This window comes from Rhodococcus sp. IEGM 1379 (genome assembly GCF_030056815.1).
Classification (GTDB): domain Bacteria; phylum Actinomycetota; class Actinomycetes; order Mycobacteriales; family Mycobacteriaceae; genus Rhodococcus_F.
Genome location: NZ_JASHKR010000019.1, coordinates 57,672 through 104,218, shown reverse-complemented (window position 1 = coordinate 104,218; position 46,547 = coordinate 57,672). Strand labels below are relative to the sequence as shown.

The 46,547-nt window shown below is 61.4% G+C and carries 43 protein-coding genes, 1 tRNA gene and 1 other RNA gene (1 of these 45 only partly in view); 16 read left to right on the top strand and 29 right to left on the bottom strand.

Features of this window, described 5'->3' with window-relative positions:
- The first annotated feature begins 184 nt into the window (after window positions 1–184).
- Both QM600_RS13770 and QM600_RS13765 read left to right on the top strand, forming a co-directional pair.
- Window positions 185–2,332, top strand: coding sequence for an acyl-CoA dehydrogenase family protein (locus QM600_RS13770; RefSeq protein WP_283262008.1), 2,148 nt, complete (start codon window positions 185–187; stop codon window positions 2,330–2,332).
- Window positions 2,325–3,248: a 3-oxoacyl-ACP reductase gene (locus tag QM600_RS13765; protein ID WP_283262007.1), complete on the top strand. Its 924-nt coding sequence runs from the start codon at window positions 2,325–2,327 to the stop codon at window positions 3,246–3,248. Before QM600_RS13770 ends, QM600_RS13765 begins: the two co-directional genes overlap by 8 nt.
- 58 nt (window positions 3,249–3,306) lie before the next feature.
- On the opposite strand, the gene QM600_RS13760 is transcribed toward QM600_RS13765, so the two are convergent.
- The 13 genes from QM600_RS13760 to QM600_RS13700 are packed head-to-tail and all read right to left on the bottom strand — an operon-like array spanning window position 3,307 to window position 17,482.
- Window positions 3,307–4,971 (bottom strand): AMP-binding protein, encoded by a 1,665-nt coding sequence (locus QM600_RS13760; protein ID WP_283262006.1) that lies wholly within the window; start codon window positions 4,969–4,971, stop codon window positions 3,307–3,309.
- 10 nt (window positions 4,972–4,981) lie between these two features.
- Window positions 4,982–5,905 (bottom strand): SDR family NAD(P)-dependent oxidoreductase, encoded by a 924-nt coding sequence (locus tag QM600_RS13755; RefSeq protein WP_283262005.1) that lies wholly within the window; start codon window positions 5,903–5,905, stop codon window positions 4,982–4,984.
- A 56-nt stretch (window positions 5,906–5,961) separates the two neighbouring features.
- Window positions 5,962–7,035 (bottom strand): MDR family NADP-dependent oxidoreductase, encoded by a 1,074-nt coding sequence (locus QM600_RS13750; protein ID WP_283262004.1) that lies wholly within the window; start codon window positions 7,033–7,035, stop codon window positions 5,962–5,964.
- A complete protein-coding gene (locus QM600_RS13745; protein ID WP_283262003.1) occupies window positions 7,032–8,153 on the bottom strand; it encodes an acyl-CoA dehydrogenase family protein in 1,122 nt (373 codons plus the stop codon). Before QM600_RS13745 ends, QM600_RS13750 begins: the two co-directional genes overlap by 4 nt.
- 1 nt (window position 8,154) lies before the next feature.
- On the bottom strand, window positions 8,155–9,381 hold the full coding sequence (locus QM600_RS13740) for an acyl-CoA dehydrogenase family protein (RefSeq protein WP_283262002.1): 1,227 nt from the start codon (window positions 9,379–9,381) through the stop codon (window positions 8,155–8,157).
- 24 nt (window positions 9,382–9,405) lie between these two features.
- On the bottom strand, window positions 9,406–11,616 hold the full coding sequence (locus tag QM600_RS13735) for an acyl-CoA dehydrogenase family protein (RefSeq protein ID WP_283262001.1): 2,211 nt from the start codon (window positions 11,614–11,616) through the stop codon (window positions 9,406–9,408).
- Between the two features lie 34 nt (window positions 11,617–11,650).
- Window positions 11,651–12,781 (bottom strand): steroid 3-ketoacyl-CoA thiolase, encoded by a 1,131-nt coding sequence (locus tag QM600_RS13730; protein WP_283262000.1) that lies wholly within the window; start codon window positions 12,779–12,781, stop codon window positions 11,651–11,653.
- Window positions 12,778–13,632, bottom strand: a complete 855-nt coding sequence (locus QM600_RS13725) for an SDR family NAD(P)-dependent oxidoreductase (protein ID WP_283261999.1) — start codon at window positions 13,630–13,632, stop codon at window positions 12,778–12,780. The genes QM600_RS13730 and QM600_RS13725 overlap by 4 nt, the downstream gene beginning before the upstream one ends.
- Before the next feature lies 1 nt (window position 13,633).
- A complete protein-coding gene (locus tag QM600_RS13720; RefSeq protein WP_283261998.1) occupies window positions 13,634–14,842 on the bottom strand; it encodes a DegT/DnrJ/EryC1/StrS family aminotransferase in 1,209 nt (402 codons plus the stop codon).
- 51 nt (window positions 14,843–14,893) lie between these two features.
- Window positions 14,894–16,075, bottom strand: a complete 1,182-nt coding sequence (locus QM600_RS13715; protein WP_283261997.1) for a lipid-transfer protein — start codon at window positions 16,073–16,075, stop codon at window positions 14,894–14,896.
- On the bottom strand, window positions 16,072–16,482 hold the full coding sequence (locus QM600_RS13710; protein WP_243622582.1) for a hotdog family protein: 411 nt from the start codon (window positions 16,480–16,482) through the stop codon (window positions 16,072–16,074). The genes QM600_RS13715 and QM600_RS13710 overlap by 4 nt, the downstream gene beginning before the upstream one ends.
- Complete coding sequence (locus QM600_RS13705; RefSeq protein ID WP_283261996.1) at window positions 16,479–16,931, bottom strand: Zn-ribbon domain-containing OB-fold protein; 453 nt, start codon at window positions 16,929–16,931, stop codon at window positions 16,479–16,481. Before QM600_RS13705 ends, QM600_RS13710 begins: the two co-directional genes overlap by 4 nt.
- Entirely contained in the window at window positions 16,928–17,482 is a 555-nt protein-coding gene (locus QM600_RS13700) for an FAS1-like dehydratase domain-containing protein (protein WP_283261995.1), read from the bottom strand. Before QM600_RS13700 ends, QM600_RS13705 begins: the two co-directional genes overlap by 4 nt.
- A gap of 230 nt (window positions 17,483–17,712) precedes the next feature.
- Between QM600_RS13700 and QM600_RS13695 the strand changes: the two genes are divergently transcribed.
- Entirely contained in the window at window positions 17,713–18,303 is a 591-nt protein-coding gene (locus QM600_RS13695) for a TetR/AcrR family transcriptional regulator (protein WP_283261993.1), read from the top strand.
- Here QM600_RS13695 and QM600_RS13690 read toward each other — a convergent pair.
- The 4 genes from QM600_RS13690 to QM600_RS13675 all read right to left on the bottom strand — a co-directional run bounded on the left by QM600_RS13690 (window position 18,287) and on the right by QM600_RS13675 (window position 21,352).
- Window positions 18,287–19,735, bottom strand: a complete 1,449-nt coding sequence (locus QM600_RS13690; protein WP_502942969.1) for an MFS transporter — start codon at window positions 19,733–19,735, stop codon at window positions 18,287–18,289. The two genes, QM600_RS13695 and QM600_RS13690, sit on opposite strands and share 17 nt — an antisense overlap.
- A gap of 85 nt (window positions 19,736–19,820) precedes the next feature.
- Window positions 19,821–20,381, bottom strand: coding sequence for a TetR/AcrR family transcriptional regulator (locus tag QM600_RS13685; RefSeq protein ID WP_283261991.1), 561 nt, complete (start codon window positions 20,379–20,381; stop codon window positions 19,821–19,823).
- Window positions 20,381–21,001, bottom strand: a complete 621-nt coding sequence (recR, locus tag QM600_RS13680; RefSeq protein ID WP_094270854.1) for a recombination mediator RecR — start codon at window positions 20,999–21,001, stop codon at window positions 20,381–20,383. Before recR ends, QM600_RS13685 begins: the two co-directional genes overlap by 1 nt.
- A 12-nt stretch (window positions 21,002–21,013) precedes the next feature.
- On the bottom strand, window positions 21,014–21,352 hold the full coding sequence (locus QM600_RS13675) for a YbaB/EbfC family nucleoid-associated protein (protein WP_502942968.1): 339 nt from the start codon (window positions 21,350–21,352) through the stop codon (window positions 21,014–21,016).
- Between the two features lie 61 nt (window positions 21,353–21,413).
- On the opposite strand from QM600_RS13675, the gene QM600_RS13670 reads away from it, so the two are divergent.
- The 3 genes from QM600_RS13670 (at window position 21,414) to QM600_RS13660 (ending at window position 24,076) form a co-directional block, all read left to right on the top strand.
- The gene (locus QM600_RS13670; RefSeq protein ID WP_502942967.1) at window positions 21,414–22,283 is read left to right on the top strand and encodes an Rv3717 family N-acetylmuramoyl-L-alanine amidase; all 870 of its coding nucleotides are present in this window, start codon (window positions 21,414–21,416) and stop codon (window positions 22,281–22,283) included.
- Between the two features lie 84 nt (window positions 22,284–22,367).
- On the top strand, window positions 22,368–22,598 hold the full coding sequence (locus QM600_RS13665) for a hypothetical protein (protein ID WP_283261988.1): 231 nt from the start codon (window positions 22,368–22,370) through the stop codon (window positions 22,596–22,598).
- Window positions 22,598–24,076 (top strand): alpha/beta hydrolase, encoded by a 1,479-nt coding sequence (locus QM600_RS13660; RefSeq protein WP_283261987.1) that lies wholly within the window; start codon window positions 22,598–22,600, stop codon window positions 24,074–24,076. Before QM600_RS13665 ends, QM600_RS13660 begins: the two co-directional genes overlap by 1 nt.
- Here QM600_RS13660 and QM600_RS13655 read toward each other — a convergent pair.
- On the bottom strand, window positions 24,073–24,507 hold the full coding sequence (locus QM600_RS13655; protein WP_283261986.1) for an SRPBCC family protein: 435 nt from the start codon (window positions 24,505–24,507) through the stop codon (window positions 24,073–24,075). The genes QM600_RS13660 and QM600_RS13655 overlap by 4 nt on opposite strands.
- Before the next feature lie 303 nt (window positions 24,508–24,810).
- Here QM600_RS13655 and QM600_RS13650 point away from each other — a divergent pair, with 303 nt between their 5' ends.
- Together QM600_RS13650 and QM600_RS13645 are read left to right on the top strand one after the other, a co-directional pair.
- Complete coding sequence (locus QM600_RS13650) at window positions 24,811–26,256, top strand: FAD-binding oxidoreductase (RefSeq protein WP_283262019.1); 1,446 nt, start codon at window positions 24,811–24,813, stop codon at window positions 26,254–26,256.
- On the top strand, window positions 26,253–27,554 hold the full coding sequence (locus QM600_RS13645) for a class I SAM-dependent methyltransferase (RefSeq protein WP_283261985.1): 1,302 nt from the start codon (window positions 26,253–26,255) through the stop codon (window positions 27,552–27,554). Before QM600_RS13650 ends, QM600_RS13645 begins: the two co-directional genes overlap by 4 nt.
- Window positions 27,555–27,640: 86 nt before the next feature.
- On the opposite strand, the gene QM600_RS13640 is transcribed toward QM600_RS13645, so the two are convergent.
- The 3 genes from QM600_RS13640 to QM600_RS13630 all read right to left on the bottom strand — a co-directional run bounded on the left by QM600_RS13640 (window position 27,641) and on the right by QM600_RS13630 (window position 33,872).
- Window positions 27,641–29,764: a 3-hydroxyacyl-CoA dehydrogenase NAD-binding domain-containing protein gene (locus QM600_RS13640; protein WP_283262017.1), complete on the bottom strand. Its 2,124-nt coding sequence runs from the start codon at window positions 29,762–29,764 to the stop codon at window positions 27,641–27,643.
- Window positions 29,765–29,826: 62 nt separating this feature from the next.
- Window positions 29,827–31,041, bottom strand: coding sequence for an acetyl-CoA C-acetyltransferase (locus QM600_RS13635; RefSeq protein WP_283261984.1), 1,215 nt, complete (start codon window positions 31,039–31,041; stop codon window positions 29,827–29,829).
- Window positions 31,042–31,709: 668 nt separating this feature from the next.
- Window positions 31,710–33,872 carry a DNA polymerase III subunit gamma and tau gene (locus QM600_RS13630; protein WP_283261983.1) on the bottom strand — a complete coding sequence of 721 codons (2,163 nt, stop codon included), beginning with the start codon at window positions 33,870–33,872 and terminating at the stop codon, window positions 31,710–31,712.
- A gap of 152 nt (window positions 33,873–34,024) precedes the next feature.
- On the opposite strand from QM600_RS13630, the gene QM600_RS13625 reads away from it, so the two are divergent.
- Complete coding sequence (locus tag QM600_RS13625) at window positions 34,025–35,329, top strand: ammonium transporter (protein ID WP_283261982.1); 1,305 nt, start codon at window positions 34,025–34,027, stop codon at window positions 35,327–35,329.
- A 2-nt stretch (window positions 35,330–35,331) separates the two neighbouring features.
- Here QM600_RS13625 and QM600_RS13620 read toward each other — a convergent pair whose 3' ends face one another.
- The 4 genes from QM600_RS13620 to ffs all read right to left on the bottom strand — a co-directional run bounded on the left by QM600_RS13620 (window position 35,332) and on the right by ffs (window position 38,799).
- Entirely contained in the window at window positions 35,332–35,907 is a 576-nt protein-coding gene (locus QM600_RS13620) for an HhH-GPD-type base excision DNA repair protein (RefSeq protein WP_283261981.1), read from the bottom strand.
- 18 nt (window positions 35,908–35,925) lie between these two features.
- Entirely contained in the window at window positions 35,926–37,266 is a 1,341-nt protein-coding gene (locus QM600_RS13615) for a glycosyltransferase 87 family protein (protein ID WP_283261980.1), read from the bottom strand.
- A 97-nt stretch (window positions 37,267–37,363) separates the two neighbouring features.
- A complete protein-coding gene (locus QM600_RS13610; RefSeq protein WP_283261979.1) occupies window positions 37,364–38,656 on the bottom strand; it encodes an aspartate aminotransferase type Ic in 1,293 nt (430 codons plus the stop codon).
- A 43-nt stretch (window positions 38,657–38,699) separates the two neighbouring features.
- Window positions 38,700–38,799, bottom strand: an RNA gene (gene ffs / locus QM600_RS13605) — signal recognition particle sRNA small type.
- A gap of 124 nt (window positions 38,800–38,923) precedes the next feature.
- On the opposite strand from ffs, the gene QM600_RS13600 reads away from it, so the two are divergent.
- A tRNA-Ser gene (locus QM600_RS13600) sits at window positions 38,924–39,011 on the top strand.
- A gap of 144 nt (window positions 39,012–39,155) precedes the next feature.
- Here QM600_RS13600 and QM600_RS13595 read toward each other — a convergent pair.
- Window positions 39,156–39,551 (bottom strand): hypothetical protein, encoded by a 396-nt coding sequence (locus QM600_RS13595; RefSeq protein WP_283261978.1) that lies wholly within the window; start codon window positions 39,549–39,551, stop codon window positions 39,156–39,158.
- A gap of 118 nt (window positions 39,552–39,669) precedes the next feature.
- Window positions 39,670–39,930 (bottom strand): DUF6191 domain-containing protein, encoded by a 261-nt coding sequence (locus tag QM600_RS13590; protein WP_283261976.1) that lies wholly within the window; start codon window positions 39,928–39,930, stop codon window positions 39,670–39,672.
- A 158-nt stretch (window positions 39,931–40,088) separates the two neighbouring features.
- Here QM600_RS13590 and QM600_RS13585 point away from each other — a divergent pair, with 158 nt between their 5' ends.
- Window positions 40,089–40,763 carry a response regulator transcription factor gene (locus QM600_RS13585; RefSeq protein ID WP_283261975.1) on the top strand — a complete coding sequence of 225 codons (675 nt, stop codon included), beginning with the start codon at window positions 40,089–40,091 and terminating at the stop codon, window positions 40,761–40,763.
- A 75-nt stretch (window positions 40,764–40,838) separates the two neighbouring features.
- Here QM600_RS13585 and QM600_RS13580 read toward each other — a convergent pair whose 3' ends face one another.
- Complete coding sequence (locus QM600_RS13580) at window positions 40,839–41,384, bottom strand: pentapeptide repeat-containing protein (protein WP_283261974.1); 546 nt, start codon at window positions 41,382–41,384, stop codon at window positions 40,839–40,841.
- A gap of 546 nt (window positions 41,385–41,930) precedes the next feature.
- Between QM600_RS13580 and QM600_RS13575 the strand changes: the two genes are divergently transcribed.
- From QM600_RS13575 to QM600_RS13560, 4 genes are all read left to right on the top strand, one after another.
- A complete protein-coding gene (locus tag QM600_RS13575) occupies window positions 41,931–42,491 on the top strand; it encodes a TIGR03086 family metal-binding protein (protein WP_283261973.1) in 561 nt (186 codons plus the stop codon).
- 50 nt (window positions 42,492–42,541) lie between these two features.
- Entirely contained in the window at window positions 42,542–43,141 is a 600-nt protein-coding gene (locus QM600_RS13570) for a TetR/AcrR family transcriptional regulator (protein ID WP_283261972.1), read from the top strand.
- A gap of 1 nt (window position 43,142) precedes the next feature.
- Complete coding sequence (gluQRS, locus tag QM600_RS13565; protein ID WP_283261971.1) at window positions 43,143–44,066, top strand: tRNA glutamyl-Q(34) synthetase GluQRS; 924 nt, start codon at window positions 43,143–43,145, stop codon at window positions 44,064–44,066.
- Between the two features lie 198 nt (window positions 44,067–44,264).
- Entirely contained in the window at window positions 44,265–45,005 is a 741-nt protein-coding gene (locus tag QM600_RS13560) for an EAL domain-containing protein (protein ID WP_283261970.1), read from the top strand.
- A 16-nt stretch (window positions 45,006–45,021) separates the two neighbouring features.
- Here the strand turns inward: QM600_RS13560 and QM600_RS13555 are convergent, their stop codons facing one another.
- On the bottom strand, window positions 45,022–45,639 hold the full coding sequence (locus QM600_RS13555) for a DUF4190 domain-containing protein (RefSeq protein WP_283261969.1): 618 nt from the start codon (window positions 45,637–45,639) through the stop codon (window positions 45,022–45,024).
- Window positions 45,640–45,767: 128 nt separating this feature from the next.
- On the opposite strand from QM600_RS13555, the gene QM600_RS13550 reads away from it, so the two are divergent.
- Window positions 45,768–46,547 carry the 5' portion of a hypothetical protein gene (locus QM600_RS13550; RefSeq protein WP_283261968.1) on the top strand. The gene runs 204 nt beyond the window's last position, so 780 of the gene's 984 nt are visible here — the first part of the coding sequence; the start codon lies at window positions 45,768–45,770; the stop codon falls past the right edge of the window.

The window sequence follows — 46,547 nt, the reverse complement described above, 5'->3', positions numbered from 1 at the left end:
GCAGCCCACTCATTCACCGGTATTCACCATTCTAGCCACTAACTGAACGGTATTGCACTTAGCGGGATTGGCCGCTACGGCGTGGATTTTCGTGATACGAGTAAAGGGAACAACTCCCGTCTGCGGTAATCCCGGACAGGGGAAAACAGCCTGCGGGCTCAGTCTTGCAACGAGGTAATTCTCCATGTCAATTGGACTTTCCGAAGACCAGCGCGCCCTCGCACAGTCGGTTCGTGAATACATCTCGCGGGCGGAACCGCTCATCGAAGTTCGGGCACGTCTCGACAAGCCGACAAACGAATTGCCCTCAGGATGGTCGACTTTCGCGGAACTCGGATGGCTGGGTGTCCATCTGCCGGAAGAATATGGTGGCGCCGGATTCGGTCTGCCGGAATTGACGGTAGTCGTGGAGGAATTGGGGGCGACGCTGGCACCCGGGCCACTGTTTCCGACGGTGTGGGCGTCGGCTGTCATCGCGGCAGCGGGCACCAGCGAGCAACAGGAAGCGCTGCTTCCGGGCCTGATTGACGGAACCGTCGTCGCGACGGTCGGGATCAGCACCTCTGCCACGCTGTCAGGTTCGTCCGTCGAATTGACTGCGCCAGTAGAGATGCTCTGTGCGGCAATGGCAGATATCCTCCTCGTCTCGATCGGCGAAGACGTCGTCGTGCTGCGACGCGAGCAGGTGCAGGTAACGGAGTCGCCGACGCTTGACCCGACTCGCAGAGTCTCGGCAGTGACCACTAACGGCAGCGTCGACGCCGTTGCAGTTCTGGCCGGCGCCGGCGCACCTGCCGTGTCGATCGGCCGTACTCTGGCTGCCGCCGAAGCCGCCGGAGTGATCACCGCGGCTACAAAACTGGCCGTCGAATACGCGAAGGACCGCTTTGCGTTCGGCCGCGCGATCGGCTCGTTCCAGTCGGTCAAACACATACTTGCCAACATGCTGGTGGACCGCGAAATGTCCACCGCGGCCGCCTGGGACGCAGCGCAAGCAGCATCCGACAACGAGGATCAGAGCTCGTTGGCAGCAGCAGTCGCAGTTGTGACAGCTCTACCCTCAGCCATGCGGGTAGCCCAGAAATGCATCCAGATCCACGGCGGAATCGGGTACACCTGGGAGCACGACGCCCACCTGTATCTGCGTCGCGCCGGGGCTCTGAACGCTGCATTCTCCCCCGTCGTCGCCCGCGCTGACATCGCCGACGCCACCGCAGCCGGGATCCGGCGCGAATCGACCATCGAACTGCCTGCCGAGGCCGACGAATACCGCAAGCAGGCACGTGAATTCGTGAAGAAGGCCACCGCGGCGCCCGCCGATCAATTGCGTCGCCTATTGGTTGATTCCGGCTACGCCGTTCCGCATTGGCCTGCGCCGTGGGGTCGCGGCGCCGGTGCCGTCGAGCAGTTGGTCCTGGAAGAGGAACTGTCGACAGTTGATCTGCCGCAGTACGGAATCGGCGAATGGGTGCTGCTCACCGTTGTCGGACACGGTACCGCCGAACAGCACGAGCGCTTTGTCGATTCGAGTCTCATGGGCACAGTGACATGGTGCCAGTTGTTCAGTGAGCCCGGCGCCGGTTCCGATGCCGCGGGAATCACCACCAAGGCTCGCCGCGTCGACGGCGGCTGGATCGTCAACGGCCAGAAGACGTGGACCAGCGGCGGCGTGACGTCGACGCACGGCATGGCGACTGTCCGCACCGACCCCGAGGCACGAAAGCACAAGGGCATCACCATGATGCTCATCGACATGGCTGCTCCCGGAGTACAGGTACGCCCGATCAAGCAGATCACCGGCGACTCACACTTCTCCGAGGTTTTCCTCGACGACGTGTTCGTTCCCGACGCCGATGTGCTCGGTGACGTCAACGGCGGGTGGGGCGTTGCACGCTCTGCTCTCGGCAACGAACGCGTGACGATCGGCCGTGAACGACTGGGCCTGGGCGTCACGTACAGTATCCACGATCTGTTCACCGTGGTGCGCACTACGAACTCCGGAATGGACGATACCGTGGCCGACCTTGTGGCCGAAGACCTTTCCCTGCGGGCACTCACCACCCGCATCGCAGAGATGGCTGTACTCGGCGCCGGACCGGGACCCGAAGGTGCGGTGTTGAAGCTGGTCGGCAGTGAACACGGCCAAAGGCTCGCCGACGCCGGACTGCTACTCTCCGGGTTCCTCCCGAGCGACAGTGAATCGAAAAAGCCTGTCCATCACAGCTTTCTGGAGGTTCGATTCCAAACCATCGCCGGAGGCACGTCCGAGATCCTCCGCAATCAGATCGGCGAACTCATTCTCGGCCTACCTAGGGAGCCTGCTCTTGTCTAACTCACTTGCCACCGATCTCACCGGCCGCACCGCGATCGTCACCGGCGCAGGCGCAGGCCTAGGCCGTGCCGAAGCACTAGCCCTGGCCTCACGTGGCGCATCTGTCGTTGTCAACGACATCGGCTCCGCAGCAGAGGATGTCGTCCGCGAGATCGAGGCTCTCGGATCCCGTGGCGTAGCCGTGACCGGCGACGTCAGCGACTGGTCGCTGGGAGATCGTCTGGTCGAAGCGGCGGTCGATTCATTCGGCAGCCTCGACATCGTCGTCAACAACGCCGGAATCACCCGTGACGCAATGCTGTTCAACATGACCGAAAAGCACTGGGACGATGTCATCGCGATTCATCTCAAAGGCCATGCGGCACTGTCGCGATCGGCCGCAGTACATTGGCGAGCCGCGGGCAAAGCCGCCGGGGGGCCGGTGTACGGACGGGTGATCAACACAGCGTCCGAAGCCTTTCTGCTCGGGGGCGCAGGTCAAGCCAATTACGCTGCAGCCAAGGCCGGTATCGTTGCGCTCACTCTCTCCACTTCGCGCGGGCTGGAGAAGTACGGCATCACCGCAAATGCCATCTGCCCGCGAGCTCGGACCGAGATGACTGTCGGGGTTTTTGCCGATGGAGAACCTGACGGCGGTCTCGACATCATGGCACCAGAGCGCGTCGCTACCTTCGTCTCCTTCTTGGCTACGCCGGCAGCCCAGACGATCAACGGTCAGGTCTTCGTCGTTTACGGCGACATGGTTGCTTTGATGGCGCCGCCCACCGTGCAGCAGAAGTTCGTGGCTGCCGACGGCACGTTCACCGTGGAAGAATTTGCAGATCAGATGGTGCCGTATATCTCGAAATTACCTGCGGGACAGAACTACTCAGCGAGCAGCATAATCGAACTCGACACCACTGGTGTGACGAACTGACCGGAACGGGCCCGGAGAAACGTAAGTTCTCCGGGCCCGGTCCGGGTAGGTTCCCCGTTCAGCCGGCGGTCGGTAGCATTGCCAACCGCCCGTGTACCCGGAACTCGGCCTCGATTTCTCGCCGTCCGGCATCGCCGAGCGGCGCATACTCACTCGTCTTGCCGATCCGAATGAAAACGGAATCCTCTGCAGCCCAAGCTGTTCGGCGCAAAGGAGCCTTGTTGACCTTGTTGCTTCCGGTGAGAGGTATCTGATCGACAATCCGCACGAAGCGTGGCCACCACTTTGCACCCATATCAGGCTGTTCGCCGAGAAACTCTCCGAAAGCCTTCGGATCGAAACTCACTCCGTCGTCCATCTCGAGAACTGCCATGACCTGATCGCCGGTCCGAGGATCCGGAACCGCAAAGATCGGGGCCGCAGAAATTCCCGGAATTCGTTGCAGCACACGCTCGACCGGTGCGGCCGAGAAGTTCTCACTGTCTACCCTCAGCCAGTCGGAAGACCGTCCCGCAAAATAGAAGTAGCCAGCCGAATCGCGGTAGGCAAGGTCGCCGGACCAAAAATCTGCGCCCTTGACGCGATCTGCCATCGCCCCAGGGTTCTTGTAATACCCCTCGAAAGTGTGCGCCAGGCCTACTGCCACCATCTCCCCGATGGCCTCGGCATTGGCCAGACGCCCGTCACTGTCGAATTCCGCAGGCGGGCACTCGATGCCGGTCGCCTCGTCGAGGACCCTGACATCGAGCCCGTTCTGCGGGATGCCCAGGGAGTCCCGAGGTGTATCGGGCGTACGCCCAATACGGAACACACCTTCGCTCAGACCATAACCCTCCATCACGGTGCAGCCGTAACGTTCGGAGAAGCGTCTGACGTCGGTTTCCGACGCCTCGGTACCGAAGGCCAACTCAAGCGTGCTGTGCGCGTCCCGGGCATCTTCGGGGCAGCTCAGCGTGTACGACAGGGCACGACCGACATAGTTGACGTACGTGACGCCGTAGCGGTGGATGTCGGGACCGAACTTGCTGGCCGAGAACTTCCTTGTCATGGCAACCGTCGCGCCGACGCACATTGCCGGAGCCAGGTTCAGCATTACGGCATTGCCGTGGAAGAGTGGCATGCACAGGTAAGTCACGGAATCGCGCCGCAGCGACGCCCGATCGACCATCGCAACCGTCAAGCGTGCCAGCCGTCCCTGACCGACGATCACCGCCTTCGGTGCGCCCGTCGAACCGGAACTGAAGAGCAGCAGGGCTTTTTCTTCCGGCGTCGGCACCGCCTCGGGTAGTGGTGCTCCGCGGAACGGCGCCAGGAATTCGGCATAATCGGGGCTGTCGATGTTCAGGATGCGCTCGGGTGGAAGACCATGACCCGTTCCGTCGACCAGATGCGCCAAGGCATTCTCGGTGATGACGATGTCCACGTCGCCGTGGCTGATGTCGTGTGCCAGCTCTGCGCCACTGCGACTGGCGTTGATACCGACAACGGCAGCTCCGGCCAAAGGTCCGGCGCCGAGCCAGAATACGAAGTCCGGAACATTCTCGAGCAGGACGCCCACGTGGATCTGACGGCCGTCCGGCTTGGGAATCAACGCGGTCAATGCCGCTGCGCGATCAGCACTTTCCTGAACAACCTCACGCCAGGACCAGGAGCTGTCCTCGTACCGAAGACCACCTCCGTCGTCCTCAGCGCGGCTTCGAATTATCTCTGCGTACGTGTCCATATCTAGCTCCCTACTTCAGCAGTTCGGCCGGCACCGGCGCCGGCGGATTGAAGGTGAGGTAGTGCCCCGGAAAACCGTTCTCGTCGAGATCGTCGGGTTGCCAGCCCTCCAACAGTCCGCTGCCATCGAGTGCATGAACCGAGCGTCCGAATTCCTTCAGTAGTGGCAGGCTGAACGCCACTCGGCCGGTTACCTCGGACGGTTCGGCAGTGCAGAGCAGCAGCGCCGCCTCGGCCATCGTGTCCTCGGGTTCGGACGGCCATCCCGGAACCGCTGCTGCAGCGTGCTCGGTCGCGACGCCACGGTTGGGCGCAAGCGAATTCACAGCGATGTTGTCGCCGTACAGTTCCATCGCGGATCCCGTGCTGATGCGGTCGATCATCGCCTTCGTTCCGCCGTACAAGACAGAACCGGCCAGCGGATGCGGCGCAAACGGCGGACCGACGCGCGGACCGGCCTGCCGGGACGAGATATTGACGATCCATCCCGCACCGTTCGCGCGCATGCTCGGGATGACCGCCTTCATCAGGTCCCAGGTGTTCCACACGTTCGTTTCGACGGAGTCGTAGAACCACTCTCTCGGCATGTCTGCAAAGAGTGTCTCGTAGCGCCGGGACGCGGCAACGTTGTTGACGAGGATGCTCACCGGGCGCCCGAAGCTTTCCTCGATTCGGGCGATCAGAGCGCCGCGATCGAGATCGGGTTCACCCAGATCGACGGCAAAGCTCTGCGCGGTTCCGCCGGACTGCGCGATGATGTCGACGGTTTCCTCGAGCGAGCCCTGAAGATTGCCATCACCCGCACGCAACGTGCGAGAGACCGCCGCAACGGGTATTCCCTCTGCTGCAATACGTCTCGCTATCGCCCGCCCGATTCCTCGGCTCGCACCCGTGACAACTGCAAGACCTGCCGATGTGGCGTTTTCACTGATCATGCCGATACACCTTTCATTCTCCCGAAACGCACTGTCGGGTTAAGTTGAAAACGCGTTCACTGACGCAGGACTTGTGGCACCGGGCCAAGTTGCACGAGCTGACGGCCTCGGTTCCGGCCGGTCAGAACGCTTGCCAACGCAAGCGGGGCTTTCTCCAGCCCGTCTACGACGTCCACGCGGTATCGCAACCGTCCCGCGTCGAGTTGTTCGAGCGCCCATTCACGGTAGCGCGGGTACTGCTCGTAATGGTCGTACACCACAAAGCCCTGAATTCTCAGTCGTTTACGAAGGACCGGGCGCAGGGGCGGGCCGTAATCGGATTCGGCGCCGTTGTACTCACTTGCCATCCCGCACACGACAACCTGACCAAAGTCGTTGAGCTGCTCGAACACCGCGGCCAGCGTCTCACCGCCGACGTTGTCGAAGTACAAGTCGACGCCATCCGGGCAGGTCCTCGCCAGTCCCGCAGCGATCGTCTCGTTCGTCCGATCAATGCAGTCTGCAAACCCGAGTTCGTCTACGACGTAGGCGACCTTGTCACCACTTGCTATTCCGACAACGCGGGCGCCGGCCAGCGCAGCCAGTTGCCCCGCCACCATCCCGACGGCGCCGCCGGCAGCCGAGATTACCACCGTCATAGCGGCTTCGAGCTTTGCCGCGAAGTTCAGTCCGCAGTACGCCACAAACCCCGGCCTACCGAGCACTCCCAGCTCCGCTTCAAACTGAAATCCCGGACGTGGCTCCAACAAGTCCAGATACTCGCCGCGAACCGTGTGAAACACCTGCCAGGTATTCCCGCCACGTACCAGGTCACCCGGCGCAAACTCCGGATGCCGCGACGCGACAACCTCACCCACCAACGCACCATCGAGGCCTGCCTGCGGTGGGCTCACCCCGGCCAGAACGATATCGCCGATCCCGGCCACCGCGCCGAGTGGACCCGGACGCCCGTCGGAGGCAGGCAGCCGCCGACGGGCACTGGGATCGATCGCAAGATAACAGGCCCGGAACAGCACCTCGCCGTCTTGCGGTTGCCGAATCTCGGCTGCGGCGATCGCAAAGTCCTCTGCACGTGGAAGTCCCTGCGGTGCGCGAAGCACGCGCACCGCCAAGTTCTCCCCCGTGGTCATACAGGTGCGCCGATCGACGCGCCCTTCTCCAGAACATTGGCCAGTTCCATGCCGACCGCGCCCGCGCTGCCCAAGGAGAACGCGATTTGACGACCCCACAGGAAGTAGCGGTGGATCGGGTAGTCGATGTCAGCGCCGATTCCGCCGTGCAGGTGCTGGGTAGCGTGGACGACTCGCAGTCCACCACGCGACGCCCACCACTTGGCTACGAGTGCAGCAGCTTCCGCTTCGCTCTCCGCTCCCGTGTCCATCAGCCACGCTGCGCGTTGCGCGGTCAAGCGAATGCTCTCGGTGTCGAGATACGCATCGGCAGCGCGCACCGACACCGCCTGGTTGGTGGAGATCGGTCGACCGAACTGGATGCGCTCGGACGTGTACTTCGCGGTCATGGCCAGTGCTTCTTCGCACACGCCAACAGCCAAGGCTGCCAGCGCAACCCGTGCTCGTCGCAGCGTCCAATCGAAAATAGCTGTTCCGTCACCCGGAAGAACGTCGGCAGCCGTGACGACTGCTCCGTCGAAGCTCACCGCACTGTTGCTCTCGTGATTGGTCACGTTCAGCGTGGTACGGACGAGGTTGCCGGCGGGCACAATCATCACGCTTGTATCGCCTCCGGGCATTGCCACCGGAACCAGCAGTGCCGTAGCGACATCCGCTGCCGTCACAGATTCAACGGTTCCACGGAGAGTCCAACCGTCACCCGACGCCTCGGCCCGGACCGGCAGGCCGGCTCCGTGTCCGGTCTCGAACGCGCCCGTGACGATCACGGAGCCGTCGAGCAGACCGGGTAGCCATTTCGCCTTCTGCTCTGGGCTACCGAACTCCGCGATCGGGAGCGCTGCGGTCGCTACAACCGACCACAATGGCACCTGCGCAACGCGTCTGCCCTGCTGCTCGAGAACTGCAGCGAGACCGAGCATTCCGAGGCCCGCGCCACCTACCTCTTCAGGCAGCGCGATACCGAGGATGTCGGACTCGGCAAGCAGATTCCACAGTTTTGCGTCGAAACCACCAGCGCTCTCCACCTCACGCAGGCGGTCCACACCGGACTTCGCCGCGAAGATCGATTCACTCAGATCCCGTACAGCGGAAAGGTTGTCGTCGAATTCGAATTCCATGTCAGCTCTTCTCGTTCAGTGCGGCAGTGTCTTTCGATCCGACAACAGGTCGACGACGCGCTGCGAGCGTCATACCCAGACATTTGGCTGCGACAATCTCACGCATCACTTCGTTGGTACCACCACCGAAGGTGTTGTTCTGCGCGCGGCGACCCAAGTTCTCGACGCGACCCTCGAGGGCCGCACCGGGCGTTCCCGGACGCAGCAATCCCTTGGCTCCCAGCACTTCCTGCAGCATTCCGTACGCACTCACGACGGCTTCGGTCCCGAAGATCTTGGCTGCAGCAGAATCTCCGCCGCCCAAGGTGTTTGCCGCCACGTCCGCGACCAACCGAAGGTTCATCAGATCGGCAGCACAGAGCAGTGCATAGATCTCGGCGAGTTTCTCTCGCACCCAGCCGATATCGTAAACATGGCCGTCACCGGCCGGCTCGGACTTCGCCCACTCGACTACCTCGGCAAATAGCTCGTTGGCAACGCCGCCACGGGCGGCCAGAGCCACCCGCTCATGGTTGAGCTGGTTGGTGATGAGCTTCCAACCCTGATTGAGTTCACCGACAACATTGGTGAGCGGAACGCGCACATCTTCGTAATAGGTTGCCGACGTACTGATTCCGCCGATTGTATGGATCTCGGTGACAGAGAACCCGGGAGCACTGGTGGGCACCAGCACTACCGAAATACCTTCATGGGTCGGCGCATCCGGATCGGTGCGCACAGCCAGCCAGACCCAATCAGCGAAAACACCGGCGCTGGTGAAGATCTTGTTGCCGTTGATGACCAGATCATCACCGTCGATACGCGCGCGGGTTTCGAGGGCAGCGAGATCCGTACCGGCGTTCGGCTCGGTGTATCCGATAGCGAAGATCAACTCGCCGGCCAGGATCGGCCGCAGGAAGAAGTCCTTCTGCGCCTGCGTTCCGTGCTTGATCAGTGCGGGGCCGACGGTGTTGAGCGTGACCAGCGACAGCGGCGCATTAGCGCGAATCACCTCGTCGTAGAACACGTACAAAGCCTCGGGATCCTCACCCCGGCCGCCGAATTCCTCCGGCCAGCCCAGACCCAGCCAGCCGTCCTTACCCATCTGACGCAGGATGCGGTCGAAGACCGGGCCGCCTTCGGTCTGGTCGACCAGCGCGCGGCGGTCGTCTTCGTTGATGATCTCGGCGAAGTACGCGCGCAATTCCTTGCGCAGAGTCTTCGACTCCTCGGACAAATCCAGGTACATGGTGAAACTCCTCGAGAATAGGAACTAGGAGCGCGGCAGGCCGAGAACGCGCTGCGCGATGACGTTGAGTTGAATTTCGACGGTTCCGCCGCCGAACAGTATGGAGGGCAATCCGATGTGGTCGATCGCGTAGTTGGCTTGCGGATCAACCACTGCCGCACGTGGTCCGAGCAGTCGCAACACATCTCGGGACCCTTCTCGCTGTGCCAGCGCGTTGTACACCTTCGAAACGCTGATCTCGGCGCCAGGCTCCTGATCGGCCAGTCGAGCCGAGACACCTCGTAGGTTCAACGCAGACAGTGCCAGCTCACGGGAGATGCTGCGCCCCAGCCCTTCTACTGCGTCTTCCCTCGAGCAATCGTGACTACCGTCGGCGATGACGGTTCGGAACTGATCGCTCGAACCATGATGCAATGTGCTGCCCATGCTCAGGCGCTCGTTCGACAATGTTGTCGCGGCAAGCTTCCAACCTTGCCCCGGTTCGGAGACAAGGCAGTCGTCCGGAATGAACACGTCGTCGAGGAACACCTCGTTGAACTCCGACTTGCCTGTCGACTGCTTGAGCGGCCGGACGTCGACGCCCTTCGATGTCATATCGACCAGGAAGTAGGACAGTCCACGGTGTTTCGGTGCATCCGCGTCGGTGCGGGCGAGGCAGACGCCCCAATCCGCCTCGTGCGCACCCGAGTTCCAGACTTTCTGCCCCGAAATGATCCAGCCGCCGTCGACCTTACGTGCTTTGGTGCTCAGCCCAGCGAGATCGGAGCCTGCGCCCGGTTCGCTGAAGAGTTGGCACCAGATGATGTCGGCGCGCAGCGTGGGATCGACGAACCTGTCGTGCTGCTCGGCATTGCCGTGTTCGAGAATCGTCGGAAGCACCCACTCACCGATCACAGTGGACGGTTGCGCCCATCCGCGCGTGGCGAACTCATGGGCAATGACAGCCTGTTCCTTGGGTCCCGCTCCGAGCCCATACGGAGCTCGATAGTGCGGTGCAACAAGTTTCGCCTCGGCAAAACGTGCGCGCCGAGCACTCCCCTTCGCCGGAGCCCAACTTGCGGCGGTGGTTCCGTCATCAGGCAGCAACTCGACGTCAGCGAAGACGCGGCGCACATCGGCGCGCAATTCCGGCAACAGGTCGGAATCAACGAACGAGAAGTCGCGAACAGCATCGGCGGAGCGTTCCCCCAGTGTGTGCGCCCACCTCTCCTCCGAACCGACAACGGCCGCAATGCTCAGTGCACGACGCCAATACAGGTGCGCATCGTGCTCCCAGGTGAAGCCGACACCGCCAAGCAATGTGACACATTCGAGCGCGTTCTCGATCCCGATGGGCAGTGCTGCGAGTGCTGCCTGAGCGGAAACGAGTTGCTGCTGATCCACGTCGTGGTCTTCCGACCGTGCTGCATCCCAGGCTGCTGCACAGGCAATTTCGGAGCGCACGAGCATCATGGCAGCTTTGTGCTGAACTGCCTGGAAACTGCCGACGGGGCGACCGAACTGCTCTCGCGTCTTGACGTAGTCGACAGCGGTGCGCAGCGCCCAAGCCGCAAGTCCACTCGCCTCCGCGGCGTACACGGTATTGACGATCAGCTCGACACGGTGCGGCAGCAGACCGTCTACGATCTCCGCGTCCGATACCGGGTGACCGGTCAGCGTCAACGTGCCGATCGCCCGTGTCAGGTCAATTCCGTCCTCGACCTCGACTACCGCTGTGGCAGCCGGGGTAAGCCGGAACCACAGTTCACCTTCGCTGCTCTGGGCCTGTACGAGAACAACATCCGCGCCCGGTAGACCCAGGGCCGGATCGGATGTACCGGTGACGCTCCAGCCGGTTTCGGTGCGGACTGCCTCTACCCCGACACCCGTGGACACAGCTCCGGTAGCTCCAGCGCCCAACTCGCTCAACATTGTTGCTGCCGCGCTACCGGAACCGGTCGCGAGAATTCCGCCGGTGACAACGGTCGGGACGTACGATCCGGGATAGAGAGCCATGCCCAACTGTTCGACGACCACCGCAAGTTCTGCGAGCGAGGCACCGTCGCCGCCGTATTCCTCCGGCAGATGCACGGCGTGCAATCCCTGGTTTACCAGCGAATCCCAGGAATCCGGACGATCACCGGCGGCGTACCGCTTGAAATTGGCTCGGGTGTCGGCAATTACACCGCCGCGGGCCGCGAATGCGGCTACCGCTTCGGCGAGATCACGGTGGTCTTCGAGCAGGGGCAGGGCCATGGCTGGTTCCTCAATCTTCGGTTCTACTGGGGCATCAGATACGTTCGAGAATCAAGCAGGTGGTTGCGGCTGACGCGCAGATCGCGATGAGGGCGATGGACTTGTCGCGTCGTGCCAGTTCGTCGATCGCATTGGCCAACAGACGAATACCGGTTGCTCCGGCCGGGTGCCCCAGCGCAATGGCACCACCGTTGACGTTCAGCAGATCCTGGTCGACGCCGTGTACCTGTGCGAACGACATGGGCACCGAGGCAAACGCCTCGTTGACCTCGAACAGATCGATGTCGGCAATCGTCAGGCCCGTCCGTTCCAGCACTATGGACGCTGCGTCCACGGGACCGTCGAGCATGAACTCGGTGTCTCCGCCGATGACGCACTGCGCCAGGATCCGCGCCCGCGGGCGCACGCCCAGTGCCGAAGCGCGAGTTGCCGACATCAGCAGAGCCGCACTCGCACCGTCGGAGACCTGCGAAGACGTTCCAGCAGTGTGCAATCCACCCTCTTGAACGGTGCGCAGCTTCGCGAGACCTTCCAGACTCGATTCGCGTAGTCCCTGATCACGGTGAACCGGAGCGTCCGACCCGGGAACCACCACGTCGATGATGTGCGAGTCGAATCGGCCGGCGTCCCACGCTGCCGCAGCGCGCTGCTGCGAGCGCAGCCCGAAGGCGTCAAGATCTTCACGGCTGAATCCACGTTTGACCGCGATACGGTCAGCAGCGGTGTACTGATCCACGGTGTCGAGTGACCACGACTCGGGTCGGGGCGTTCCGAGGCCCGTGCCCACCTTGTAGGTGAGCGGAGCCCGCGACATCAGTTCCACCCCGCAGGCAACGCCGACGTCGACGGCACCGATGGCAATCTGGCCAGCCAGCAACTGCACCGACTGCTGCGCGGTTCCGCACTGAGCGTCGATCGTGGTGCAACCGGCCTTCAACGGAAGGCCGGCATGCATCCAGGATGTCCGAACGATATTGCCGAACTGCTCGCCGAGCGGTGTGACACAACCGCCGATGACCTGGTCGACAGCGTTCGGGTCAACTCCCACGCGCTCCAGCACGCCGGACTGCGCGTATCCCAACAATTCCGCAGCGTGGACCCCGGACAGCCAGCCCTCACGCTTGCCGAAGGGTGTTCGTGCTGCGTCTACGATGACGGGCTTCATACCAACTCCTCGGTGTGTGGTCCTGCTGTGTCATTCAATGCGGTGCCATCCAGACCGTGCACGGTCAACGCCCACTCGTCGATCAGGTCCAAGCTGACGCACGAGCGTGCGGTGAACTCGGTATTGCAATCGCAGAGCGCAGTGACCGCTTCCACCATTTGTTCCATAGATTCGACCTGATCCGGACGGATAGTCTCACCGACCAGGACTCTTGCGCCCTCACTGAGCACTGCTGCCCGCGGTTCGATCGTGTTGACGCGCACACCCGCGCCGTAAAGTTCGGCACCCATGCCGTTACTGATGCGGTTGAGCGCCGACTTGGAGGCTCCGTACACCGTCATCGCGGTTCCCGGTTCGATCAACGTGAACGGCGGACCTTGCCACTGCTTCGTGGTTCCACTGGACACATTGACGATCCAGCCGAAACCCTGTGCCACCATGCCGGGTATTACTGCCTGCATCAGATCGAGTGGCGCGTGGACATTTGCCTCGAAGACCACACGCCGCCGACGGAGCGGGTATTCGGACAACGGCGCGTAGATCGCTGCTGCCGCGTTGTTGACCAGGATGTCGATGGTCCCACCGAGCTTCTCGATCGCCTGCGGCACAACGGTGTCACGCTGCTGTTCGTCCGTCAGATCAGCGACGACAATCTCAACCTTGGTTCCGTACTTCGCAATTCGAGCAGCGGTTTCCTCGAGGCTGCCCAGCAGGGTTGCGTGTGCGCCGAGCGTCCGAGCCACCAGAACGACGTCGGCGCCCTCCGCTGCCAGTCGCTCCGCGACACCCGCACCGATTCCACGACTTGAACCGGTGACCAGCGCCCGGCGACCTTCGAAACGTCTCGTCATGCTACTTCCACCTCGAAGCAAAGCGGTTGATGCTCTCCGCAATCCGGACGACCTCGTCTTCGCGCAAGCCGTGACTCATACCGAGAGTCATACCGCGCTCGAAAACCGCGTCAGCGACCGGAAGTCCCTCTTCGGGCTGACGGTATTCGATGTTGTTCATCATCGGGTGCCGAGTGACGTTGCCACTCCACACAGTTCGCGTATCGATGCCGTCGGCTTCGATGGCTTCCTGCATGTCGCTACGAGTGAAGGGTGCGTCCTCGTTGATCATCACCGGGTAGCACAGCCAGGCCGTATCCAGACCGTCCAGTTCTACTGGCGGAGTGAAGAACTCCGGATGCGCAGCGTACGCCGCAGTAAATGCTGCAAACGTAGCCTTGCGCGTCTTGTAGTTGGCTTCGAGCTTGTCGAGCTGAACGACGCCGTACGCCGCACCGAGCTCGGACGGCTCGAAGTTCCACGACATGAGCTCGAAGATGAAGTCGTTGTCGTAGTCGACGCCGTCGAGCTCTTCCCGGAACACGCGACCGGTCTTCGTGCTACCGAACAGGTTCGGCTCACTACGGCGACCCCAACGACGAAGCAGCAGCGCCTTGTCGCGACTCGCTTCGTCGTCGACCAGGACCATGCCGCCGGTGCCGGCGCACGTGATGATGTGTGCCATCGAGAAGCTGGTAACGACGATATCCGCGCGCGAACCGGTGGGTGTACCGCGGAGGGTGGCGCCGATCGCGTCGCAGGAATCCTCGATGACCTTGAGCCCGTGGCGATCCGCGATGTCGCGGATGACGTCCCAGTCGGGGCAGTTGCCGGCCAGGTTCGGCATAAGGATGGCACCGGTCTTCTCGGTGACCATGGCCTCGATCTTGGTGACGTCGACGTTGAACGTGTTGGGCTCGACGTCCACGAACACCGGCACGAGGCCGGCACGCACGATCGGTGCGATGTCGGTGGAGAACGTCAGCGGCGAGGTGATGACCTCACTGCCCGCAGGCAGGCCGAGAAGCTCGACCGCCAGGTACAACCCGGAGGAACCGGAGTTGCACATGACACCGAACTTCTTGCCCGCCAAGGCTGCAATGCGTTCTTCCATCTCGAAGACGTTCTTGCCGATACGCAGTCCTTGATTTCCGCTGCGCAGGACGTCGACTACCGCCTGAATTTCCTCTTCACCGTGGGTAGCCCGCGCATAGGTGATCCGCTCGTTCATGTGTTCCTGCTTTCTTTCAACGTGGAGTGCAGATTCAGTGATCGATGAAAATCAGTGATCCGCGGAGAGCACAAGCGCACTGTGCGGGACGGGCGAGCCGCCGGTCACCAGGACGTTGTTCAGGGTCTTCGGAGGTTGGTTGGTGGAGGTGCCGCGGATCAGCCGGACACCTTCGGCGATGCCGTTGACCCCGTGGATGTAGCCCTCACCGAGTTGACCACCGTTGGTGTTGATCGGAAGTCGGCCACCCAGTTCGAGATTGCCGTCGGCGATGAAGTCTTTGGCCTCGCCGCGGCCGCAGAAGCCGTATTCCTCGAGTTGGAGCAGCACCATCGGAGTGAAGGCGTCGTAAAGGATGGCAGCGTCGATGTCGCCCACACCGATTCCGGCCTGGTTCCACAACTGACGCGCAACAAGCTCGACCTCGGGCATGCTGTCGATGTCGTCACGGTAGTAGCTGCTCATCGAAATCTGTTGGGGACCAACACCTTGAGCGGCACCCGTGATGATCGCCGGCTTGTGCGGCAGATCCCGCGCCCGCTCGGCACTGACGATGACGAGCGCCTGCCCGCCGTCACTTTCCTGGCAGCAGTCCAGCAGACGAATCGGATCGGCGATCATGCGCGAGTTCTGATGATCCTCGATGGTGATGGGACGATCGTAGAACCACGCTTTCGGGTTGTTGGCGGCATGCTTGCGTGAGAGCACCGAGATCTGCCCGAAATCGGCACTGGTGGCGCCGTATTTGTGCATATAGAGCTTGGCCAGGAACGCTTCCTGCTGAGCCGGAGTAAGAAGTCCGTACGGGTTGATCCAGTTGCGGTATTCCTGATCCGTCGACTGGTTGTACGCGAAAGGCGGTGGGCCGGCACCGAATCGGTGACCTGATCGTTCGTTGAATGCCCGGTAGACGACAACGACGTCGGCGACTCCACTCGAGACGGCCAGCGCGGCCTGCTGAACGGGTGCGCACGCACCACCGCCGCCGTGCGGGATGCGACTGAAAAACGTCAGTTCGGGGATCCCGAGCGCGCGCGCGACGGCGATCTCCGGGTTGTTCTCCATGGTGAACAGTGCAAAACCGTTCACTTCTTCGGCTTCGATCTGCGCGTCGTCGAGTGCCGCCATGACGGATTCGCAGGCCAACTGCCATTCACTGCGCCCGGAGTTCTTGGAGAATTCCGTGGCTCCGATTCCGGCGATCGCTGCTGCTCCGGAAAATCCTCGACTCATGCCGTTGCCCCTTCCACAGACGTCACCGTCACCGTGGCGGTGACGTGCGTTCCTCGTTCGTTGCGCCCCTGCACGGCGACGGTCACGGTTGAACCGTCGTTCTCCACTACCTCGCCGGTGAAAGTCATCGTGTCTCCGGCGAAGTTCGGAACACCGAGCCTCAGAGCGGTTTTGACAATCCGCGACGCCGGGCCGGACCAGTCGGTGACGTATCGGTCGATGAACCCGTTGGTGGAGTTGATGCTCATGAAGACGTCCGGTGTTCCACGTTCCTGAGCCTTGCCCGGATCGTGATGGACGTCCTCGAAGTCCTGCGAAGAGATCGCGGCTGCCACGATGAGCGTGCGGTCCAGCGGTAGTTCGAGTGCAGGCAGACCAGTGCCGACTACGCAGTCGAGAAAGCTCATGACGGACTCTGCCCGCGACGGCGGAGCTGCGGCAAGATCTCGCCGTGCGCGTGCTCGGAGAAGCCGACCTCGAGTTCCATGCCGAAAGCCAGTTCGTCGTGGTCGATTCCCGCGATGTCCGCGACCAGACGTGTGCCTTCCTCCAGATCGACCAACCCGACCGCAAGGGGGTAGTCGAACGCCGGATCCTTGGGGTGGTGAAGGACGGTGAAGCTGTGCAGGGTGCAGCGGCGGGTGGATTCGACTGTGTCCCAGCTGAACGAGCGGCACGACGGGCACGCCGGTGCCGGCGGGTGCCGCAAGGTCTTGCAATCCGCGCAGCGCTGGATTTCCAAACGGCCCTCCTTCGCAGCTTCGAAGAAGAAAGAATTGTCTCCGGTGACGGTAAGTCCGGGCACCGAGGTCCGGGGAACCGGTGCTGGATCGGTCGGTACTGCGGCCTCACTCATGCGGGGACCTCCTGCGTTTCAGGGTTGAATCGGAGCAGTCGGAATCGCTCTTCCACCAGAGTCTTTCCGGCCGCGTCGACGTAGTTTTTGAAGAGGGTGATGAAGCAACCGTGCCCGAGGCCGGTCTGCTTGAACGGTGAGATGGACTCGATGGTGAAGTGCGCGGTGACCTGATCGCCGGGACTCAGTTCCGCGAAGTACTCCTGTTCCACGTTCGTCGCGACTACCGAGGTGTAGCCCGCCCCGTCGAGCAGTGCCAGCAGCCTCGAGTAGGAAAAGTCCTCGACGGCGCCGTCTTTCCGAAGTTGTTGAACTTCCCGGTAACGGCGATATCCAGACATCACCCAGGTCGAGATCATCGCGGGCGGACAGACGACGTCACGCCTACCGGTAGCTCGGGCAGCGTCGACGTCGACGTAGATCGGGTTGTTGTCGTCGTGCGCTTCGACCCAGTTGCGGATCATCGCCTCGTTGACGGCGTAGCGCGCGACACGCGGAGGTTCGGCCTCCGTGCCGATGAATTGCGGAAACTGTTTCTCCAGGCTCTCCACTGAAATCCTCCATTTTGGCCCGAGTTGAGCAAGCGCTTGATCCTGAAGCTAGCATAGGGTCACGGAAGTTGAAATATGTGATCCCACCGGCACATTGACGAACATGAACAAAATCTCTACGTCGGGGCACACCTGGTCGGTCCTGAACCCGAACCATCAGGCAGGATTGCACTACGTCGAGAAATAAGAAAACGCCTGCTCGGAGCGGGACTATCACCAGCGGAGACCATGTGGCAGCCACACCGGATCGTCGAGAGAAAATCCTCGAAAGCTCAGCCGAGTTGTTTGCACAGAAGGGCGTCGCGTCGACAACTGTCCGCGACATCGGAGAGGCTGCCGGCGTCTTCTCCGGCAGCCTCTACCACTACTTCAAATCAAAGAACGCGATTGTCGCCGAGCTACTTCGCGGATTCATGACCGACATCCAAGAGCGCTTCGACCAGGTCGCGAAGACTGCCGACGGTCCCGAAGATGTCCTACGAGGCCTGATCCGGGAAACGCTGATCGTCATCGAACTCCACCCCTTCCCGACGGCCATCTATCAGAACGATCGCGCCTATCTTCGCGACAACGATCTGCTGCAGTCCGTCGACATCCCGTCGCGACAGGTTCGCGAGCACTGGCTGAAAGCCATCGCGGCCGGCGTCGACCAAGGCATCTTTCGCAAGGACGTCGCTCCCGAGATCTTCTATCGATCCGTGCGAGACACCCTGTGGTCGACTACTCACTGGCCGGACCGTCAGAAATACACAACCGAGGAATTCGCGGATCTGATGATCACGCTCTTCCTCTCCGGATTCCGCATCACAGTGCGCGAGTGAGTTCCGGTAACTCGAGATCCTTGGGTGTTCGACCCTGCGGAAGTAACAAGGACACGACAAAGACAACCACGGCGCAGCCCGCACACACCAGATAAGCCACGGCAAAACCCGTCCACGACGTGGAATGCTCACTGCCACTGACGACAAAGGCAGCCAGGACCGTCGCGACCGTCGCACTGCAGAGGGTACTTCCGGACGTTCGCAGGAGCGAGTTGACGCCATTTGCGGCAGCAAGTCGCTGACGCGGCACCGCAACAAGAATGAGCAGCGACAGCGTGCTGTAGACGATTGCCGTTCCGATGGCCGTAATGCCCAATGCCGCAACCACTCCCCAGAGCGGCTTACCGGCAACGGCATGGATGCCGTAGCCGCCGGCCAGAAACACTGCGCCGGCCAACATCGCGGTGCGGGAACCGTAGCGGTCCGTGATCCGTACTGCCACCGGCGAGAACAGCACCATCGCGATACTGGCGGGAATCTGGCACAGCGCAGCGGAGATGATGGTCAGTCCGTAGCCCGCACCCGGCCCTGTCGCGCCTTGCAGCAATTGCGTTGTGATCAGCGTGTTTCCGAAGAAGGCGAAGCCGACGAGCAACGCCGCGATGTGCGGGATCAGCACGGCACGCTTCACCAACGCCCGGACGTCGACAAGGGGGTTGACGTTGCGTCGCTGCTGAAACACCCAGAGCGTGAAGAGAACCGCCGATGTGGACAGCATCGAGATCACCGAACCACTGGCCCACCCCCAACTACTGCCTTGAGTGACGGGTACCAGTAACAGGATGAGCGCGGCGCTCAGCCCCACTGCGCCAACTCCGTCGAATCTGCCCGACGGATTGGCTTCCGACTCGCGAATGAACACGACTGCGGCGAGTGTCACCGCCAATCCGATCCCCGTGGTTATCCAGAACAGCACGTGCCAGTTCGAATACTGAGCGATCATCGCAGAGAACGGAATGCCCAGCGCTGTACCGACTCCCAGCGTCGAACTCATCATCGCAACAGCACCGTTGACCTTGTTGCGCGGAAGTTCGTCGCGTAGGAGCGAAATTCCGATGGGGATCACTGCGGATCCGGCGCCCTGAAGTGCTCGCGCAAAGATCAAGACTGAAATATCCGAGGAGATCGCGCACAACATCGAACCCAGCGTCATCAAGGAGAACGCGACCAACAGCATTTTCTTCTTGCCGAACATGTCGGCAAGACGCCCGAAAATGGGCGTGACGACGGCACCGACCAACAGAGTGACGGTGACAAGCCAGGACACTGCGGTGCGACTGGCACCGGTGAAGTGCGGGAGTTCGGGAAGTAGCGGGACGATGACCGTCTGCAGCACCGCTTGAAAAACGGCCGCTGCGACAACAATCGGAAAAAGAAAACGTGAGCGCACTGAGGCAGTCGATGGAACTGGCGCACGGTCGAGCGTCGTCAAACCCTCACCGCCTGCCTCAGAAGGTAAATATCCGTTCACCTAATGTAGGTGAACGGATATTTACCAGCAAGTAGTGTGGCGACGATCACCCATCGAGTAGTTGTTGCACCAGCGGCGCGTACATCGCCACGACCTCGTCCTGCGTGCCCGTCGCATGACCCGCCAGCATCCGTCGACGCATGATTGCCACCCCCGCCACCATCGACATCGCCAACTCGGCACGCAATCGGGCGTCCGAACCCGACAACCGCGCCGCCAGGGCATCGATCATCTGCGTCGAATAGTTCTCGCGCAGTTTGCGGTTGCTCTCCTCGCTCACACCGCTCATGAACAGCAAGCTCATGGACAGCGGCTTGTACGACTCGAGAGGCTTGGTGAACAGGGACACCATGCGCTCGCCGAGCTCGTTGTTGGGCGCGTCGAAAACCGTAATTGCCGCAGCCCGGAAGTCAACCAACTCGTCGTACAACTGCTCTTTCGAGCCGAAGTACTTGATGATCAGCGGCGCGCTGACGCCGGCATCTTCGGCGATGTCCTTGAGCGTGATCTCGCGGTACGGGCGCGTGGCAAATGCCATGCCGGCGGACTCGATGATCTGAGCCCGCGTCTGTTCCGAACTACGACGCCCAGTGTGCGCGCCACTCATCAGGCGTTCCTGGACAATTCACGACGCCCGGACAACGCCCTACCCAACGTCAACTCGTCCGCGAACTCGAGATCGCCGCCCATGGGAAGCCCGGAAGCCAAGCGCGACACCGTCAAGCCTGGAATATCTCGCATCATGCGGACAAGGTACGTTGCCGTCGCCTCACCCTCGGTATTGGGGTCGGTGGCAATGATCACCTCGGCCACGTCGACACCGTCCTCCTGATTTGCGATGCGAGCCAACAACTCCCGAATACGGAGCTGATCGGGCCCGATGCCGGACAACGGATTGAGTGCCCCCCCGAGAACGTGATAGCGCCCCTTGAATTCCCTCGTACGCTCCACGGCTTGAACGTCTTTGGGTTCCTCGACGACGCAGATGATCGTTCGGTCCCGACGCGAATCAGCACAAATTCTGCACTTCTCCTGATCGGAGACAGTTCCGCACACCGTGCAGAACTGAACTCCGTCGCGGATGCGCGCCAGAGCGTTCGTCAAACGGTCGATCGCAGTCGGCTCGACCGAGAGAAGGTGAAAAGCGATGCGCTGAGCACTCTTGGGCCCGACCCCGGGAAGTTTCCCGAGCTCGTCGATCAGATCCTGAACCGGACCTTCGTACACGTGGTCTCGTCTCTAGAAACCGGGGAGACCGGGGAGGCCTCCGCCGAGTCCGCCGGCCAAGGGGCCGAGCTTCTCCGCTGCCACGTCCTGAGCCTTGCGCGATGCGTCTTCGATGGCACCGATCACAAGATCCTGAAGGGTTTCGACGTCGTCAGGGTCCACAACCTTGGGATCGATCTGCAGACCGACCACCTCACCGGTGCCCTTGACCGTGGCAATGACGAGTCCGCCACCGGCCTGGCCGGTCACCTCCGCCTGTGCCATTTCCTGCTGCGCAGCCATCAACTGCTGCTGCATCTGCTGAGCCTGAGCCAACAATGCGGACATATCTGGCATTTCACCTGGTTGCACTAGCGGTCCTTTCTACAGAGTTATCCACCCCAGGGTAGTCGGTGCGCGCTACCGTGAGCGGGTGCGCCAGAACCAGTCAAATCACCGTCAACTCTCGTCAACGGCATTACGTTGCGCTGCCTTGTCGATCAGCCTTGCTGCCGCACTCTCCACCGCGGGCTGCACAATCCCCACCGAGACCACTCAGGCCGGCCCGGTCAGCACTGCGGCCGCAACAGCACAAGCAGTCGCCGTCGGCCTTTCCGAGACCACCGCCGTTCCCGTAGCCAACACTGTTCCCGAGACTCTCGTCGGCAAGGTCGTCTTCCTCGACCCCGGGCACAGCGGCGCAAACGACGCATCCATCAACACCCAGGTGCCCACCGGGCGCGGCGGAACCAAGAACTGCCAAACCACCGGCACCAACACCGACGCCGGATTCCCCGAGCACACCTTCAACTGGGAAGTCGCGAGCCTGGTGAAGAACGAACTCGAAGCCGAAGGTGCCACAGTCCTCCTGAGCCGACCCGATGACGCCGGCGTTGGCCCGTGCGTCGACGCTCGCGCCAACTCGGCCAACGCATCCGATGCCGACGTCGTGGTCAGCATCCACGCCGACGGAGCCACGGCGAGTGCCGAAGGTTTCCACGTCTGCTATTCCGCCCCGCCGCTCAACCCCGTCCAGGCCGGACCTGCGGTGGCATTCGCGGAGACCATGCGCGACTCCCTCACCGAAGCCGGCCTCACGCCGTCCACCTATATCGGTGAAGACGGCCTTGCACCGCGCGCCGATCTCACCGGACTCAATCTCTCGGAGCGACCGTCCATCCTCGTGGAGCTCGGAAACATGCGCAACGCCGACGAGGCAGCCCGCATGAGTAGTCCCGCCGGACAGGCCGAATACGCGTCGGCAGTATCGAACGGTGTGCAGGCTTTCCTGACAAGCCCGTAGTGCGTCATCTGTGGATAACTCACGGTTATCCACAGGCTCGAATTCAGTGCGGTTGTATCGGGCGTTGCCCGATACCGTTTTGGCATGGGCCCGCTCCTTCAAGCAGATCTCGAAGCACTACAACAACTTTCGGTTGACCTACGCAGTCACTCCGATTCGATCAACGCTGTCGGCGCCATCGACGGCGTTGCCGATGCCTATCGGTTTCTGTCCGGACGGGTCAGCGCGTGTGCGTCAGGTGTTGCCGACACCGCCCGGCTGCTCGATGCCGCGGAGCGTGACTTCAACGCCGTCTTGCATGGAATTCAGTTCTGATGCGTCCCAACATCTCCGACGTTCGAGCGTGGTCCCCGGAACCACTGCGAACGCTGAGTTCGCAACTGATCGAGGCGGATCGGCGGGTAGAAGACATCCTCGACGAGACCCGTCGGCGGGCCGATGCCGAATTCACTATTTGGAAAGGTGCAGGCGCCACCGCTGCCGGCGCCCACCTGTCTACCACTCTCCGCACGTCCAGCCGCATATCCATTGCCGTCCGATCGATCGCGGATCTCTATGCCGGAGCGGCAAATACACTCGGACACGCATACCGCGAGGCCAGGACGATTGCCGACGAGGCCGCATTCTCGGGGATGACCGTCACCGACCTCGGCGAGGTGTTCCCACCCGTCCCACTCTCGCCGATCAATGTGGCAGATGTTCTGCAGAACAACCAGTATGCGGAGGCGGCAGCAACTTTCGGCCGGAACCTATCGGTAGCACTCGATACCGTGGAACGCGACGAGTTCGACTCCGCTGCAGCCTTGGCGATCGCATTTCGTCAACTCTCCGAGCTACTCGAGACACCCCCGGCCTTGGTCAGTGGCCCGATCATATTGCCGGACAACCCCACTGAACTCAGCAACTACTGGAATTCCCTCTCCCCCAGCGAAAAAGATGCCCTGGCGACGCATTATCCGACAATCGGGAACCGTGACGGACTCCCCGCCCTCGACCGCGACTACTACAACCGCCGCTACCTGGACTCTTTGAGCACATCCCCGGATCGCACGTACGCCGCCGTCGCATCGGAACTTCGCCCGGACATGTACCTACTGGCCTTGAACACGGACGGACACGCCGTCATCGCTCTCGGAAACCCGGATACCGCGGACAATGTCGCGACTCTCGTTCCCGGAACCGGAACCAGTCTCTCCGGAATCGGCGGGGACCTTGCGCGGACCACGGCCATGTTCAACTCGGCGCGGGCGGCCGCGCCAGGATCTGCCAATTCGGTCATCCTCTGGTCCGGATACGACGCTCCCCCAAGCCTTCCCGACGCCGGATTCGACAGCTTCGCCGACGGCGCCGCACCCGCACTCGACAAATTCCAGGACGGATTACGCGCTTCACACGACGCCCCGGCCTCCCACAACGTGGTGATCGGGCATTCCTACGGCAGTACCGTCATCGGTGCCGCCACTACCGGCGGCGCCTCACTCGATGTCGACGATCTTGTCTTCGTCGCCAGCCCCGGCGTCGACGCGGACCGCGTCAGCGACTTGAGACTCGACTCGACGTCCGCTACCGACATGGCCGAACATGTCTATGCGACAACAGCATTCTGGGATCCCGTGCAACTGGTACCGAAGGTCCTCGGAACACACGGATTCGATCCGTCCGACCCCGCATTTGGCGCTCAGATCTTCGAGAGCGCGCCCGGTTCACCGGGGTTGGCCGTCCACGGCGAGTACTGGAATGCAGAAAATCCGGCCCTGAATACTCTGGGCCGGATCATCAGCGGGACTGCTTAGCCCAGTTCACGCTTGAGGTTGTCGAGCACCTTCTTCTGGATGCTCTGCAAGCCCTTGGGTGCAAACGTCCGCTCGAAGAAGCCGCCGATACCCGTCGCGCCCTTCCACTGCGTCAGCGTGGTCACCGTGGTACCTGCTCCGTTGGGAGCAACCGTCCACGTGGTCACCAAACTGGAGTTGGCGTCCTTCTCGGTGATGACGTTGCCGTCTACCGTGACGGTCGACTCGACGTTGCGGGAACGCTTCTCAGTTGCCTTGAGCGTCCACCGTACGACTGTTCCGTTGCCCTGTCCGCCTTCCACGACGTTGTAGTCGAGGTACTGCTCCGACAGAATGCGCGGGCGAACCGTCTCGTAGTCCGTCAGTGCCGCAAGCACCTTTTCCGGTGCCGTAGCGACGACGATCGAACTCATTGCGCTGACCTGACCCATTTACCCTGCGTCTCCTTTTATCCAACTACCGCGACTCGACTACCGCGGAACACGAGCAGGTGGACTTACCTGCCGCTCCGCACAGACACTTCTCTCAATAGTGCCTGCTGCTGCCCGGTATCTCGACCATCTGCTCGATCGTGTGAGCTGGTTCACCTCTGCCGCCGCAAATCCCCGTCCATTTGCAACAACTCGATCAAATTCACGCAAAACGACCCCTAGCGATAGCCTCTAGAGAGCCCTACAGATAGCGTCGAGGTTGTGGCTCTCTCTTTTAATGGGGTAGTTCCGAAGATCTCTCGAATCCGGACAGGTCAGCGTCCGGGTTCCGGTGGCGCGCGCGAAACAGGTTTTGCGCAGCACCGGGAAGGCGTCAAGCGACTTCTTGCGTCGTATCACGCGATCCCTCCCGACGGGTCCGTCAGACTCGCGAAGAAGACGTCCAACCTCTTCCGCGCCCGAACCAAGACGTCAACCCCCGGACTCGACGTCAGCGGCCTCACCGGCGTGATTGCCGTCGATCCCGTGGCGCGGACAGCGGACGTCGCCGGCATGTGCACCTACGAGGATCTGGTGGATGCCACTCTCCTGTACGGGCTTGCGCCACTTGTCGTGCCGCAACTCAAGTCCATCACCCTCGGCGGCGCCGTCACCGGCCTGGGAATCGAATCCACGTCCTTCCGCAACGGACTGCCGCACGAGTCCGTCCTCGAAATCGACATCCTCACCGGAAGCGGCGACATCATCACCGCCACCCCCGACGGTGAACATGCCGAACTGTTCTTCGGTTTCCCCAACTCCTACGGCACTCTCGGCTACTCGACACGGCTGAAAATTTCCTTGGAGCCGGTGAAAAAGTATGTGGCGCTGCGTCATCTGCGTTTCGATTCACTGAAGGCACTCGAAACGACGATGGACCGCATCGTCACGGACCGTGAATACGACGGCATCGCCGTCGACTACCTCGACGGCGTTGTCTTTACCGATACCGAGAGCTACCTCACTCTTGGCATACAAACGGACGACGAAGGCCCGGTCAGCGACTACACAAACGAGAACATCTTCTACCGCTCCATCCAGCACCCGTCACTGATACATCCCAAGACCGATCGCCTCACCACCCGGGATTACCTATGGCGCTGGGACACCGACTGGTTCTGGTGCTCACGCGCCTTCGGAGCCCAGAACCCCAAGATCCGGCGCTTCTGGCCCAAGCAGTACCTCCGCAGTAGCTTCTACTGGAAGCTGATCGCCCTCGACCACAAGTACGACGTCGGCGATCGCCTCGAAAAGCGCAAGGGCAATCCCCCGCGTGAACGCGTCGTCCAGGACGTCGAGGTCCCGATCGAACGGACAGCGGATTTTGTTTCCTGGTTCCTCCAGGAAATTCCGATCGAGCCATTGTGGTTGTGTCCGTTACGCCTTCGCGAACCCAGCCCGGCCGCAGCCTCGACTTCTCGACCTTGGCCCTTGTATCCATTGGAGCCGAAGCGCACCTACGTCAACATCGGCTTCTGGTCCTCGGTACCAATCGTTCCGGGCGAGCGCGAAGGCGCAGCCAACCGACTGATCGAAGAAAAGGTCAGCGACTTCGACGGGCACAAGTCGCTGTACTCCGACTCGTACTACTCGAGAGAAGATTTCGAATCCCAGTACTACGGCGGCGACCGATACACCCATCTCAAGGAACGCTACGACCCGAATTCCCGTTTATTGGATCTATTTTCTAAGGCGGTGCAACGTAAATGACCACGTTCAAGGACTCCAAAAACCAAGAAAAACTCTCCATCGCGGAGATACTAGAGACACTTTCCGACGGCATGTTGCCGCTACGATTTACCGCGTACGACGGGTCCGTCGCCGGACCGGAAGACGCCGACTACGGACTCCACCTCAAGTCGACACGCGGAACTACATATCTAGCAACTGCTCCCGGCGATCTCGGCATGGCCAGGGCCTACGTCTCCGGAGACCTCGAAGCCGAGGGCGTTCATCCCGGCGACCCCTACGAGATCCTGCGCGTCATGGGCGACGAACTTCACCTCAAGCGACCGTCCGCACTGACGCTGGCCAGCATCACACGCTCTCTCGGATGGGATCTGTTGCGCCCCATCGCTCCGCCGCCGCAGGAACATCTCCCGCGCTGGCGCCGCGTCGCAGAAGGGTTGCGTCACTCCAAGACTCGCGACGCCGAAGTCATTCACCATCACTACGACGTCTCGAACACCTTCTACGAGCATGTCCTCGGCCCGTCCATGACGTACACGTGCGCTACCTACGAGAACACCGAACAGTCTCTCGAAGCCGCCCAGGAAAACAAGTACCGCTTGGTATTCGAGAAACTCGGGCTGAAGGAAGGTGACCGTCTCCTCGACATCGGCTGCGGCTGGGGCTCGATGGTCCGCTACGCGGCACGTCGGGGCGTCAAGGTTATCGGCGTGACCCTCTCACGCGAACAGGCAGACTGGGCACAGAAAGCCATAGAAGACGAGGGGCTCGCGAACCTCGCGCAGGTTCGCTTCTCCGACTACCGCGATGTAGCCGAAACAGGTTTTGACGCAATATCTTCCATCGGACTGACCGAACACATCGGCGTCGGAAACTACCCGGCGTACTTCGAATTCCTCAAGGACAAACTGCGCGAAGGTGGGCGCCTGCTCAACCACTGCATCACGCGTCCGGACAACCGCGGCAGCGCCAAGGCCGGCGGTTTCATCGACCGGTACGTCTTCCCCGACGGGGAGCTCACCGGCTCGGGCCGCATCATTTCCGAGATCCAGAACGTGGGACTCGAAGTGCGGCATGAGGAAAACCTCCGCGAACACTACGCATTGACCCTCGCCGGCTGGTGCCAGAACCTCGTCGACAACTGGGACGCCTGCGTCGCGGAGGTCGGTGAAGGTACCGCTCGCGTGTGGGGCCTCTACATGGCCGGCTCCCGCTTGGGCTTCGAGCGCAATGTGGTTCAGCTGCACCAGGTTCTGGCCGTCAAACTCGGCGCCAAGGGTGAAGCGCATGTGCCGCTGCGGCCGTGGTGGAAGGGGTAGTACCACCCCCACTAACTGAGCGAACGTACCTTTCAGCGCGTTAGATGCGCCGAAAGGTACGTTCGCTCAGAATGGGTCGGTAGAGACTAGCCCTTCAGCGACGCCGGCGGCGTGAACCGCTCGCCGTACTTGGCGGCCAATTCCTCAGCACGAGCGACGAATCCAGCCTCGCCGCCCTCGTAGCCGGTGACGAACTGGCTGACGCCACCCGTCCAGGCGGGGTAACCGATACCCAGGATGGAGCCGATGTTGGCGTCGGCGGTGGTCATGAGAACACCCTCGTCGAAGCACTTCTGCGTCTCGATAGCCTCGATGAACAGCATTCGATCGATGAGATCCTGGATCGGCGCGTCCGAGGTTCCGGAGTTGAAGTTCTCTCGCAGCCCGGACCAGAGGCCGACGCGCTTACCTTCGGCGTAGTCGTAGAATCCGGCGCCGCCGAGGCGGCCGGTGCGGCCCGCGTCGACGAGGTAGTTGATAACTCCACCGGCCGGATCTACCGGTAGCTCGCGGCCTTCGGCCTTGGCTGCGTCCGCGCTTTCCTTGCGGATCTTCTGCATCAGGGTGAGGTTGAGCTCATCCGAAAGCTGAAGCGGCGCAGCCGGGTAACCGGCCTGCATACCGGCCTGCTCGACGGTGGCCGGGTCGATGCCCTCGGCAACCATGCCGATGGCCTCGTTGATGAACGTGCCGATGACGCGCGAGGTGAAGAAGCCACGCGAATCGTTGACGACGATCGGCGTCTTACGAATTGCCTGGACGTAGTCGAATACGCGAGCCAGAGCCTCGTCGGACGTCTTCTCACCACGGATGATCTCCACCAGCGGCATCTTGTCGACGGGAGAGAAGAAGTGGACTCCGATGAAATCTTCCGGACGCTTCACGCCGGTGGCGAGGCCCGTGATGGGCAGCGTCGAGGTGTTGGAGCCCAGCAGTGCGTTGGGCTCCACGATGTCCTCGATCTCCTGGAAGACCTTGTGCTTGAGTTCCTGGCTCTCGAAGACTGCCTCGATGACGAAGTCGACGCCGGCAAAATCTGCCGGGTCAGCCGTCGGGGTGATCTTGGCGAGCAGTGCATCGGACTTCTCCTGCGTGGTCTTACCACGCGAGAGTGCCTTGGCCTCAATACCTTCGGAGTACGCCTTGCCCTTGTTTGCAGCTTCGATGGTGACGTCCTTGAGGACGACCTCGTAGCCTGCCTTCGCGGAAACGTACGCGATGCCGGCGCCCATCATGCCGGCGCCGAGGACACCGATCTTGGTGATCGGGGTCTTGGCGATGTCCTTCGGACGCGAGGCGCCGGAGCCGATTGCCTGCATGTCGAAGAAGAATGCCTGGATCATGTTCTTCGCGATACGGCCGGTGACGAGGGACGTGAAGTACCGTGCCTCGATGATCAGCGCGTTGTCGATGTCGACCTGCGAACCCTCGACAGCTGCGGCCATGATGGCGCGCGGAGCCGGCATGGGAGCACCCTTGAGGGTCTTACGCAGGTTTGCCGGGAATGCCGGAAGGTTGGCTGCAAACGCCGGAGTTGCCGGAGTTCCGCCCGGGATCTTGTAACCCTTCTTGTCCCAAGGCTGTACGCCGCCTTCGGGATTGGCCTTGATCCATGCCTTCGCAGCGGGAACCAGTTCTTCGATCGAACCGACAACCTCGTCGACGAGACCGACTTCCTTGGCCTCGACGGGGCCGCGCTGCTGACCCTGGAGCAGGACGCCCATGAGCGCGTTCTGCAGGCCGAGCATACGAACAGTGCGCACGATGCCGCCGCCGCCGGGGAGCAGGCCGAGGGTGACCTCGGGCAGGCCGATCTTGACGCCCTTGACGTCGGCTGCGATGCGGTAGTGGGTTGCCAGAGCGATTTCGAGGCCGCCGCCCAGTGCCGCACCGTTGATAGCCGTGACAACCGGCTTGCCGAGGGTCTCGAGACGACGCAGAGCGGCCCGAATGACACCGACCTCTTCGAAGATTTCGGGAGCCTGCTCGGGGCCCACCTTGATCATGTTCTTGAGGTCACCGCCGGCGAAGAAGGTCTTCTTGGCAGAGGTGAGGACAACTCCGGTGATGGAGTCCTTCTCGGCGTACAAGCGATCGACGGTAGCGCCCATCGACTGCTTGTACAGGTTGTTCATGGTGTTGGCACCCTGGTTGGGGTCGTCCATGGTGAGCACGACGATGCCGTCGGAGTCCTGCTCCCAGTTGATCATGTTGTTCTCGGTCACGCTGATTCGTCTCCTGGTAAGTCCGAGTGAAGAAGGGGGCAGGTCTCTTAGACGCGTTCAATGATGGTGGCAACACCCATGCCGCCACCGATGCACAGTGTGATGAGTGCGCGCTTGCCGCCGCGACGCTCGAGTTCGTCGACCATCGTGCCGAGAATCATTGCGCCGGTAGCACCGAGCGGGTGACCCATGGCGATAGCGCCGCCGTTGACGTTGAGCTTCTCGTCCGGGATGTTCATGTCCTTCTGGAACTTCAGGACGACGGAGGCGAAGGCCTCGTTGATCTCGAAGAGGTCGATGTCGTCGACCGTCAGGCCGGCCGCGGCCAGAACCTTCTTCGATGCCGGGGTGGGGCCGGTCAGCATGATCGTGGAGTCGGCACCGCTGGTGGCGGTAGCAACGACGCGGGCGCGCGGGGTCAGGTTCATTGCCTGGCCGGCACTTTCGGAGCCAACGAGCACGAGTGCCGCACCGTCAACGATTCCCGAACTGTTTCCACCGTGGTGAATGTGGTTGATCTTTTCGATCCAGTGGTACTTCTGCAGCGCTACGGCGTCGAAACCGCCGATTTCACCGACAACACCGAACGCCGACGCGAGGCCAGCGAGGCCTTCGACCGTGGTTCCGGGACGCATGTGCTCGTCGTTGTCGAGGATGGTGATGCCGTTCATGTCCCTGACCGGAACAACGGACTTGGCGAAGTATCCGCCGGTCCACGCCTTGGCAGCAAGATCCTGCGAACGCACTGCGTACGCGTCGACGTCGTCACGCGAGAAGCCCTCGATGGTGGCGATAAGGTCTGCGCCGACGCCCTGAGGAACGAAGTAGTTGTCGTAGTTGGTCGCGGGATCCAGTGCCCATGCGCCGCCGTCGCTTCCCATCGGAACGCGGGACATCGACTCGACGCCACCGGCGATTACCATCTCGTCCCAGCCCGAGCGGATCTTCTGAGCAGCCATGTTGACTGCTTCGAGGCCCGAAGCGCAGAAACGGTTGAGCTGCACGCCACCGACGGTGTCCGGCAACTTGGCGTCGTTGACTGCGATGCGCGCAATATCCATGCCCTGATCGCCCACCGGAGTGACGACGCCCAGGATGAGATCGGAGATCCGATCCTCGTCGAGATCAGGGAAGCGCACGCGCAGTTCCCGGATCAGACCCGTAACCAGCGAGATCGGCTTGACCGAGTGCAACGAACCGGTCTTCTTGCCGCGGCCTCGCGGGGTACGGATGGCTTCATAAATGAATGCCTCTGTGGTCACTGTGAGGTGTTCCTTCCATGTATGCGTCGACCCTGTTTGCGTCGAACCGGTCTGCCTCGGCCGAGCCCGTGTGTAGGCGCTCAGCCCGGTACAAACCTCAGCCCTCCCACTCTAGAACGTGTTCCAGAAATATGGGAAGGACTGAAGCGATCCTGCTCCATGACCGAGGTGATCACAACGTCGGCCGGGGCGGCCACTACCGGTTCCTACCTGCCCGATCCTGCCTCACAAACGCATCCGGCGACACCCCCACGCCTATGCGTCGAGAGTGCCGCCGGCACGTCGGACAGCAATTGCCTGCTGTTCACGAAAAGCGATTATCTGTTGTACTTCAGCCTCCGCACACCACAATGATGCACTCGCGGTTGGGCTGCCCACTGTACTCAAATCAGCTGGGCTCGCCGACAAGGTGCAGATCGGAGGTGCAATCGGAGGCGTCACCAATCTGGCGATGATCAAGGAAGGCCAGCAAGCCTTCACGATTCCAGCGGCCATCTCATCATTCCCGCCTGCCGTTCCGACCGTCAGGGAAGATTTCACGACCTTGTGGGGCAAGTAGTTTCCGAGCAAAGGAGGGGCGCACCAGGCTGTTGGCCTGGTGCGCCCCTCCTTCCCTCCCGGCCCTGAGAGGCTCGGCTTCCGCCTATAACTCAGGTGAAAACTCTCGACTATTCGAGTTTGCGGGCTCCGAGAACGTCCTTGAGTAGCTCTTTTGCTACTTCCTCCGGATCGCGTCGGGTACTCGGATCGCCAGGCTGCGCAGCCTCGGCGACCATCTGTTTCTCCTCCTCCGGCGTGGCCGCAGCAGGTGTCGCTTCGTAGTCGACCTCCGGTTCGGGGTCGTCCGGATAGTCCGGAGCCTCGGGCGGCGGAATGTCGTCGGAACCGCGATCCGGCCCACGTTGCGTGGACGTCGACGCCGGGGCCTGCGCCGCCCGCTCCTGACTGGGTCGCGAAAAACGCGGCGCTGCCGCAGCGCGAACGGGAGCCTCGGCGGGCTTTGCCGACGCAACTGAAGCATGAACCGTCGGAGCGCCCTCCTGATACTCCACTTGCCAAGTGCCGCCGAACATTTCGGAGAGCACTTCACAAATGACCGCAGCATTGTGCGGCGAGGTGACACGGGCACCGAGCACCGGAGTGACATGCGCTATCACCAGCACCTGCCCCCGCACGTCATGAACCGTTGCAGCCGAGAGCATTGCCGGTAGAACCTTGTTTCGCTCACTCACCTTGTTGCGCAATGTATTCCAGGCATCACGCAAAACTTCGACGGTAGGACCTGCCGAAACCGGGGCTTCAGGTTCAGGTTCGACAGCAGGCTCAAGTTCGACAGCAGGCTCAGGCTCGACGGCAGGCTCAGGCTCGACGGCAAGCTCAGGCTCGTGGACTGGCTCAGACTCGACTACAGGTTCGGGCAAGACAACAGGCTCAGGCGCAGGCACTTCCACGACAGGCGCCGGTGCAACGGCAGGCGCGACAGACGCCGGTGTCACAACTTCTGGCTCCGGCTTACGCTGCGAGGGACGCTGGAACTTGGACTCGACCTCCGGAGCCGAGGCAGGAGCCTGAGCAACCGGCGCCACGTGTGCAGGTTGCGCGGGCTGTGCAGGTTGCGCGGGCTGTGCAGGTCGCGCGGGCTGTGCAGGTTGCGACGGCGCCGCACCGGAACCCACTGCCGGGATGCCTCTTTCGATTCGCTCCAACCGCTGAAGTACAGCCGATTCGGCATCCGATGCCGAAGGCAGCAGCATTCTGGCGCAGATCACTTCGAGGAGCAATCGCGGTGCGGTAGCGCCTCGCATCTCGCCCAGACCAGCGTGGACTGTTTCGGCGAAACGCGTCAACGCAGCCGGTCCGACGCGCTGAATCTGCTCTCGCATCGTTGCCAGTTCAGCCTCGGGAGCATCGACCAATCCGGTTTCGCTGGCATCGGGAACTGCCTGCATCAGGATGAGATCGCGTAGACGCTCGAGTAGATCGAGGGCAAAGCGACGCGGATCGTGACCGGCGTCCATGACACGTTCGATGGTTCCGAACAGTGCCGCACCGTCGCTGGCCGACAACGCATTTACAGCCTCATCAATGAGCGCGACATCCGTGACGCCCAGAAGTGAGAGCGCACGCGGATACGTAACGCCTTCCTCGCCAGCTCCGGCAAGGAGTTGATCGAGAATACTCAGGGAATCACGCGGCGATCCGCCACCGGCCTTGATGACCAGCGGGTATACGGCCGGTTCCACGGGAACGCCCTCTTGCCCGCAGACTTTCTCGAGAAGCCCACGCATGGTGGACGGAGCCAGGAGACGGAAAGGGTAGTGGTGGGTACGCGAACGGATGGTCGGAAGAACCTTCTCCGGTTCCGTGGTCGCGAAGATGAAGATGAGGTGCTCCGGCGGCTCTTCGACGATCTTGAGCAGCGCGTTGAAGCCCGCCACTGTCACCATGTGAGCCTCGTCGATGATGAAGATGCGGTACTTCGACTCGACGGGGGCGTAGGAAGCTTTGTCTCGAAGTTCACGAGTGTCGTCGACACCACCGTGGCTGGCGGCGTCGAGTTCCGTGACGTCGACGTTTCCCGGCCCACCCGGACCGAGCGCGATGCAGGAATTACACACCCCACAGGGTGTCGACGTCGGGCCTTCCTTACAGTTCAGCGACCGCGCCAAAATACGCGCCGACGACGTCTTTCCACAGCCGCGAGGGCCGGAAAACAGGTAGGCATGGTTGATGCGCTTTGCGTCGAGGGCGGTGCTCAGTGGTGCGGTGACATGTTCCTGCCCCACCACCTCGGCGAAAGTCGCCGGTCGATACTTCCGGTACAGGGCCACGGGCAAAGACTACCGGCGACGTACGACAGGTAAAAACCACTGGCTTTTGCGTCGAAACATGTTCGCAACACAATGGCAGTGCAGCGGAAACCACACACACGCATCGTGGGTTTCGTGCACGCGGACAGGTCCGCGTGTGGGAGGAGAAAACTGTGCCCGCCACCATCGACGCCGGAGCAACTGCTTGGCTGCTCGTCAGTACCGCCCTCGTTCTTCTGATGACACCGGGCCTTGCCCTGTTCTACGGCGGCATGGTCCGTTCGACCGGCGTGCTGAACATGATCATGATGAGCTTCGTCTCCATCGCGCTCGTCACCGTGGCCTGGCTGTTCGTGGGATACAGCCTGGTATTCGGCGACGATCACGGCGGCATCATCGGCGGACTCGAACACCTCGGTATGGCGGGCATCGACCCGTCGACCGTGCACGGGAACGTTCCGGAAGTGCTGTTCGCGACCTTCCAACTGACCTTCGCGATCCTGACCGCAGCACTGATCAGCGGGGCGATCGCGGACCGTGCCAAATTCTCCGCCTGGATGATCTTCGTCCCGATCTGGTCGCTGCTCGTCTACGCACCCGTCGCACATTGGGTGTGGAATCCGCAGGGCTGGCTCGCCCGGATGGGAGCACTCGACTACGCGGGTGGCCTCGTCGTCGAGATCGTCTCCGGCGCGTCGGGCCTCGCGCTTGCCCTGGTCCTCGGCCAACGAATGGGCTTCAAGGCTGAATCGATGCGTCCGCACAACCTCCCGTTTGTCCTGCTCGGCGTCGGACTGCTCTGGTTCGGTTGGTTCGGTTTCAATGCCGGCTCCGCCCTCGCCGCCGACGGTATGGCCGCACAGATCTTCCTCAATACCCTGGTCGCGGGTTGCACCGGCCTACTCGGCTGGTTGTTCGTCGAACAGAATCGCGACGGCCACCCCACCACCTTCGGCGCCGCGTCGGGCGTCGTCGCCGGTCTGGTCGCCATCACACCGTCCTGCGGAACCGTCAACATGTTCGGTGCCACGATCATCGGTTTGGTTGCCGGAATCGTCTGCTCGTACGCGGTGAGCTGGAAGCACAAACTCGGCTACGACGACTCCCTCGACGTTGTCGGCGTCCACCTCGTCGGCGGCATCATCGGCTCATTGATGATCGGATTGCTTGCGACGGCCGTCATGACCGGTGGACCGGAAGGCCTGTTCCTCGGCGGCGGTTTCACGCAACTGGGCAAGCAGTTCGTCGGCGTCGTCGTGGTCGCGCTCTACGCCTTCGGTGTCACCTACGGCCTCGGGAAACTCATCGACAAAACCTTCGGTTTCCGCATTTCGCGGGAAGACGAAGCCCGGGGCATCGACGTCGCCCTGCACGCGGAGTCCGCCTACGAGCACGGCGTCCTGGGCCACGGTCCCATCGGTGGCCAGAATCCCAGCCCGTTCCTGCAGCGAGCCCGTGAGGAACGAGAGCGCGACTGACGCTACTTCGCCTTCGCTGCGGCTTTGGCGGCTTTCTTGAATTCGCGGACTTCGAGCAGAGATTGCTCGTCGACGACGTCGGCGATGGACCGCCGCGAACTCTCGAGTCCGTAGTCACCAGCTGCCTCGCGCCAGCCGTCGGGATTAACGCCGATCTGTTTGCCGAGGAGTGCCAGGAAGATTCGCGCTTTCTGATCTCCGTAGCCGGGCAACGCCTTGAGACGCTTCAGCACTGTCTTACCGTCCGGGTCACCTGACGTCCAGATCGCCGCGGTGTCGCCGTCGTAGTTTTCGACGATGTACTGGCACACGAGTTGGATGCGCTCCCCCATCGACTTGGGAAAACGGTGCACCGCGGGCGTTTGCGCGCAGATCGCGATGAACTCGTCGGTGTCCATATCGGCGATCCTGTGGATGTCGAGACCGCCCATCCGATCGGCCAGCTTCTTCGGCCCCAGAAATGCTGTCTCCATCGGAACCTGCTGATCGAGGAGCATACCGAGCAACAGTGCCAGCGGATCCGTAGACAGGAGTGCATCGGCCTCGGGATCACCGACAAGATTCAGATTCAGTGCCATACATCCGATCTTGCCATGTCAGATGGCTGTTACTTCAGCTTCCGGCTCCGGCACTGACCACTTCTTCCAACCGAACACGATCAGAGTGCTCAGTGCAGCGACAACAAACACCCACAGATAGATTGCGCCCGTCACGATGCTCAGATAATCCGGGACTGTAAGCATGAATAGACCCATACCGACAAAGCGGTCGGTGCCGGGAAATACCGTCGGGTCCCACCACGTATGCGACCAATTCAGTACCGGAAGCAGAAACACGACCGGTGCGATCCACGCCCAATTCTTCCGCGACGCCATCGCATAGTGGGCAGCCAGAATCACCAGCGGCACGAACCACACCCAATGATGGCCCCAGGAGAAGGGCGACACAACAGTGGCCGTAAGCCCGGTCAGGGTAATGCCGAGCAGCTTCTGTCCTTGCCGATAAGCAACCCACGCAGCGCCCAGCCCCAAGCACGCTGCCAACGCACTCAGGCCGAGAATCAGCCACTGCGACGGTTCCGGGGTATGCGTGAGCCGAGCGATCAAACCGGACACCGACTGATTGCTGGGCGCATCCGACCTGCCGACCCGCTCACTGTCGAAAAGTGTGCCGGTCCAGTACGTATATGCATCGTGGTACATCACGATGAAACCCAGAGCCACAGTCGCCGCAAAGGTGAGAACCGCTGTCACCAACGCGCGCCACTGCTTCGTGATGAACAGATACGCCCAGAAGAACGCCGGCGTCAGCTTCACGCCCGCAGCGATTCCAGCACCGATCCCCCGAAGGCGACTCTTCTCGTCCCGGCCCAAGTCCCACACGATCAACAGCAACAGGAAGATATTTATCTGCCCCAGCCAGAGCGTCGTACGCACCGGCTCCATGAACAGGAAAATGACCGTGGCCAACACACTCACGGCATACGCCTTGGCGTCGAGGCGATATCCAAGGTACTTCCAGCACAACACGATTACCGCGAAGAGCGCCACAACATTGAGGATCGACCAGACGACGATCGCCTGTTGAAACGTGGGCACCGCCCACACCGTGAACAGGATTCCCGCAAACGGCGTGTACGTGAACATCATGCCTTTGAAGACAGGACCGTCGTACAACGGAAGCCCCTGGACCACAAAACTTCCGCCGTGGCGGTAGACGTCGAGATCGAGAAAATTGTGGAAGATTCCCCAATAGATTGCATCCATCGGGACGCCGTACAGAACCATCAGCACAGAAGCGATCGCCAGCACCGTGAGAACGGCAAAACCGATCACACCTACGTGCAGCCGACGCCGGCTCTGCTGCGGAACGTCTGACTCTCCCACCGAACTCGCATCGAGCCCAGAACTCTCCGAACCGCTGATTTCGCCCGTCACTACAACCTCCGGGTTTGCATCATCTGTCGGGCACTTGTGAAACGAACGCTACAAGAAACGACCGGAAGTACCGACCGGGCGCGCCGTTTTCAGTCGCTCAGTTCTCAGCAAGTCGCGATTCAGCAGCCGCCAGCAGAACACACGTTGCGACGCCGTCCATCGCGACCTCGAGATCCCCGAGCGACGGGAAACTCGGAGCCAGACGAATGTTCCGATCATCCGGATCCGTGCTGTACGGGAACGCCGAACCGGCTGCTGTGAGCGCGATACCAGCATTTTTAGCGAGTTCAATGACGCGCTTGGCCGTGCCGTCGATGACGTCGAGACTGATGAAGTAGCCACCCTTGGGCTCGGTCCACGACGCGACCTTCGACGCACCCAACCGATCCTCGAGGATCTTCAGAACCAACTCGAACTTGGGTGCAAGCAGCTCACGATGCTTCTCCATATGCGCACGAACACCGTCCGCATTGCCGAAGAAGCGCAGGTGGCGGAGCTGATTTACCTTGTCCGGGCCGATACTCTTCTTACCCAGGAACTTCTGGTACCAAGCAAGGTTCTCGGCCGAACTGCCGAAGAAACTCACGCCGGCGCCGGCAAAAGTGATCTTGGACGTCGACGCGAACACCAACGGCCGATTGGGATGTCCGGCCTCGGCAGCCATCGAAAGAACGTCATAGGACGGCGCGATCTCACCGAACAGCGGATGCACCGCGTAAGCGTTGTCCCAGTACAGACGGAAATCAGGTGCTGCGGCCGGCATCGAGGCCAGAGTGCGCACAATTTCTTCCGAATACACGGCCCCCGTCGGGTTGGCGTACACCGGAACAACCCACATGCCCTTGATCTGTGGATCTGCAGCAACCAACTCGGCGACCTTGACGACGTCCGGGCCGTCGTGGTTCATCGGGATCGAAATCATCTCGATGCCCAACGACTCGGTGATCGCGAAGTGGCGGTCGTAACCCGGCGCGGGGCAGAGGAACTTGATTTTCTCTTCACGCGACCACGGCTGCGCCGAATCGGGAGTGCCGTGGAGCAGGGAGAACACCACGTTGTCGTGCATGATCTCGAGGCTCGCATTGTTACCGGCCAGGAGGTTGGCAACCGGAATGCCGAGCAGTTCACCGAAGATGGCACGCAGTTCCGGCAAGCCTGTCAGGCCACCGTAGTTGCGGCAGTCGGTGCCGCTTCCGTCACGGAAATCACCGTCACCGGGCAGCGCCAACAACGCTGCAGAAAGGTCGAGTTGCTCGGGCGAAGGCTTACCGCGAGTCAGATCGAGTGCGAGCTTCTGAGCCTGGAGCTGCGTGTACTTCGCGCTCTGACTCTCATGCTCGGAGGTGAGTTCTTCATGGCTCATCAACCCGATCTGGGTTTGGATAGGCATCCGGAGCGGCCTTTCACCGACGAGGCGGGGTCGGGATATATGAAAAAAATAGAGGACCCCGCGCACCCGGCAGAGCCCGTTGACCCTTGCTGCCTTCCGGCCCTGGGGGAGTTCACAGGATGCGCGCCGCGCGGGATCCAATGAACAGTGTAGACGGCTCCAGGGGTGCCCCGCACACCACCCGCCTTTACAGCCAATTTCGGCACATCGACGCAGGTCAGATACCCGTTTAACGCTTATCGTCAACTGTTGGGTATGCTACTCCACGGAGGATTCGCCTAGTGGCCTATGGCGCTCGCCTGGAACGCGGGTTGGGTTAACGCCCTCAGGGGTTCAAATCCCCTATCCTCCGCCAGGGAAACCCCCTGTGAACTGCTGAGAAGCAGTTCACAGGGGGTTCTTTTTTGCCTTCGTAAAGCAGATGGGGCACGCCATCGACGCTACGAGGAGCATGGTCAGGACTATCGCCGTCGCGAATCCAGTAGAAGACCTCCAGCTTCTACGCAAGCGAGCGAGGCAACTGTCTGCCTTCTGCAATCTCCAGATCCGTCTCGACGTCAATCTCCAGATCCGTCTCGACGTCATCCTCGGTGCGAGCATGAATGCCTCTGGCTGCGAGAATCTCGACCAACCGGATCCCGACACGATTTCCGAGCACTCGATCAATTGCGTAGAAGTCGACCGCCGAGGTATACGGCGGGTACTCGATAGCCGTGTCGTCAATGTCAGGAACGACCCAGTGCGGCCACGTTGGACGAAGCATTTCTTCGACAACCTGCTCGGCTGCCGCGAGAACCACGTCGGGGTCCGCGCCGCCCTCCAGATAGATCGAATACTCGGCCATGTAGATGACGATATCGAGACCAGCGGGTCCTGTCGCCCGAGTTTCGCTCATGCAATGTCCACATCAACGCCGCGATCAGGGATTCGGAGACCACACTCCCCGAAGTCGCGGCCAACCGATTGAAGATCGCTGACAAAATCCATTGTGCGACAAGCTTTTCACGCCGATATCAGCGGGTTCGCAAGATCACGGTGTTCGTTTCGGTGTCGACAGCGACCCAGGCCGGCTCCCCTTCTGCGTCGTCCTCGCGATGCATCAATGCGCTCTGCCGTTGCTCGAATTCGTGATGCTTGGAACCTTGGATCCGACGCCACCACTTCCTCGAATCCGACCGTGAGGTACGCCCCCGCATCCACGGCAATGCCCTGCCACCGGTGAGCCGATTCCACAATGTTTCCGCAAAAGCGAACAGGATCAGCAGTACCAACAACCCCGGAAGGGTCAGTGCAAAGACAGTGCCCCTCCAACAAGTTTAACGACCACTACGCACAATGCACCCGAAGTGGCCATAGCGCCAGTGGTCTGGAACACTCGCAGTGGGGATTTTTCAGGTTGCTGCCCGCAGCACCGACGGGGGGACAGCACACGATGAGCATGATTCTCGCGGCTACGGCTCAGCCGGACACAACCCACACTTTCGGCGTCGAACTCGCGTTCTTCGGCCACACGGTCCATTTGTTCGGATCAGGTCGTCACAGTCTCGACGCCCTTGGCACCGATAGCTTCGATGTCGCTGTACTCGACCTGTCGCTCCCCGATATCGACGGCTTCGAAGTCGCGCGTCAAATTCGGCTTCGCAGTGAAATTCCGATCATCATGGTCGTCGAATCATCAGAGGACATCGAGGATGCACCCAGTCGAGTGGCGTCTGATTTTGCCGTGAGCCCGGTCAGCGCACGGGATCTCGATTTACGAGTCACCTCGCTGCTGCGGACGACGCCAGCGCCGCGCACGGACAAACGCGAACACCACGGTGAGTTGCAGATCGACCGACGCGCCATGACCGCGTCAGTCCGCGGGCGCCAATTAGATTTGACCCGAACAGAATTGCGCGTTCTTCTCGAAATGTCGGGACGCCCGGGCCACGTCTACTCCCGGGATCAGCTTCTCGCGAATGTCTGGGGCGAATCGACCTCCACCAAGACCCGAGCCGTCGACGCCAATATTCAGAGCCTGCGGGCAAAGATCGAATCCGACTCTGCCCGAACACATTACATCAAAACGGTGCGCGGATTCGGCTACCGCTTCGGCCCAGTCGACTGAGCACCGCCCTGTAGGACACCGCCGGGTCCCCGCATCCTGGGCGATATTCTCGCCCAGGATGCGGGGCTCGCTTCGCTAGTTATCGAACCAATGCGAGGGAGCGGAAACGCTTGCCGGCAAACGTGTTTTGCTATTACCCCGGGCTGCGTTGATCTGAGGCTGGGTGATGTACAACGCGGCTGAGAGATCCGCGCCCTCCAACCGTGCATCACGCAGATCCGCGCCGAGTAGGTCTACCGCAGCGAGATCACTTTCCCGCAGATCCGCGGCAATCAGGCAGGCGCCGCGCAGGTCCGCCCCACACAATCTGCGTGCCCGCAGATCAGCCCCGGCAAGATCCGCCGCCGGTGTGAAGCTCGGGTCCAGATGGCCGGCTTCAGCGAAGTAGGAAGCCCGAACTTCCTCACTGACGTCCATCAGAACTGTTCTGACCGCGCCGTGCAGTGCACCGACGTCTACCGAAAACAGTTCGGCGAGACTGCCGTGAGTCACTGCGGCAATTGCTGATTCGAGTTCACGAGCTTCGTGTGCAGCCTCCGGAGCGTAGGCGCGTTCGCGGGCCTCGGCCAGATACCACAGCATCTCGTGCAACTGCTTCACGATCTTGAAAGCCGCGAACATGTCCTGTTGTGTATCCGGCCGTTCGCGCCAGCTGACACCCGAGAACAATCGCTGCGATACGACCTGACCCGCGCCGAAGCAATCGAAGACCGTACAACCGCGAAAACCGCGGGGACGCAGTCCTTCATGGACGGTGCAGGAGAACGTCGACGTAAGATGCCGACATGGCGAGCCTGCCGGCTTGTCTTCGGCAAAATCTACCGATCGTGAAAATCCGAAGGCAGTGCAGCACAAAGCGAAACAACTCCCGCAGTCGGCGCGCAGATCCTCGCGACGCAGCGATGACGGTATGGACGTGGGTGTAGACGAGATGATCAAGTGAGCTCCCAGTAGCGATTTGTATGCAGGACGGGAGGCGGGAACCCGCTATCGGGTTCCCTCTCGGGGCACACGGAATCACCACCGCGCGTAGGCGCGGCGCACGATCACTACGGAAGGTCTGGGTCACAGACAAGTTTTGTTAAGCACTGCCGACAAACTAGCAGCTCGGAAGATACCTCGAAGGAAACAATCCCGATTCGCACCGGATCCTGAAGAATCAGCTCCATGACTTCCGCTGATATCTCCCCCGCCCAGCGCTACCGAAATCTGGCCGCCAATTTCACCCAGCGGATCGCCGCAGTACCCGAGCAGAACTGGGACAACAATTCTCCGTGCGACGGCTGGACCGCGCGGGATGTACTGCGGCATGTGATCGACAGTGAACGCGACATGGTCAAGGTCGTCGGCCTCGAACTGGCGTCGGGTCCGTCCGTCGACGAAAACCCGGCCGCCGCGTGGGCTACAGTGCGCGATTCGATGCAGGCCATCCTCGACGATCCGGCCCAGGCGAACCTCGAGTACGACGGTCATTTCGGCCGAACCAATCTCGGAGCCACCGTCGAAGGTTTCCTGTGTTTCGATCTGGTCGTTCACGGATGGGATCTCGCCGTCGCAACCGGTACCGACACGTCGATTCCGGACAACGACGTGGAATGGGCGTCGCAGATCGCTAACAACCTTGGCGATTCGATCCGAATGGACGGCGTCTGCGGCCCCGAGATGCCGGTTTCCGGCGACGTGGACAAAGCAACCCGACTTATCGCATATCTCGGCCGCGCCGTCTGAAAAACACCCCTGACGTGCAGATTGTTTCAATACGCCTGTAATGTCCAAGCATGCGCGAAGGTCGAAAATCAGCTACGAACCCGGATTTACTGGCCGCGGCACTTTTTGACATTGCCGCCGAATCAGGGCTCGAAAATGCCAGCGTCCGAGAGGTCGCGAAGCGCGCTGAGGTGTCGATTGGGGCCGTCCAACATCACTTCTCGACCAAGGAACAGATGTTGACGTTCGCGCTACGCACCTTGACCGAGCGAATGCTGAATCGTCTCACTGAATCTGCGCCGGGCACCTCCCCGCAGGTCGCACTGTTCCACGCTTTGTCACAGCTACTCCCCCTGGACGAGCAGCGCACCCGCGAAGCACACGTCCTGGCCGCCTTTGCCGTGCGGGCGGCGACCAGTGCACCGTTGGCAGAAATTCGGCGAACCGCACTGTTCACCGTCCGCACCGGCATTTCTGCCGTTCTGATCCAGGTCGCTCTGCCCGAAGCCGAAACGCGAGCGGCGCTTCTCCTTGCGACCGTCAACGGATTGGCACTCGATGCGATAGGCAATCCCGACCTGTATCCCGCGCACTATCTCGAGTACGCCCTCGAAAGTCAGATCCGCCTCACCCTTCACGACGCCGAGGTGTCGACCGGATTGGCCGACTGACGTGGTGGGAGCAGGACGTTTTGCACCGAGCCCTTCCGGTGATCTGCATGTGGGAAACCTGCGCACCGCCCTCCTGGCCTGGCTGTTTGCCCGCACCACCGGCCGCGAGTTCCTCATTCGTGTCGAAGATCTGGACCGAGTCCGGCCCGGTGCCATGGACCGTCAACTCGACGACCTCCGCGCTCTCGGTCTGGGGTGGGACGGCGAGGTCGTCAAACAATCGGATCGACTGCCGCTGTATGCGGAAGCCATCGAGACACTGAGCGGTCGGGGACTCACGTACCCCTGTTTCTGCACTCGCAAGGAAATCCTGCAAGCACCGTCTGCGCCTCACGCTCCCGACGGGGCGTACCCGGGAACGTGCCGGAATCTCTCGGTCTCCGAGCAAGCCGAAAAACTCGCGACCGGCCGAAACTCTGCCCTTCGGTTACGGTCCGATACCGATTCGTTCACGGTCACAGACACACTGCGGGGCAACGTCACCGGTGCCGTTGACGACGTCGTCCTGCTTCGCGGCGACGGAGTCCCCGCATACAACCTGGCCGTCGTCGTCGACGACGGCGCCCAGAACATCGACCAAGTTGTACGCGGAGACGACCTGTTGAGTTCCGCCCCACGCCAGGCGTATTTGGCGACGCTCCTCGAAATCACGCCGCCGGTTTACGCTCACGTTCCTCTCGCCCTGAACACCGCCGGCAAGCGCCTGGCAAAGCGGGACGGTGCGGTCACACTCTCCGATCAACGCGCACTCGGCCGCAGTTCCGACGAGGTGCTGACAATGATTGCGTCGAGCATCGGATTGGCCGAACCCGGAGAACTAATCACACCAATGCAATTAGCCGAACGGTTCGATGCACAGAAAATTCCGCACGAACCGTGGATCGTGACGGTCGATGATCCCGTAGACCCACCCGAGTTGCCGTAACTGACGGAAATAACAGCTAATCATTGGCAATTTCCGTTTAGTGAAGTACCTTCGACATAAGTGAAGGCACACAGGACATGCAGTCCTGGGCAGGTTACAACCGAGGGCCAAACCCTCGAATGACCACGCACCCGCTGGGGACAACCGCACTGCGCTGCAGTGCGGCAGGAACGGGAACAGGACGAAAAGGAAATCCGCATGGTTCGCGAGCTTCGCGAGGCACTCGACGACCATCAATTCGAGGTTTTGTACCAACCCCAGGTAAGCCTGAAATCCTCGGTTATCACCGGTTACGAAGCACTCCTCCGGTGGAGACATCCACTCCGAGGATTGATCGAGCCACAAGACTTCATGAGATCTGCCGAATTGTCCGGTTTAATTATCCCGATCGGCTTACAGGCACTCGACCTTATCTGCGCACAAATCGCAGGCTGGGACGACGCCTTGAATATCGCCGTCAATTTTTCACCTCGACAACTGTCCACAAAGAATGCGGCGCGCGAAATACTCGACACCCTGCGTAGATCCGATACACCTCACGATAAATTCATCGTGGAAGTCACCGAACTCGGCGTCGTAGGCCGAGGGGCTGCCGCCACTCTGCACACTCTCCACGACGAGGGCATTCGCATTGCGCTCGACGATTTCGGAGCTGGATTCGCCTCGTTTGCTGCACTGTCGGAGCTACCAATCGACATTCTCAAAGTCGACCAGACCTTGACATGGGCGCTCAGCGAATCGAATCACCCCCGCGAGCGAGCGTTCATCGTCATGGAATCCATCGCCGAAATCGCTAAAAAACTGGGGATGGAATCCATCGCCGAGGGCATCGAAACCGCTGATCAAGCTGATGCCGTGGTTCGTGCTGGATACAATACCGGGCAAGGCTACTACTTCGGGAAACCACTTCCGACGGACGCACACATCACAGCTATGTAAGTGCAGAAACTCGCAGCTAACCGGAACCGACTACCAGAAAAATAATAAGGAAAGCCACCAATACTGCGATCATCGCGGCACCGATAGCGATACCAGCGATTGCCAAACCGCGCCCCTGCTGACCAGTGCTCTTTATCTGGCCGAGTGCAACAATACCCAGAATGATTCCGATAACCGACCCGAGCCCGTAGGTGCACCCTCCCACGATCGACGTCACCAGCGCTGCAATCGCCAGGCCATTAGTCCCCACCGGCGGCGCATAGCCTCCGCCGTATTGGCCGAAAGCTCCGTATTGCATCGGCTGCTGATAGGGAACTGGTTGTTGGTACTGGGCCGGCCGTTGAAATTGCGCCGGCTGTTGATACTGCGCCGGCTGTTGATACTGCGCCGGCTGTTGATACTGGGCTGGTGGCGGGAACGGGACAGGATGATCTGATGCCGGGGTATACGTCGGCGGCGGATAGCCCGGATACTGCTCAGTGGCAGCTGAATATCCCGGAATCTCCCAATATGACTCCGTTATTTCCGACGAATGTCCGACTCCCTCCGCCGGAAGGCTCGGAACCTCGCCGTATCCAGGTTTTGCCAGGTAATCATCTGGAGAATTCTCGCCGTTGCCCCCGGAACTCGTCATGGACGCAGCCTAAACCACCGACGACATCCGGCGTCTGGCGCGCAAATGCCGTCCACATCTGCGCGCTACAACAGTTAGTGTCATATCTACTGTCAAACTCGAGCGAGCTTTCACGATGAGGGGAAACAATGACGACCGGCGGGTACGACCCCAACAAAAATCCAGACGAGGGAAAGCAACCACCACAAGATCCCTACAGTCGGCCTCAAACACCGCCGCCTGGTAGTTACCCGCCGCCGGTAACTCCCCCTCCGGGTGGCGGATTTCAGCCACCCGCAGGCCCGCCGCCCGGGAACTACCCGCCCCCTCCCGGGAACTACCCGCCGCCTGGTGGAAACTATCCGCCGCCGCAAGGCAATTACCCGCCGCCTGGTGGAAACCCGCCCCCTCCGGGGAACTACCCGCCGCCTGGTGGATACCCGCCACCGCCCCAGGGCGGTAACTTTCCGCCGCCGCCTGCGAACAACTACGGCGCAGGATTCGGGCCCCAACTTTCTGTAGGCGCGGCACTGACCTACGGCTGGGAGCGGTTCAAGAACAATGCTCTGGTGTGGATCGGAGTGACACTGGCCGCAGTCGTCATCAGCGGCCTTATCCAACTCGTCTTCGGCAGTGCTTCCAGTCCTGGCGAAATTTCGGCTCTCGCTCTCATAGGCAGCCTCGTCTCGGCAATCGTCGGCTTTCTCATTCAGGCGGCCTTCATTCGTGGAGCCTTGCACGAGGTCGACGGCAACAAGCCCGTATTCGGTTCGTTCGTCCAGCTCACGAATGTCGGAGCAATTGTTCTCGCCAGCGTGATCATCAGTATCGCGTCGGGAATCGGCCTGGTCCTGTGTGTCATCCCCGGCCTGGTCGTCATCTTCCTGACGTACTACACGCTCACATTTGTGGTCGATCAGAATCAGGAT

What these genes read in the sequence shown, in the direction of transcription:
- QM600_RS13595 (WP_283261978.1), bottom strand. Translation starts at nt 39,551, where the DNA reads ATGAGCGAAACTCGGGCGACAGGACCCGCTGGTCTCGATATCGTCATC.
- QM600_RS13585 (WP_283261975.1), top strand. Translation starts at nt 40,089, where the DNA reads ATGAGCATGATTCTCGCGGCTACGGCTCAGCCGGACACAACCCACACT.
- QM600_RS13745 (WP_283262003.1), bottom strand. Translation starts at nt 8,153, where the DNA reads ATGGAATTCGAATTCGACGACAACCTTTCCGCTGTACGGGATCTGAGT.
- QM600_RS13685 (WP_283261991.1), bottom strand. Translation starts at nt 20,381, where the DNA reads ATGAGTGGCGCGCACACTGGGCGTCGTAGTTCGGAACAGACGCGGGCT.
- QM600_RS13715 (WP_283261997.1), bottom strand. Translation starts at nt 16,075, where the DNA reads ATGAGTCGAGGATTTTCCGGAGCAGCAGCGATCGCCGGAATCGGAGCC.
- QM600_RS13655 (WP_283261986.1), bottom strand. Translation starts at nt 24,507, where the DNA reads ATGGGTCAGGTCAGCGCAATGAGTTCGATCGTCGTCGCTACGGCACCG.
- QM600_RS13750 (WP_283262004.1), bottom strand. Translation starts at nt 7,035, where the DNA reads ATGACCACGGGGGAGAACTTGGCGGTGCGCGTGCTTCGCGCACCGCAG.
- QM600_RS13735 (WP_283262001.1), bottom strand. Translation starts at nt 11,616, where the DNA reads ATGGCCCTGCCCCTGCTCGAAGACCACCGTGATCTCGCCGAAGCGGTA.
- QM600_RS13740 (WP_283262002.1), bottom strand. Translation starts at nt 9,381, where the DNA reads ATGTACCTGGATTTGTCCGAGGAGTCGAAGACTCTGCGCAAGGAATTG.
- QM600_RS13640 (WP_283262017.1), bottom strand. Translation starts at nt 29,764, where the DNA reads ATGATCAACTGGGAGCAGGACTCCGACGGCATCGTCGTGCTCACCATG.
- QM600_RS13710 (WP_243622582.1), bottom strand. Translation starts at nt 16,482, where the DNA reads ATGAGCTTTCTCGACTGCGTAGTCGGCACTGGTCTGCCTGCACTCGAA.
- QM600_RS13755 (WP_283262005.1), bottom strand. Translation starts at nt 5,905, where the DNA reads ATGATCAGTGAAAACGCCACATCGGCAGGTCTTGCAGTTGTCACGGGT.
- QM600_RS13760 (WP_283262006.1), bottom strand. Translation starts at nt 4,971, where the DNA reads ATGGACACGTACGCAGAGATAATTCGAAGCCGCGCTGAGGACGACGGA.
- QM600_RS13705 (WP_283261996.1), bottom strand. Translation starts at nt 16,931, where the DNA reads ATGAGTGAGGCCGCAGTACCGACCGATCCAGCACCGGTTCCCCGGACC.
- QM600_RS13665 (WP_283261988.1), top strand. Translation starts at nt 22,368, where the DNA reads ATGGGCCCGCTCCTTCAAGCAGATCTCGAAGCACTACAACAACTTTCG.
- QM600_RS13725 (WP_283261999.1), bottom strand. Translation starts at nt 13,632, where the DNA reads ATGACGAGACGTTTCGAAGGTCGCCGGGCGCTGGTCACCGGTTCAAGT.
- QM600_RS13620 (WP_283261981.1), bottom strand. Translation starts at nt 35,907, where the DNA reads ATGGCACTGAATCTGAATCTTGTCGGTGATCCCGAGGCCGATGCACTC.
- QM600_RS13645 (WP_283261985.1), top strand. Translation starts at nt 26,253, where the DNA reads ATGACCACGTTCAAGGACTCCAAAAACCAAGAAAAACTCTCCATCGCG.
- QM600_RS13770 (WP_283262008.1), top strand. Translation starts at nt 185, where the DNA reads ATGTCAATTGGACTTTCCGAAGACCAGCGCGCCCTCGCACAGTCGGTT.
- QM600_RS13660 (WP_283261987.1), top strand. Translation starts at nt 22,598, where the DNA reads ATGCGTCCCAACATCTCCGACGTTCGAGCGTGGTCCCCGGAACCACTG.
- QM600_RS13560 (WP_283261970.1), top strand. Translation starts at nt 44,265, where the DNA reads ATGGTTCGCGAGCTTCGCGAGGCACTCGACGACCATCAATTCGAGGTT.
- QM600_RS13555 (WP_283261969.1), bottom strand. Translation starts at nt 45,639, where the DNA reads ATGACGAGTTCCGGGGGCAACGGCGAGAATTCTCCAGATGATTACCTG.
- QM600_RS13570 (WP_283261972.1), top strand. Translation starts at nt 42,542, where the DNA reads ATGCGCGAAGGTCGAAAATCAGCTACGAACCCGGATTTACTGGCCGCG.
- QM600_RS13730 (WP_283262000.1), bottom strand. Translation starts at nt 12,781, where the DNA reads ATGAAGCCCGTCATCGTAGACGCAGCACGAACACCCTTCGGCAAGCGT.
- QM600_RS13610 (WP_283261979.1), bottom strand. Translation starts at nt 38,656, where the DNA reads ATGCCTATCCAAACCCAGATCGGGTTGATGAGCCATGAAGAACTCACC.
- QM600_RS13580 (WP_283261974.1), bottom strand. Translation starts at nt 41,384, where the DNA reads ATGTTCGCGGCTTTCAAGATCGTGAAGCAGTTGCACGAGATGCTGTGG.
- QM600_RS13575 (WP_283261973.1), top strand. Translation starts at nt 41,931, where the DNA reads ATGACTTCCGCTGATATCTCCCCCGCCCAGCGCTACCGAAATCTGGCC.
- QM600_RS13720 (WP_283261998.1), bottom strand. Translation starts at nt 14,842, where the DNA reads ATGAACGAGCGGATCACCTATGCGCGGGCTACCCACGGTGAAGAGGAA.